Annotated in this window: 53 protein-coding genes and 1 tRNA gene (1 of these 54 only partly in view); 31 read left to right on the top strand and 23 right to left on the bottom strand. The window is 70.3% G+C overall.

The window, feature by feature from the left end:
* A protein-coding gene (locus ACFWW9_RS10400) for an aldo/keto reductase (protein ID WP_390374270.1) crosses the window boundary here: on the top strand, positions 1 to 765 show its 3' portion. 270 nt of this gene lie to the left of the window's left edge; 765 of the gene's 1,035 nt are visible here — the last part of the coding sequence; the start codon falls outside the window, past its left edge; it ends in the stop codon at positions 763 to 765.
* Positions 766 to 771: 6 nt separating this feature from the next.
* Here ACFWW9_RS10400 and ACFWW9_RS10395 read toward each other — a convergent pair whose 3' ends face one another.
* Entirely contained in the window at positions 772 to 1,623 is an 852-nt protein-coding gene (locus tag ACFWW9_RS10395) for an LLM class flavin-dependent oxidoreductase (RefSeq protein ID WP_390374267.1), read from the bottom strand.
* Positions 1,624 to 1,771: 148 nt separating this feature from the next.
* On the opposite strand from ACFWW9_RS10395, the gene ACFWW9_RS10390 reads away from it, so the two are divergent.
* Positions 1,772 to 2,350: a TIGR03086 family metal-binding protein gene (locus tag ACFWW9_RS10390; protein ID WP_390374264.1), complete on the top strand. Its 579-nt coding sequence runs from the start codon at positions 1,772 to 1,774 to the stop codon at positions 2,348 to 2,350.
* Here ACFWW9_RS10390 and ACFWW9_RS10385 read toward each other — a convergent pair.
* From ACFWW9_RS10385 to ACFWW9_RS10375, 3 genes are read right to left on the bottom strand one after another with little or no spacing between them, the layout of a single operon-like run.
* Positions 2,317 to 3,186: an ATP-grasp domain-containing protein gene (locus ACFWW9_RS10385; protein WP_390374261.1), complete on the bottom strand. Its 870-nt coding sequence runs from the start codon at positions 3,184 to 3,186 to the stop codon at positions 2,317 to 2,319. The two genes, ACFWW9_RS10390 and ACFWW9_RS10385, sit on opposite strands and share 34 nt — an antisense overlap.
* Positions 3,187 to 3,236: 50 nt before the next feature.
* Entirely contained in the window at positions 3,237 to 4,205 is a 969-nt protein-coding gene (locus ACFWW9_RS10380) for an aldo/keto reductase (protein WP_390374258.1), read from the bottom strand.
* A 26-nt stretch (positions 4,206 to 4,231) separates the two neighbouring features.
* Positions 4,232 to 5,095 carry a helix-turn-helix transcriptional regulator gene (locus ACFWW9_RS10375; RefSeq protein WP_390374368.1) on the bottom strand — a complete coding sequence of 288 codons (864 nt, stop codon included), beginning with the start codon at positions 5,093 to 5,095 and terminating at the stop codon, positions 4,232 to 4,234.
* Positions 5,096 to 5,219: 124 nt separating this feature from the next.
* Between ACFWW9_RS10375 and ACFWW9_RS10370 the strand changes: the two genes are divergently transcribed.
* The gene (locus ACFWW9_RS10370; RefSeq protein ID WP_390374255.1) at positions 5,220 to 6,062 is read left to right on the top strand and encodes an SDR family NAD(P)-dependent oxidoreductase; all 843 of its coding nucleotides are present in this window, start codon (positions 5,220 to 5,222) and stop codon (positions 6,060 to 6,062) included.
* On the opposite strand, the gene ACFWW9_RS10365 is transcribed toward ACFWW9_RS10370, so the two are convergent.
* The 4 genes from ACFWW9_RS10365 to ACFWW9_RS10350 all read right to left on the bottom strand — a co-directional run bounded on the left by ACFWW9_RS10365 (position 6,047) and on the right by ACFWW9_RS10350 (position 11,469).
* On the bottom strand, positions 6,047 to 6,904 hold the full coding sequence (locus ACFWW9_RS10365; RefSeq protein WP_390374254.1) for a DUF4082 domain-containing protein: 858 nt from the start codon (positions 6,902 to 6,904) through the stop codon (positions 6,047 to 6,049). The genes ACFWW9_RS10370 and ACFWW9_RS10365 overlap by 16 nt on opposite strands.
* Positions 6,905 to 6,988: 84 nt before the next feature.
* Complete coding sequence (locus ACFWW9_RS10360; RefSeq protein ID WP_390374252.1) at positions 6,989 to 9,013, bottom strand: cellulose binding domain-containing protein; 2,025 nt, start codon at positions 9,011 to 9,013, stop codon at positions 6,989 to 6,991.
* A 157-nt stretch (positions 9,014 to 9,170) separates the two neighbouring features.
* Positions 9,171 to 10,016, bottom strand: coding sequence for an alpha/beta hydrolase family protein (locus tag ACFWW9_RS10355; protein WP_390374366.1), 846 nt, complete (start codon positions 10,014 to 10,016; stop codon positions 9,171 to 9,173).
* Positions 10,017 to 10,152: 136 nt separating this feature from the next.
* A complete protein-coding gene (locus ACFWW9_RS10350) occupies positions 10,153 to 11,469 on the bottom strand; it encodes an ABC transporter substrate-binding protein (protein ID WP_390374249.1) in 1,317 nt (438 codons plus the stop codon).
* A 41-nt stretch (positions 11,470 to 11,510) separates the two neighbouring features.
* On the opposite strand from ACFWW9_RS10350, the gene ACFWW9_RS10345 reads away from it, so the two are divergent.
* Positions 11,511 to 12,542 (top strand): RNA-guided endonuclease InsQ/TnpB family protein, encoded by a 1,032-nt coding sequence (locus ACFWW9_RS10345; RefSeq protein WP_390374364.1) that lies wholly within the window; start codon positions 11,511 to 11,513, stop codon positions 12,540 to 12,542.
* Positions 12,543 to 12,641: 99 nt separating this feature from the next.
* On the opposite strand, the gene ACFWW9_RS10340 is transcribed toward ACFWW9_RS10345, so the two are convergent.
* The 4 genes from ACFWW9_RS10340 to ACFWW9_RS10325 are packed head-to-tail and all read right to left on the bottom strand — an operon-like array spanning position 12,642 to position 16,029.
* Positions 12,642 to 13,670, bottom strand: coding sequence for a branched-chain amino acid ABC transporter permease (locus ACFWW9_RS10340; protein WP_390374247.1), 1,029 nt, complete (start codon positions 13,668 to 13,670; stop codon positions 12,642 to 12,644).
* Entirely contained in the window at positions 13,667 to 14,518 is an 852-nt protein-coding gene (locus ACFWW9_RS10335) for a branched-chain amino acid ABC transporter permease (RefSeq protein ID WP_390374245.1), read from the bottom strand. The genes ACFWW9_RS10340 and ACFWW9_RS10335 overlap by 4 nt, the downstream gene beginning before the upstream one ends.
* 16 nt (positions 14,519 to 14,534) lie before the next feature.
* Positions 14,535 to 15,242, bottom strand: a complete 708-nt coding sequence (locus ACFWW9_RS10330) for an ABC transporter ATP-binding protein (protein ID WP_390374242.1) — start codon at positions 15,240 to 15,242, stop codon at positions 14,535 to 14,537.
* Positions 15,235 to 16,029: an ABC transporter ATP-binding protein gene (locus ACFWW9_RS10325; RefSeq protein WP_390374239.1), complete on the bottom strand. Its 795-nt coding sequence runs from the start codon at positions 16,027 to 16,029 to the stop codon at positions 15,235 to 15,237. Before ACFWW9_RS10325 ends, ACFWW9_RS10330 begins: the two co-directional genes overlap by 8 nt.
* A 165-nt stretch (positions 16,030 to 16,194) precedes the next feature.
* Here ACFWW9_RS10325 and ACFWW9_RS10320 point away from each other — a divergent pair, with 165 nt between their 5' ends.
* From ACFWW9_RS10320 to ACFWW9_RS10305, 4 genes are all read left to right on the top strand, one after another.
* Positions 16,195 to 18,861: a LuxR C-terminal-related transcriptional regulator gene (locus ACFWW9_RS10320; protein WP_390374237.1), complete on the top strand. Its 2,667-nt coding sequence runs from the start codon at positions 16,195 to 16,197 to the stop codon at positions 18,859 to 18,861.
* A 151-nt stretch (positions 18,862 to 19,012) separates the two neighbouring features.
* Positions 19,013 to 19,429: a hypothetical protein gene (locus ACFWW9_RS10315; RefSeq protein ID WP_390374234.1), complete on the top strand. Its 417-nt coding sequence runs from the start codon at positions 19,013 to 19,015 to the stop codon at positions 19,427 to 19,429.
* A 92-nt stretch (positions 19,430 to 19,521) separates the two neighbouring features.
* Positions 19,522 to 19,857: a hypothetical protein gene (locus tag ACFWW9_RS10310; RefSeq protein WP_390374231.1), complete on the top strand. Its 336-nt coding sequence runs from the start codon at positions 19,522 to 19,524 to the stop codon at positions 19,855 to 19,857.
* A 217-nt stretch (positions 19,858 to 20,074) separates the two neighbouring features.
* Entirely contained in the window at positions 20,075 to 20,698 is a 624-nt protein-coding gene (locus ACFWW9_RS10305; RefSeq protein ID WP_390374227.1) for a LuxR C-terminal-related transcriptional regulator, read from the top strand.
* Positions 20,699 to 20,847: 149 nt separating this feature from the next.
* Here ACFWW9_RS10305 and ACFWW9_RS10300 read toward each other — a convergent pair whose 3' ends face one another.
* On the bottom strand, positions 20,848 to 22,011 hold the full coding sequence (locus ACFWW9_RS10300; RefSeq protein ID WP_390374224.1) for a hypothetical protein: 1,164 nt from the start codon (positions 22,009 to 22,011) through the stop codon (positions 20,848 to 20,850).
* Positions 22,012 to 22,391: 380 nt separating this feature from the next.
* Here ACFWW9_RS10300 and ACFWW9_RS10295 point away from each other — a divergent pair, with 380 nt between their 5' ends.
* From ACFWW9_RS10295 to ACFWW9_RS10250, 10 genes are all read left to right on the top strand, one after another.
* Positions 22,392 to 23,006 carry a LuxR C-terminal-related transcriptional regulator gene (locus tag ACFWW9_RS10295; protein ID WP_390374222.1) on the top strand — a complete coding sequence of 205 codons (615 nt, stop codon included), beginning with the start codon at positions 22,392 to 22,394 and terminating at the stop codon, positions 23,004 to 23,006.
* Positions 23,007 to 23,168: 162 nt separating this feature from the next.
* The gene (locus ACFWW9_RS10290; RefSeq protein ID WP_390374220.1) at positions 23,169 to 23,519 is read left to right on the top strand and encodes a 6-pyruvoyl tetrahydropterin synthase family protein; all 351 of its coding nucleotides are present in this window, start codon (positions 23,169 to 23,171) and stop codon (positions 23,517 to 23,519) included.
* 28 nt (positions 23,520 to 23,547) lie between these two features.
* Positions 23,548 to 24,138 carry a GTP cyclohydrolase I gene (gene folE, locus ACFWW9_RS10285; protein ID WP_390374217.1) on the top strand — a complete coding sequence of 197 codons (591 nt, stop codon included), beginning with the start codon at positions 23,548 to 23,550 and terminating at the stop codon, positions 24,136 to 24,138.
* 20 nt (positions 24,139 to 24,158) lie between these two features.
* Positions 24,159 to 25,406 carry an ATP-grasp domain-containing protein gene (locus ACFWW9_RS10280; protein ID WP_390374214.1) on the top strand — a complete coding sequence of 416 codons (1,248 nt, stop codon included), beginning with the start codon at positions 24,159 to 24,161 and terminating at the stop codon, positions 25,404 to 25,406.
* 1 nt (position 25,407) lies between these two features.
* The gene (locus tag ACFWW9_RS10275; RefSeq protein WP_390374211.1) at positions 25,408 to 26,604 is read left to right on the top strand and encodes an MFS transporter; all 1,197 of its coding nucleotides are present in this window, start codon (positions 25,408 to 25,410) and stop codon (positions 26,602 to 26,604) included.
* Complete coding sequence (locus ACFWW9_RS10270) at positions 26,601 to 27,365, top strand: class I SAM-dependent methyltransferase (RefSeq protein WP_390374209.1); 765 nt, start codon at positions 26,601 to 26,603, stop codon at positions 27,363 to 27,365. Before ACFWW9_RS10275 ends, ACFWW9_RS10270 begins: the two co-directional genes overlap by 4 nt.
* Positions 27,362 to 28,624, top strand: coding sequence for a diaminobutyrate--2-oxoglutarate transaminase (gene ectB / locus ACFWW9_RS10265; RefSeq protein WP_390374207.1), 1,263 nt, complete (start codon positions 27,362 to 27,364; stop codon positions 28,622 to 28,624). Before ACFWW9_RS10270 ends, ectB begins: the two co-directional genes overlap by 4 nt.
* 20 nt (positions 28,625 to 28,644) lie before the next feature.
* The gene (locus tag ACFWW9_RS10260; protein ID WP_390374204.1) at positions 28,645 to 29,643 is read left to right on the top strand and encodes an isopenicillin N synthase family dioxygenase; all 999 of its coding nucleotides are present in this window, start codon (positions 28,645 to 28,647) and stop codon (positions 29,641 to 29,643) included.
* Entirely contained in the window at positions 29,640 to 30,296 is a 657-nt protein-coding gene (locus ACFWW9_RS10255; protein ID WP_390374201.1) for a 7-cyano-7-deazaguanine synthase, read from the top strand. The genes ACFWW9_RS10260 and ACFWW9_RS10255 overlap by 4 nt, the downstream gene beginning before the upstream one ends.
* A 32-nt stretch (positions 30,297 to 30,328) precedes the next feature.
* Complete coding sequence (locus ACFWW9_RS10250; RefSeq protein WP_390374199.1) at positions 30,329 to 31,042, top strand: 7-carboxy-7-deazaguanine synthase QueE; 714 nt, start codon at positions 30,329 to 30,331, stop codon at positions 31,040 to 31,042.
* Positions 31,043 to 31,060: 18 nt separating this feature from the next.
* Here the strand turns inward: ACFWW9_RS10250 and ACFWW9_RS10245 are convergent, their stop codons facing one another.
* Positions 31,061 to 31,501 carry a MarR family winged helix-turn-helix transcriptional regulator gene (locus ACFWW9_RS10245; RefSeq protein WP_390374196.1) on the bottom strand — a complete coding sequence of 147 codons (441 nt, stop codon included), beginning with the start codon at positions 31,499 to 31,501 and terminating at the stop codon, positions 31,061 to 31,063.
* A 131-nt stretch (positions 31,502 to 31,632) separates the two neighbouring features.
* Here ACFWW9_RS10245 and ACFWW9_RS10240 point away from each other — a divergent pair, with 131 nt between their 5' ends.
* Both ACFWW9_RS10240 and ACFWW9_RS10235 read left to right on the top strand, forming a co-directional pair.
* Positions 31,633 to 32,697 carry an LLM class flavin-dependent oxidoreductase gene (locus ACFWW9_RS10240; protein ID WP_390374193.1) on the top strand — a complete coding sequence of 355 codons (1,065 nt, stop codon included), beginning with the start codon at positions 31,633 to 31,635 and terminating at the stop codon, positions 32,695 to 32,697.
* The gene (locus ACFWW9_RS10235) at positions 32,694 to 33,380 is read left to right on the top strand and encodes an NADPH-dependent F420 reductase (protein ID WP_390374190.1); all 687 of its coding nucleotides are present in this window, start codon (positions 32,694 to 32,696) and stop codon (positions 33,378 to 33,380) included. The genes ACFWW9_RS10240 and ACFWW9_RS10235 overlap by 4 nt, the downstream gene beginning before the upstream one ends.
* Positions 33,381 to 33,414: 34 nt before the next feature.
* Here the strand turns inward: ACFWW9_RS10235 and ACFWW9_RS10230 are convergent, their stop codons facing one another.
* The 5 genes from ACFWW9_RS10230 to ACFWW9_RS10210 form a co-directional block, all read right to left on the bottom strand.
* A complete protein-coding gene (locus tag ACFWW9_RS10230; RefSeq protein ID WP_390374188.1) occupies positions 33,415 to 35,304 on the bottom strand; it encodes a hypothetical protein in 1,890 nt (629 codons plus the stop codon).
* Between the two features lie 121 nt (positions 35,305 to 35,425).
* A complete protein-coding gene (locus tag ACFWW9_RS10225) occupies positions 35,426 to 36,520 on the bottom strand; it encodes a VWA domain-containing protein (RefSeq protein WP_390374362.1) in 1,095 nt (364 codons plus the stop codon).
* A gap of 5 nt (positions 36,521 to 36,525) precedes the next feature.
* Entirely contained in the window at positions 36,526 to 39,024 is a 2,499-nt protein-coding gene (locus tag ACFWW9_RS10220; RefSeq protein ID WP_390374185.1) for a DUF5682 family protein, read from the bottom strand.
* The gene (locus ACFWW9_RS10215; RefSeq protein ID WP_390374182.1) at positions 39,024 to 40,106 is read right to left on the bottom strand and encodes an AAA family ATPase; all 1,083 of its coding nucleotides are present in this window, start codon (positions 40,104 to 40,106) and stop codon (positions 39,024 to 39,026) included. The genes ACFWW9_RS10220 and ACFWW9_RS10215 overlap by 1 nt, the downstream gene beginning before the upstream one ends.
* A gap of 17 nt (positions 40,107 to 40,123) precedes the next feature.
* Positions 40,124 to 43,699, bottom strand: coding sequence for a WGR and DUF4132 domain-containing protein (locus ACFWW9_RS10210; RefSeq protein WP_390374180.1), 3,576 nt, complete (start codon positions 43,697 to 43,699; stop codon positions 40,124 to 40,126).
* Between the two features lie 215 nt (positions 43,700 to 43,914).
* Between ACFWW9_RS10210 and ACFWW9_RS10205 the strand changes: the two genes are divergently transcribed.
* From ACFWW9_RS10205 to ACFWW9_RS10195, 3 genes are all read left to right on the top strand, one after another.
* Positions 43,915 to 44,871, top strand: coding sequence for a hypothetical protein (locus ACFWW9_RS10205; protein ID WP_390374177.1), 957 nt, complete (start codon positions 43,915 to 43,917; stop codon positions 44,869 to 44,871).
* Between the two features lies 1 nt (position 44,872).
* Entirely contained in the window at positions 44,873 to 45,481 is a 609-nt protein-coding gene (locus tag ACFWW9_RS10200) for a pentapeptide repeat-containing protein (protein WP_390374174.1), read from the top strand.
* A gap of 383 nt (positions 45,482 to 45,864) precedes the next feature.
* On the top strand, positions 45,865 to 47,592 hold the full coding sequence (locus tag ACFWW9_RS10195; RefSeq protein ID WP_390374171.1) for an enoyl-CoA hydratase-related protein: 1,728 nt from the start codon (positions 45,865 to 45,867) through the stop codon (positions 47,590 to 47,592).
* A 53-nt stretch (positions 47,593 to 47,645) separates the two neighbouring features.
* Here ACFWW9_RS10195 and ACFWW9_RS10190 read toward each other — a convergent pair whose 3' ends face one another.
* A complete protein-coding gene (locus tag ACFWW9_RS10190; protein ID WP_390374360.1) occupies positions 47,646 to 48,968 on the bottom strand; it encodes a M20/M25/M40 family metallo-hydrolase in 1,323 nt (440 codons plus the stop codon).
* 119 nt (positions 48,969 to 49,087) lie between these two features.
* On the opposite strand from ACFWW9_RS10190, the gene ACFWW9_RS10185 reads away from it, so the two are divergent.
* The 3 genes from ACFWW9_RS10185 (at position 49,088) to ACFWW9_RS10175 (ending at position 50,771) form a co-directional block, all read left to right on the top strand.
* A tRNA-Leu gene (locus ACFWW9_RS10185) sits at positions 49,088 to 49,170 on the top strand.
* A 258-nt stretch (positions 49,171 to 49,428) separates the two neighbouring features.
* The gene (locus ACFWW9_RS10180; RefSeq protein ID WP_390374168.1) at positions 49,429 to 49,755 is read left to right on the top strand and encodes an AbrB/MazE/SpoVT family DNA-binding domain-containing protein; all 327 of its coding nucleotides are present in this window, start codon (positions 49,429 to 49,431) and stop codon (positions 49,753 to 49,755) included.
* Positions 49,752 to 50,771: a tyrosine-type recombinase/integrase gene (locus ACFWW9_RS10175; protein ID WP_390374166.1), complete on the top strand. Its 1,020-nt coding sequence runs from the start codon at positions 49,752 to 49,754 to the stop codon at positions 50,769 to 50,771. Before ACFWW9_RS10180 ends, ACFWW9_RS10175 begins: the two co-directional genes overlap by 4 nt.
* Positions 50,772 to 50,933: 162 nt before the next feature.
* Here ACFWW9_RS10175 and ACFWW9_RS10170 read toward each other — a convergent pair whose 3' ends face one another.
* A complete protein-coding gene (locus ACFWW9_RS10170) occupies positions 50,934 to 52,178 on the bottom strand; it encodes a hypothetical protein (protein WP_390374163.1) in 1,245 nt (414 codons plus the stop codon).
* 35 nt (positions 52,179 to 52,213) lie between these two features.
* Here ACFWW9_RS10170 and ACFWW9_RS10165 point away from each other — a divergent pair, with 35 nt between their 5' ends.
* The 4 genes from ACFWW9_RS10165 to ACFWW9_RS10150 all read left to right on the top strand — a co-directional run bounded on the left by ACFWW9_RS10165 (position 52,214) and on the right by ACFWW9_RS10150 (position 53,684).
* Complete coding sequence (locus tag ACFWW9_RS10165; RefSeq protein ID WP_390374161.1) at positions 52,214 to 52,462, top strand: hypothetical protein; 249 nt, start codon at positions 52,214 to 52,216, stop codon at positions 52,460 to 52,462.
* Between the two features lie 142 nt (positions 52,463 to 52,604).
* On the top strand, positions 52,605 to 53,027 hold the full coding sequence (locus ACFWW9_RS10160; protein ID WP_390374358.1) for a chromate transporter: 423 nt from the start codon (positions 52,605 to 52,607) through the stop codon (positions 53,025 to 53,027).
* 133 nt (positions 53,028 to 53,160) lie between these two features.
* Positions 53,161 to 53,343 carry a chromate transporter gene (locus ACFWW9_RS10155; RefSeq protein WP_390374159.1) on the top strand — a complete coding sequence of 61 codons (183 nt, stop codon included), beginning with the start codon at positions 53,161 to 53,163 and terminating at the stop codon, positions 53,341 to 53,343.
* Between the two features lie 35 nt (positions 53,344 to 53,378).
* Positions 53,379 to 53,684: a chromate transporter gene (locus ACFWW9_RS10150; protein WP_390374157.1), complete on the top strand. Its 306-nt coding sequence runs from the start codon at positions 53,379 to 53,381 to the stop codon at positions 53,682 to 53,684.
* On the opposite strand, the gene ACFWW9_RS10145 is transcribed toward ACFWW9_RS10150, so the two are convergent.
* Both ACFWW9_RS10145 and ACFWW9_RS10140 read right to left on the bottom strand, forming a co-directional pair.
* A complete protein-coding gene (locus tag ACFWW9_RS10145) occupies positions 53,685 to 54,095 on the bottom strand; it encodes an arsenate reductase ArsC (RefSeq protein ID WP_390374154.1) in 411 nt (136 codons plus the stop codon).
* An 87-nt stretch (positions 54,096 to 54,182) separates the two neighbouring features.
* Complete coding sequence (locus tag ACFWW9_RS10140) at positions 54,183 to 54,827, bottom strand: arsenate reductase ArsC (protein WP_390374151.1); 645 nt, start codon at positions 54,825 to 54,827, stop codon at positions 54,183 to 54,185.
* A 188-nt stretch (positions 54,828 to 55,015) separates the two neighbouring features.
* Between ACFWW9_RS10140 and arsB the strand changes: the two genes are divergently transcribed.
* Positions 55,016 to 56,089 (top strand): ACR3 family arsenite efflux transporter, encoded by a 1,074-nt coding sequence (arsB, locus tag ACFWW9_RS10135; RefSeq protein WP_390374148.1) that lies wholly within the window; start codon positions 55,016 to 55,018, stop codon positions 56,087 to 56,089.
* Positions 56,090 to 56,198: the final 109 nt, after the last annotated feature.

Raw genomic sequence — 56,198 nt, 5'->3', positions numbered from 1 at the left:
CACCCCATGCGGTCCGGCCCCAACGGCGCGGGCCTGTCCCGCAAGGCCGTCTTCACCGAGATCGACCACAGCCTGCGCAGGCTGGGCGTCGATCACGTCGACCTCTACCAGATCCACCGCCTGGACAACGCGACCCCGCTGGAGGAGACCCTCGAGGCGCTGCACGACGTGGTGAAGTCCGGCAAGGTCCGCTACCTCGGCGCGTCCTCCATGCACGCCTGGGAGTTCGCCAAGGTCCTGCACCTGCAACGCGCCCACGGCTGGGCCAGGTTCGTGTCCATGCAGGACCACTACAACCTGCTGGCGCGCGAGGAGGAGCGGGAGATGCTGCCGCTGTGCGCGGACGAGGGCGTCGGCACCGTCGTGTGGAGCCCGCTCGCCCGCGGCCGCCTCGCCCGCCGCGCCGACGAGACGACCGGCCGGTCGGGCAGCGACCCGTTCGCCGACATGCTCTACACCCAGCAGGTCAGCGACCGGGCCATCATCGACGCCGTGGCCGCGATCGCCGAGGACCGCGGCGTCAGCCGCGCGCAGATCGCGCTCGCGTGGCTGCGCCGCAACCCCGTCGTCACCGCCCCGCTGGTCGGCGCGAGCAGGCCGGAGCACATCGAGGACGCCGTCGCCTCGCTCGACGTCGAGCTGACCGACGCCGAGGTCCGCGCCCTGGAAGCCCCGTACACGCCGCGCCACGACTTCCAGGGCGTCTCGGACGACGCCGAACTCCGGCGCGTCTCGGCCACGATCGGCATCGCCCCCGCGGCCTGAGACCGGCTAGAGGACGATGTCGGCCAGCCGCGCGACGTCGTCGAGGTCGTCGGTCGTGGGGTTGAGGATGAACTCGTCCGCGCCGATCTCCTCGAACTGCGCGACGAGCGTCCGCACGGCCTCGGGCGTGCCGCCGACGTTGGCCGACACCAGGTCGGCGAACTCGCCGCTCACCTCGTAGTAGTTGTGCACGTTGGCGCGGCCGCGATCGGCGTCGCCCAGCGCGAAGTAGGCGATGGCGACCAGGCGCGGCGAGCCCTCACGACCCGCCTCCTGCCACGCCGCACGGGAGGCCTCGAAGGTGGGCGCGACCATCGCTGCGGGCACGGATCCGGCGATGTACCCCTGGCCCCACTTGGCCATCCGGGCGAACGACGCGGGAGCCATGCCGCCGAACAGCATCGGCACCTCGCGCGTGCCCGCCGGGACGCCGGGGTTCTCGTCGCCGCCGACGTTCTTGCCGGTCCACACCTCGCGGTAGACCTCAAGGTCGTGGTCCATGCGATTGCCACGACCGCGCGGGCCCACGCCGTCGACGACGAAGTCGTCCTCGCGGATGCCGATCCCGACGCCGAGCGTGAGCCTGCCGCCCGAGACGCCGTCGATGCCCGCGACCTCCTTGGCCAGCAGCGTGGGCGGCCATACCGTGGCGAGCATGATGGTGCTGATCAGGCCGATGCTCTTCGTCGCACCCGCGGCGGCGGCCAGTGCGACGGTGTCCATCACGCCGGGGTAGGCGATGCGGCCCACCGTGGCGAGGGTCGAGAACCCGGCCTCCTCGGCCTTCGCCGCGTAGGCCGGGAGGATCTCCGGGCGGACGTCGCGAACCTGGTTGGGCAGCCCGATGCCGATCTTCATGTGCTGGCGTCTCCTTTGGATGATGTATCAACGTGGCCATTCCAAGGTACCAACACCGACCCGTCCACCCGTGATCCACTCCCGGCCGATGACTTCCGCCCGCCGCGGCGGTCTACCCCGTGGGACCCCGACGAAGGAGAGCCACGACATGACCGACCTGATCGACCTCACGCCCGCCGCCCGGCACCTGACGCAGCTGCTGGCGGGCGTCACCGACGACCAGTTCCCCGCCCGCACCCCGTGCGAGGACTTCACCGTCGGCGACCTGATCGACCACATCGACAACTTCGCCCTGGCGTTCACCGCCGCCGCCACGAAGGACTTCGGCGAGGTCACCAGGGGTGCCCCGGAGCCCGGCGCCGCGAACCTCGGCCCGGACTGGCGCACCCGCGTCCCCGCGCGCCTGGAGGCGCTGGCCGAGGCGTGGGCCAAGCCCGACGCGTGGGAGGGCACCACGCAGGCGGGCGGCGTCGACCTCCCCGCCGCCGTCATGGGCCGCTTCGGCCTCGACGAACTGGTCATCCACGCCTGGGACCTGGCCCGCGCCACCGGCCAGCCGTTCACCTGCGACCAGCGCTCGCTCGACGTCGTGCACGCCCTGGTCACCCCGCAGCCCAACGGCGACCCCAGCGGCCCCTTCGGTCCTCCAGTCGCGGTCCCCGAGGACGCCCCGCAGCTCGACCGCGTGATCGGCTACACCGGCCGCGACCCGCACTGGACGCCGTGACCGAGCAGGGCCTCGACCAGCCTCACCGGAGCCGTGGTGCGCGGCAGGTCGCTGACCTGCCCGTCACCCAGCTCCACGACCCGCCACACCCCGTCCGACCGCTCCACCAGGTCCACCGTCACGAACGGCAACCCCAGACCCGCGACCAGCGGCGCCACCGCGCTCAGGTCCGGGTCGCCGACCACGTCGTGCGGGGTGTCGGGGTGGGGGCCGACCAGCTCGCACCGCCCGTCCACCCACCACGTGCGGACCTCGGCGGACGTGAAGCGTTCGAACCGACGCAACATGAACCCGCCGGCGAACTCGTCGTCGCGCAGTTCCAGGAACCGGCTCGCCACCGCCCACGCCGCCTCGGCGTCGGCGAGGTCCGGCACCAGCGCGGCCTCGTGCCAGTGGTGCTTCATCGACTTCGTGTAGTCGCGCAACACCGCCGCCCCCGCACCGAGCGCCAACCGGGCCGTATCGAACTCCGTCCGCTCGGCTCCGACGGTCCACACCGACTCCGGCGTCACACCCGCCAACGCCTCGTACCAACCGGGCAACTCGTGCGCCCGCCGATACCGCTCGGCATCGGTCCGCACCGCGACCCCGCGCCGGGCCAACGCCTCGGCGAACCCCGCGTAGTGCTCGGACCGCAACATCCACCCGCGGTACACCGCGTCATCGTCCGCCGGAACCTTGGCAACGGCCCGGTCCACGTCCCCACCGCGCGCGAGCACGTCGTGGTCGACCACCGCCACAGCCACTCCGGCGTCCCGCGCGGCACGGGCCTCACCCGCGAAGTGCTCGTCGGGACGGGCGGGGCGCAGGGGATCGGCGGGCACGAGCAGCAGCATCGCCCGAAACTAGCCGTTCGACGCCGCCGGCTCGACCGAGTTGTCGTGCATCACCACCAGTAGTTGTCCTGGGGCGCGTAAGGCTCCTCCAGCGCGGCGATCTCGCCCGCGGTGAGCGTGAGGTCCAAGGCCGCGACGGCGTCCGCCAGGTGGTTGGGCTTCGTGGCGCCCACGATCGGGCAGGACACGACCGGCTTGGACAACAGCCAGGCGAGGGCGACCTGGGCCATGGGGACGCCACGGGCATCGGCGACCTCCTGGAGGGCGTTCACGACGTGTTCGTCGACGTCGCGGTCGAAGGTCTTGGCGACGGTGTCCGACGACGACCGTGCGGTCCGCTCGCCCCACGGTCGCGCCGCCCTGCCCTTGGCCAGCGGCGAGTACGGGGTCAGGCCGACGCCCTGGTCGAGGCACATCGGGATCATCTCCCGCTCTTCCTCCCGCTTGAGCACGTTGTACTGGTCCTGCATCGCCGAGAACGCCGTCCACCCGTTCACCACGGCGACGTGCTGCATCTTGGCGAACTGCCAGGCCCACATCGACGACGCGCCGAGGTAGCGGACCTTGCCCGCCCTGACCAGGCCGTCCAGGGTGGCCATGGTTTCCGCGACGGGTGTCTCGGGGTCGAAGCGGTGCACGTAGTAGACGTCGATGTGGTCGGTGCCCAGCCGTCGCAGGGAGGCGTCGACCTGTTCGAGGATCGCCGTGCGGGACAGGCCGCTGCCGCCGGGGCCGTCGTGCACCTTCCCGCTGACCTTGGTGGCGAGCACGACGTCCTCGCGGCGGGAGAACGTGGTGATCGCCCGCCCGACCAGTTCTTCCGAGGTGCCGCCCTGGTAGACGTTGGCGGTGTCCCAGAACGTGACACCGAGTTCGACGGCCTGCCGGAAGAACGGGGCCGCGCCGTCCTCATCGAGGGTCCACCCGTGCATTCCGGCGGCCGGGTCGCCGTAGCTCATGCAGCCCAGCCCGATCCGGCTCACCTTCAGACCGGTGTCGCCCAGCCGTGCGTACTCCACTTCATCGCCTCCTGTTGATGGCGCGGTCAGCTCGACGGACTTGTCCCGACGTCCGCCCACGTCGCCAGCAGGGTCAGCGCGTCGCGCGACGCGCTGCCGGGCTCGGCGCTGTAGGTGGTGAGGCTCAGGCCGGGGTCGCCGGGCAGCGGCAGCACCTCGAACGCGAGGCTCAGGTCGCCGACGGCGGGGTGGTGGAAGTCCTTGACCCCGTGGTGGTGCAGGCGCACCTGGTGCGCCGCCCAGCGGACGCGGAACTCGTCGCTGCGCGTGGACAGCTCGCCGACGAGGTCCGACAGGTCCCGGTCGTAGGGGTCGCGGCCCGCGGCCGTGCGCAGCGTCGCGACGGTCGTGTTCGCGACCTCGCCCCAGTCGACGTAGAAGTCGAGCGCGCGCGAGTCCAGGAACGCGAACCGGGCGAGGTTCCTCGGTGGCTCGGGGTCGTCCGGCCCCCACGAGTACAGCGCACGGGCGAGCCGGTTGGCCGCGACGACGTCCAGGCGCGCGGTGACCACGAACGCGGGCACGTCGGCCATCGCGTCGAGCAGGTGCCGCACCGCGGGCCGCACCCGCTGCCGCGTCCGCCGGACACGAGCGGTGGTGTTCACCGCGCGGGCCAGGTCGTGCAGGTGCTCGCGCTCGGCCTCGTCCAGCCGCAACGCGCGGGCCAGCCCGTCCAGCACGCTCTCCGAGACGCCCGCCAGGTTCCCGCGTTCGAGCCGCGTGTAGTAGTCGACGCTGACCCCGGCCAGCAGCGCCACCTCCTCGCGCCGCAACCCCGTGACGCGCCGGTTGCGGCCGTAGAGCGACAGCCCCGCCTGCTCCGGCGTGATCGCGGCCCGTCGGCTGGCGAGGAATTGGCGCACGTCGGCCCTGTTGTCCACGCCGTCCAGGCTAGGACCGCCCGCCCGGACGAGGGAGGTTCTGCCGGTACCGGTCAGAACGGGTCCTCCCGCGCCCACCGCCGACCCGGTTGCCTGGACCGCACCCACTCGACGACACGAGGACGTGCACGGCATGACTGACAAGAAGGTCTGGTTCATCACCGGAGCCGGACGCGGCTTGGGCGCGGACGTCGCCAGGGCCGCACTCGCCGCGGGCCACGCGGTCGTGGCCACCGGCCGCGACACCGACCGGGTCGCCCGCGCGGTCGGCGACGCCGACGACCTGCTCGTGACCCGGCTCGACATCACCAGCGCGGACGAGGCGCGCGCCGCCGTGCGGGCCGCCGTCGACCGGTTCGGCCGGATCGACGTCCTGGTCAACAACGCCGCCGCCGCGCAACTGGGGTTCTTCGAGGAGACCAGCCCCGAACTCTTCGAACGGCACTTGGCCACGAACCTGCTCGGCCCGATCACCGTCACCCGCGCCGTGCTGCCCGTGCTGCGCGCGCAGCGGTCCGGCCTGGTCATGACGATCAGCTCCACGTCCGGCTTGCAGGGCATGGAGTTCATCTCCGCCTACGCCACCGCCAAGTTCGGCCTGGAGGGCTGGATGGAGTCCCTCGCGCCGGAGATCGCCCCCTACGGGATCGGCGCGACCCTCGTCGAGCCCGGCGCGTTCCGCACCGAGCTGCTCAGCGAGGAGTCGTCGACCTACGGCGACCACCCGGTCGACGACTACGCCGACCGCACCGCCGAGGCGGTGGCGTGGTGGCGGTCGTTCCACGGCGCGCAGGACGGCGACCCGGCCAAGCTCGCCGCCGCCCTGGTGACCGTGGCCGCGCTGGAGAAGCCGCCGCTGCGGTTCATCGCCGGAACGGACGCCGTCGGCGTGGCCGAGCGGAAGGCGGCCGACCTGCGGGCGCAGGTGGACGCCTTCCGCGACCTGTCACTGGCGCTGGATCACCCGCGGAAGTAGGGCGTCACCCAGTAGTTGCTGTCGTGCCACGAGTCGGTGGGGAAGCCCCCGTCGACGCCGTAGTGGTAGACACCCGCGCCGTGCACGCCGTCGTGCGGTGCGATGAACGGCGCGTTCACCACGGTCCCGGTGAAGAAGTCCTCCGACCCCACGTACCCGCCGGCGGGCGTGTAGTACGAGACGACGTAGTCGGTGCCCGCCGTCACCGGGACCGGGGTCGGCAGCGTGACCTTCGTGCTGAACCCGGTGGCCGTGCTCGCCTGCTCGGCCAGCAGGTCGCCTTCGCCCGACCACACCCGCGCGGTGATCGCGCCCTGGTAGTCGCCGCGGATCACGGACACCGCCGTGATCAGGCCCGGCCGGTCGAACCGCACCCGCGTGCCCAGTTCGACCGGCTCGGTGTCCGGGTCGTGGGGGTAGGTGAACGCGGACAGCCAGAAGCCGCAGTCGTTGCAGGAGACCGGGGGAGGGGATCCGGCGACGCCGACGTGCAGCGTCCTCGCCACGGTCGGCGGACCGACCACCGAGTTCGTCGACGACCGCGCCACCACCGTCAGGACCCCCGGCTCGGTCGGGGTGTAGGCGTAGCGCCACGACTCCCTGGTGCCCACCTCGAACCAGGTCCCACCGCCGTCCACGCTCAGCTCGACCGAGATGATCCCACCTGCCTCGCCGTTCCACGCGTTGCCGGTGAACAGGACCGGAACGCCGACCTCCACCGCCGCCCCGGTGGTCGGCGTCTGGATCGCGGCCCGAGGCGCGTCGGCCGACGCGGGCGTCGTGCCGGACAGGACGAGCGTGACCGCCGCGACCACCGCGGCCAGCCTGGGTAACCAGGACATGCGCACTCCCTAGGGGCAGAACGGGAACAGACCCGTTCTGCCCCCACCGGGGAGATCGTCTACCGGCTGCGGGCCGCTACGCGCTCAGCTCACCGGTACCGGTCTGGCGTAGTACTCCTGCACACGGGTGATCCAGTAGTAGCCGTCGGTGGGCGCGTCCACCGGCACGGCCGAGGTGTTGGCGGGCTGGGGGACACCGCGGGTCGCGGTGCCGACACCCGCGCCCATGAGGATCGACACGACCCCTGCGGCCGCCGCCTCCTGGAAGTGCGACCCCCACGTCACCGTCGAACCGCTGACGGTCAGCTTCGGGTCGCGCCACTCGTTGCGGGTGAAGTACTCCAGCCGCGCGCCGGACGCGGTGAAGCTGTCGCCGAAGAAGAACGTCGACGCGGAGTCCTCGCACTGCTGCATGGTGTTCGGCAGCACCGGGAACCGGCCGGAGGAGTTGTACTCCGTCGGACTGGTCCTGGTGGTGCCGTTGATGTGGCCCACCGGCACCTGCCAGAGCACGACCGGCAGCGACAGCGTCTGCTTCAACGTCTTGGCGAACAGCAGGTAGTTGTTCCACAGGTCGTTGTTCCAGAACCACGTGGCCCGCGCCGGGTCGCCCGCCAGGCTCGGCTCCGCGCACATCGCGTCGAGGCCGTACTTGTCGATCGACACGAACTCCGCCGCGTACCCGACACCCGCCTTCAACGCGAACGTGGCGTTCGCGCGGGCGTTGTCCACGATCCGCTGCTTGCCCGCCTCGAACCCGAACGCCTCGGTGGAGTGCACGATCCCGTTGCCCGGCGCGCCGGAGGCCGCCCACAGGTTGAGCTGCCAGCCCAGGAAGGCGTGCGGCGTGTGCTTCTTGAGCGCGTAGTTCATCGCCTTCACGAACCCGGTGAGGGTGTTCGGGAAGTCCGGGTCCACGCCGCGCACGAGCGCGCCGGAGTCGTAGGCGCCGCTGGTCGCGGCGGGCATCCGCTCCGGGTCGTTGCCGTAGGTGCCGGCGTACTGCTGGAGCAGGTAGCCCAGCGTGTCCGGCTCCAGCACGTAGCCGACGTTCCCGGACCCCATGATGTTCGTGGCCGTGGTCGCGATCTCCTTCAGACCACCGAACACCTGGTTCACGTAGCTCGAGCTCTGGAGGTTCGACCACATGACGCTCGGCGAGTCGCTGTTGCCGCCCATGGCGTACACGACGAACACCGGCGTCAGCCCGTTCGCCTTGCTCTTGCCCGCCAACCGCTCCGCGCGGCCCTTCCACTCGGCGATCTGCTGGCCGCCGTTGAGGTACAGGTACCCGTAGTCGACGTTCGAGCCCGCGGGGAACCGCGGCTTCACCTTGGCGAAGAACCGGTCGGTCCCGTCGAACGGCTCGTAGACCGTGCCGACCGACAGGTACGGCGGATGCCACCCGGCGGGCGGCGGACCACCCGCGTCGGTCTTCACCGACACCGCCGCGCTCGCGCCGGACAAGTTCCCGGCGGCGTCCTTGGCCCGCACGGTGAACACGTACGTCGTCTCCGGCGACAACCCGCTCACCGTCGCCGTCAACCCGGTCGCCGTGGTCGCGGGCAGCCCGTCGCGGTACACCTCGTAGGAGGCGACCCCCACGTTGTCCGTCGAGGCGTTCCACGCCAACGACACCGTGTTCGCCGTCTTCGCCGTGGACCGCGCGTTCTGCGGCACCGAGGGCGCGGTGGTGTCGTCCGGCGTGCTGCCGTCGCACGCCTTGCCGTTCAACTTGCAGTTCGACGGCACCGCACTGGCCCCACCGGGCGTCCCGTTGAACCCGAACGACGCCGTCTGACCGGGCGCCAACGTCCCGTTCCACCCCTTGTCGACGAACGTGAAGTGACTGCCGGCCTGCGTCATCGTGGCGTCCCAGGAACTCCCGATGGCCGAGCCGGAAGGAAGATCGAATTCCACCTTCCACCCGCTCACGGTGGAGGTCCCGGTGTTCTTCACGGTGTACTCCCCGGAAAACCCGGACCCCCAGTCCGACACCTTCCGGAACACGGCGGAAGGCCCAGCGGCCCCAGCCGGACCAGCGAAAACCAACAACCCGGCCACGACGACAACCGCCGTCCCCAGAGCCGTCAAGGAGCGTCTGCCCATTCTTCCTCGATCCGGTCGTGGCGGCGGCCAGAATGCTCGGAAGTGTGGTCTAGACCTCTACGGAAAACAAGGGGTTGACGGCACCTGACCTGGGAAACGCCGAAACCGGAGCCCCGCCGCGGGCGTGTGCGGCGGGGCTCCGGTCACGGCCCGGCGCTCAGGAGGAGTGCGGGCACGTGTCGCGGTACTCGGCGATCGTCAGGCTCGGCGACGGGGCCGGGCAGAGGAACTGCTCGTAGCGGGTGTCGTTGTCGATGAAGCGCTTCAGCCACGAGATGCTGTACTTCGCGATCGTCGTGTTCGAGCTGTTCGGCGTGAAGTGCGTCGCGCCCCGCAGCTCGAGGTACGCCTTGTCCAAAGTGGACGGCAGGGTGTTGTAGAACGGCGACGAGTGCGACGCCACCGGCGCGATGGTGTCGCCGTCCGCGCCGACCACCAGCGTCGGCACGCGGACGTCGCCCCACGTCTTGTCGGTGTGCCACCCGGTCAACGGGATCGCCGCCTGGAGCGACGGGCGCTGCGCGGCCGCTCGCAGGGTGCCGCCACCGCCCATCGAGTGACCCATCACGCCGAGCCGGGTGGCGTCGATCCGGGTGCGGACCGTGCTGCGCTGGGTCAGGTAGTCCAACGCCGCCAACAACTGCGTCGCCCGGCTGTCGGGCTGGTCGAGCGTGGTGATCGTGTCGATGGTGAACACCACGAAGCCCTGCGAGGCGATGCGCGGGCCCAGCCACGAGATCGACGACTGGGTCCCGGTGTAGCCGGGGGAGACCGCGATGGCCCCGAACGTGCCCGACGCGGTGCTGGTCGGGTAGTAGATCGTGCCGCCGCCGAAACCGCTGACGGACAACGACGACACCGAGGTCGACGAGGTCGCGAACGAGCCGCGGGACGCCTCGATGCTGGAGTTGGTCGGTGCGGGGCCGCGCTCGTAGGGGTTTTCCGCGGCACTGGCAGGGGAGGCCGTGACGGCGGCGCCCAGGAGGGCCGCCGTCAGGGTCACCGTCGTGAAAACGCTGCGAAGCTGCACGTCGTTGTACACCCCGAATCGTGGAGGAGGGGACCTGTGCCGTGTCGGGACTGTTACCGGCACGTCTCATCCTGGTGTCCCCGCCCGCCGCTCCGCATCGGTGCAACCACTAGCCCACCAGTTTGACCTCCTCCGGAGTGGGCCGCTTCTCGCTGTAGGACTTCACCTCACCGGTCTGCGTGTCCGTGGTCTTGGCCTCCTGCAACGTCTTCACGCTGCCGTCCGCCTCGATCCGGAACACCAGCGCGCCCGTGTAGCCCGCGTGGTCGTCCTTGCCGTACGCGAACGGCGTGAGCCCCGGACCCTTCAGCTCACCCGACGACATCGCGTCGAGGAGCTTCTGCCGCGTCAGGTCCTTGCCCGCGGCCTTGAGCGCCTGCGAGAACGTGTAGGCCTGCACCATCCCGTACACCAGCGTGTCCGTGAACGCCTCCTGCGGGATGTACTTGTCGTGGATCCCCTTGAAGAACGTCGTCCACGCGTCGTCGCCGCCGCGCACGCTCGGCAGGTACCGCGTGCCGATGATGCCCGTCAGCAGCGCCCCGCCGGACACCTGCGCCCCGCCCTGCTTCGCGAACTGCTCCACCAGCCCGGTCAGCGTCGCCGGGTCCGCGCCGATGCTGGACACCACGAGCTGCGGCTTGTAGCCGATCTTCAACGTCGTCAGGATCGTCAACGCCATGAACGCCGGGATGCACTCGCACACCACGACTTCCGCGCCCGCCGCCTGCAACGCCGAGATCTGCGGCGTCACGTCGGTGTTGGCCGGGTCGTAGGTCTTGCGCTCCACGATCTGGTCCTTGATGAACTGGTCGAGCCCCTTCTGCGTGTCCGTGCCGACGTCGTCGCCCTGCACCAGCAGCCCGACCTTCTTGCCCGCGAAGTTGTCCTTGATGTACTGCCCCTGGATCTTGCCCTCACGGGTGTAGTCCAGCTGGTACCCGAAGGTGTTCGGGTGCTTCTCCGGCGAGTTCCACAGCAGCGCGCCCGACGAGACCAGCACGTCCGGCACGCCCTCGCCGGTCAGGTAGTCCAGCACCTTCGAGTGCGTCGGCGTGCCAAGCCCACCGACGATCGCGAACACCTTGTCCTGCAGCACGAGCTTCTTGACGACCTCGACCGTCTTGGTCGGGTTGTACCCGTCGTCCTCGACCTTGTAGGTGATCTTCCGCCCGTTGATCCCACCGCTGTCGTTGACGTAGTCGTAGACCGCCTTCGCACCAACGGAAATCCTGCTGTAGCCCGGCGCGGCGGGCCCGGTCAACGGCTGGTGCGTGCCGATGACCACCTCGGTGTCGGTGACCCCCGGCGCGGGCTCACCCTTCTGGGCCCCGCTGTTCGCGGGCGTCTCACCCGCACCACCACACGCCGCGAGCACCAGTGCGGAGGCCAGCGCGACCGCCAGGACGGAACGACTGCTTCTCATAGAGACTCCCATCGGTGGAGACCCCGGCGTCGCTGCCGGGGATGAACCGGTCCCGCATCGCCCGACCACCCGAGCGGCGACATGTCGGCTACCCCGAAACGTCGGCGATGTTGACCAAGTGGAAAAGACAGGACGACTTGGCGTTCCTGGTCGACGTGTCGTCGGTGCCGCTGCAACAGACTTTGCGACACCTGCAACTGGCGTTCACGGCGTTCCGGAGCAAGCGAGCCCGGCACCCGAGGTTCAAGTCCCGCAAGCGCGGCCGTGGGAGCGCGGAGTTCACCCGTTCGGCGTTCCGCTGGCGGGACGGGCACTTGTGGTTGGCGAAGCTGGACCAGCCGCTGGCGATCGTGTGGTCCCGGCCGCTGCCGGAGGGAGCCGAGCCCTCGACCGTGACGGTGTCGCGGGACGCCGCAGGCCGCTGGTTCTGCTCGATCCTGGTCGAGACCAGCGTCGAACACCTGCCCGCGGTGACCGCGGAAGTCGGTGTCGACGCCGGACTGACGGCGCTGGTCACCTTGTCGACCGGGGAGAAGATCGCCAACCCACGTCACGAGCGAGCTGACCGCCTGCGCTTGGCAAGGGCGCAGAAGGCGCTGTCGCGCAAGCAGAAAGGGTCTGAAAACCGAGCGAAGGCCCGTGTCCGGGTAGCGCGCGTCTACGCGCGGGTGGCGGACCGGCGCCGCGACCACCTGCACAAGTTGTCCACTCGACTCGTTCGTGAGAACCAAACGATCGTGATCGAGGACTTGGCAGTGACCAATATGGTGAAGAACCGGTCGTTGGCCCGAGCGGTCTCGGATGTGGCGTGGTCGGAGTTGCGGTCGATGATCGAGTACAAGGCCGCGTGGTACGGGCGCACGGTGATCGTGCTGGACCGGTGGTACCCGTCCAGCACGACCTGCGGCAAGTGCGGGCATCTGCTCGACACCCTGCCGCTCGGTGTGCGGGACTGGACCTGTCCCGGTTGCGCTGCCGTGCACGATCGGGACGTCAACGCGTCCCGTGTCATTCTGGCCGCCGGGCGGGCGGTCGCAGCCTGTGGAGACGGTGTCAGACCACACCGGCGTTAGTTGGTGGGGCAACTGTCGCGACCTCCCTTCGGGGAGCGGAAGCAGGAACCGTCCGCTGCGAGGCGGACAGGAACCCCGGCCTTCGGGCCGGGGGAAACGTCAAGTTTCTCCTCGTTGAGACGGAGACTGAGACGGGTTCGGGCGTCGTACCCGGACCCACACCTTGCGCAGGCCGCCTTGGATCCCCGCCGGGAAGGCGAGGACGATCACGATGAGCACCACGCCGTACAGGGCGAGCGGGAGGTTGTCGGAGATGTCGGTGCGCAGGTCCAGCAGGTCGGCGAGGTCGTCGGTCCACACCTGGAAGTAGACGAGCGCCAGCGCCCCCCACAGCGCCCCCCACAGGCTGCCCAGGCCGCCCAGCACGAGCGCCGCCAGCAGCGACAGCGACAGCGCCACCGTGAACGACCCCGGCGCGGCCGTGCCCAGCAGGAACGCCTGCAAACCGCCCGCCAGCCCGCCGCACGCCGAACTCACCAGGAACGCCAGGATCTTCGTCCGTCCCACGTGGACACCCGCCAACGACGCCGCGACCTCGTCGTCGCGCACCGCCCGCAGCGTCCGGCCGAGCTTGCCGCGCGCCAGGTTCGCCAGGAACACCAGCGCCAGCAGCACCGCCAGCCACACGATCCACGCCTGCCACCGGGTCGGCGGCACGCCCGCCAACGCCGCGGGCTGGCTGTTCACCGTGAAGCTCAACCCGTTGCTGCCCGCGAACAGGTCGGGGAACCGTTGTGCCACAGCGGGAAGCCCCACGGCCAGCGCCAGCGTCGCACCGGCCAGGTACGGCCCGCGCAACCGCGCGGCCGCCGCGCCCGCCAGCAGCCCGGCGATCCCGCCCGCGACGGTCGCCAGCAGCAGGTCCGCCCAGATCGGGAACGACGGCACCCGCTTCACCAGCAGCGCCACGGTGTACGCGCCGATGAACATGAAAGCGCCGTGCCCCAACGACACCTGCCCGTTGAACCCGGTCAGCAGCGCCAACCCGGCCACCGCGACCAGGTAGTAGCCCACGGTCGCGATCCGCAGGTTCGTGAACGGGTCGGTCGCCACCGTCAGCAGGACCAGCAGCACCAGACAACCCAAGGCTGCCAGCAGGTGCACGACGATCGGGGGAAGGTTCTTCACACTCGCCTCGCGGTTGCTCGACCGAACAGACCCGCCGGACGGACCGCCAGCACGGCGACCAGGATCGCCAACGCCGCCAGCGGCACCAGTTCCGGCCCGAACAGCCCGGACACGTACGACAGCCCGATCCCCAACCCCAACCCGCCGACGATCGTGCCGAGCGGGTTGTCCAACCCGCCCAGCACCGCCGCCGTGAGCGCGAACACGAACACCTCGTCGAGCGCGGTCGGCGAGATGAACGGGGGAATGGCCAGCATCCCGGCCAGCGAGCCCACGCCCGCCGCCAGACCCCAGCCGATCGTCAGCATCACCCCGACCCGCACGCCCACCAGCCGCGCCACCTCGGGGTTGAACGCCGCCGCCCGCATCCGCAGGCCCAGCGGCGTGAACTTGAACAGCAGCAGCACTCCGGCGGCCGTCACCACGACGGCCAGCACCGCGAACAGGTCCGCCGCGGCGAACCGGCCGCGGAAGTCGAACGCGTAGGAGAACGCGTGCGGCTCGTTCGACCAGATCATCCCGGCCACGGCCTGCAACACCAGCAGCAGGCCCAACGTGGCGATGATCGCGCTCAACTCGCCCGCGTCGCGCAGCGGCCGGATCAGCAGCCGCTCCACCACGACCCCCAGCAGCGTGCCGACGACGATCGCCGCCGCGAAGCCGAGCCAGTAGCTTCCCGTGCCCTTCGTGACGGAGTACGCCACGTAGCTGGAGATCAGCGCCAGCGCGGGCTGCGCGAAGTTCACCACGCGGGTGGCGCGGTAGATGATCACCAGTGACAGCCCCAGCGCGGCGTAGACCGCCCCGCTGGACAGGCCGCCCAGGGTCAGGTTCACGAACGTGGTCATCCCGGACCCCTTCCGATCAGAAACCGAGGTAGGCGTGGCGGAGCTGGTCGTCGGCCAGCAGCGTGTCGGCGTCGTCCGACGCCACCACCGCACCGAGGCCCAGCACGAAACCGTGGTCGGAGATGGACAGCGCGCTGCGCGCGTTCTGCTCGACCAGCAGCACGGTCAACCCGGTGGCGGCCCGCAGGTCCCGCAGCACCGCCATGATCTTCGCGGCGACCAGCGGTGCCAACCCGAGCGACGGCTCGTCCAGCAGCAGCATCCGCGGTCGGCCCATCAGCCCGCGGCCGATCGCCAGCATCTGCCGCTCGCCGCCGGACAACGTGCCCGCAGCCTTCGCCCGCCGGGGGACCAGCGGCGGGAACAGCTCCAGCACCTCGGCCAGCGCCGCGCCCCGGTCCGCCTTGTCCTTGCGCCACAACGCGCCCAGCCGCAGGTTCTCCTCCACGGTCAGCTCCGGGATCACCCCGCCGCCCTCGGGCACGTGCGCGATCCCGAACCGCGCGATCCGGTCCGTCGACAACGCCGTCACGTCCTCGCCGAACGCCGTGATCCGCCCCGAACTCGGCCGCACCAGCCCGCTGACCACCCGCAGCAGCGTCGTCTTGCCCGCCCCGTTCGCGCCGAGGATGGCGGTGATGCTGCCCTCCTCGACCTTCAGCGTCACGTCCGACAGCGCGCGCACCAACCCGTAGTGCGCCGTCAGCCCCGCGATCTCAAGCACTCGGCAGCTCCTCGGGCGTGGTGCCGAGGTACGCGTCGGCGACGGCGGGGTCGACGCGCACCTCGTCGGGGGTGCCGGACGCGATGACCTCACCGAAGTCGAGCACCACGACCTCGTCGCACACCCGCATCACCAGGTCCATGTGGTGCTCCACCAGCACGACCGCGGTCGACTCGGTCAACCCCCGGATCCGCTCGGCCAGCTCGTCCATCTCCCCGGAGGACAGCCCGCTGGCCGGTTCGTCGAGCAGCAACAACTCCGGCTCCGACACCAGCGCACGAGCCAACGCCACGCGCTTGCGCACGCCGTAGGGCAGCGCGCCGGGATGCAGGTGCGCCACGTGGGCGACGTCCAGCTCCGTCAACACCGCCATCGACCGCTCCCGCAACTCCCGCTCGTCGCGCGCCGACTTCCCGGTCCCCAGCAACGACGCCAACGCCCCGGTCCGCGCGAGCCTCCCCGCACCGGTCATCACGTTCTCGAGCACGGTCAACCCACCGAACAACCCGAGCCCCTGCAACGTCCGCGCGATCCCGAGCCCGGCCAGCTGGTCGGGCCGGTGCCTGCGCAACAACCGCCCCTTCCACCGCAACTCCCCGGTGTTGGGCCGGATGAACCCGCACACGACGTTGAACAACGTCGTCTTGCCCGCCCCGTTCGGCCCGATGACCCCGACGACGGTGTTGGGTCGAATGGCGAGGGACACTTCACGCAGCGCCACCAGCCCGCCGAACCGGACCGTGACACCGCCTACGTCCAGCAACTTCTCGTGGGAAGTGATCGTCATGGGCCTGCTTCCACGTACCGGCGGTGGTTCGCAGCAGTCTGGGCTGATCATCGAGGCGCGGCATCGGTGGAATCACCAGTCGTGGGGTCTCAAAACTAACGTTGATAGGTAAATTCCGGTCCAAGCCCTTCCCCATTTCGTCACCCGCGCGCAACACTGTCCGGTATGGCTCCCGAGGTCGTTTTGCGCGGTCGGCACCAGGAGCGCGGCGCTGTCCGGGAGTTGCTCGACGCCACGCGGGCCGGTCGGGGGGCGGCGCTGGTCGTCACGGGTGGGCTCGGGGCGGGCAAGTCCGCGTTGCTCCGTCTGGCGCACACGGCGGACTTCCGGGTGTTGACGGCGCACGGTGTGCCCGCCGAGTCGGCGCTCGACGGCGCGGGCCTGCACCGGCTGCTGCACCCGGTGGCGGACCGCGTTCCCGAGGCGTTGCGGGTGGCGGTCGGGTTGGCTCCCGGTGCTCACCGGCGCGCGTTCGCGCTGAACACCGAGGTGCACCGGCTGGTGTGCGAGGTGGCCGCTCAACGCCCGGTGCTGGTGCTCGTCGACGACGCCGGGCTGCTGGACCGGACTTCGTTGGAGGCACTGGCGTTCCTCGCCCGCCGGGTCACCGATCACCGCGTCGCCGTGCTGTTCGCGCTGGAGCCGCACCGCGGCGACAACCCCCTCGTCGGGCTGCCCGTGCTGCCGCTGCGCCCGTTGGACGATCCCGCCGCGCTGGCCGTCCTCGCCGACCACAACCCCCTCGGCGTGTCGGAGGACTTCGCCGAGGAGGTGCTGGACCTCGCGGGCGGCAACCCGCTCGCGCTCACCGAACTCGCGGCCACGGGACGGCTCGCGCCGGACAGCGTGCTGCGGTCCCGGTTGCGGGCCAGGTTCCACGCCCTGTCACCGGATGCGCGACGGCTCGTGCTGCTCGCGGTGGCGGACGAGGACCTCGAACTCGACACCGTCGTGCGCGCGGAACTGGAGCTGGACGCGTTGGAGGAGGCCCGTGACAGCGGTCTGCTCGCGGTGCGCGGTGAGCACGTCGTCGTGTCGTCGGGTCTGACGCGGTCCGTGCTGCGCACGGAGGTGCCGATCCGCGAGCACCGCCGGGCGCACGCGCTGCTGGCCGACGTCCTCGACCCGGACCACCACCGGTCGCGGTGGCTGTGGCACCGGGCCGCGATGAACCGCGAGGCGGCCAACGGCTTGGCCGCCGACCTCGCCGCCGCGGCCGAGAGCGCCCGGCGCGCGGGCGACTACGCGGCTTCTTCCCAGGCGCACCAACGGGCCGCCGCGCTGACCCGGTCGCCGGACGCCAAGGCCGCCCACCTGATCGCCGCCGCGGCCGACCACTGGTCGGTCGGCCGACCACGGCAGTCGCGCGCGAGCCTGCGCGAGGCGCGCGCCTACACGCGCGGGCGGGAGTTACGGGGCCTGACCGACTTCGTGCGCGGCGGCATCGAACTCGGCGACGGCGTGCCGGGGTCGGCGGTGCGCAACCTGCGCAAGGCGTCGGACGACCTGCTGGACTCCCACCGCACGTTGGCCATCACCGCGCTGGTGTTCGCCGCCGAGGCGGGCAGCATCGCGGGCGACCAGGCCGACCACGCCCTGACCGCCGCCCGCGCCGCGCGCCTGCGCCGCCCGGACGAGCCGCCGGTGACGCAGCTGATGTTCGACCACCTGGAGGGCATGGCGGCCACGTTCGCCGGTCGCCACCGCGTCGCGAAGCCCGCGCTGGAACGGGCGGTGCGGCTGGCGACGAACCTGTCGGACCCGCGGTCGAAGATCTGGGGCAGCCAGGCGGCGTACGTGCTCGGCCACGCCACCCCGTCGCTGGAACTGGCCACGCAGGCCGTGGCGGCCGCGCGGGACAGCGGCATGGCGTCGCTGGTGCCGTGGGCGCTGGTGTACCGGTCGTTGGCGGCGTTGCTGCTGGACCAGCACTCGATCGCGTCGGACAGCTCGCTGGAGGGCGTGCGCGAGGCGACCGCGATGGGGCAGCCCAACACCGTGGTCGACCACCTGACGATCCTGGCGCTGATGGCGGCGTTGCAGGGCAACAAGGCCACGGCCGTGCACCGCCTGCACCTGGCCGCCGCGGACGTGGCCCGGCGTGGTCTCGGCAGGCCGAGCACGTTCAGCTCGTGGGCGTTGGCGTGCGTGGACCTGGTGGACGACCGGCCGGTGGACGCGCTGAACCGGTTGCGGCTGCTGGCGGTCGGCACCGGTCGTGTGCACCCCGGTATCAAGGTGATGACCGCGCCGCACTTCGTGGAGGCGGCGGTGGCGTGCGGCCAGCAGGCGAAGGCGGTCAACGTGCTGCGGCAGTTCGAGGGTTGGGCGGCGAGCACGGGCTGCCCGGCGCGGCTGGCGTTGTCGCACCGCTCACGCGCGCTGCTGGCGGGCTCGGAACCCGAGGCGGACGCCCACTTCCTGGAGGCGATCCGCCTGCACCGCGCGGGCGGCACCCCAATGGAGCTGGCGAAGACCGAGCTGTTCTACGGCCACCGCCTGCGCCGAGGCCGCAGGCCGAAGGTCGCGCGCGAACACCTCCGCGACGCGCTGAAGATCTTCCAGCAGTACGACTCGGAACACTTCGTCAACCGCGTCCGCGCCGAACTGCGCGCCTCCGGCGACACCATCACCACCACCAAAACCGCCCCCACGGCCGCCCTCACTCCGCAGCAGTCCCAGATCGCCCGCCTGGTGGCCGAGGGCGCGACGAACCGCGAGATCGCCGCCCAGCTGTTCATCAGCCACCGCACGGTCGAACACCACCTCCGCAACATCTTTGCCCGACTGGAGGTCCGCTCCCGCGTGGAACTGACCCGGCTGCTCGGCTGATCGGCCCAGACCGACCGGTCCGCGACCTCGACAAGCGCGGCGGTGTCGGCCATGCTCGTGATCTCCCTCGCAGCCCGAATCCCATGATCGACATCTCCGTCGGGTCGTGGAAGTCTTCGGGGACCAGTCGAGTGGAACACCGGAGGGTCAGGTGGAGGACTCCGCGCAGTGGCAGGGCGAGGAGGTCGTGCTGCGGCTCATCGCCGTCGCGAGCCGCACCAGCACGGTCTGCTTCCTGGCGGCCGTGTGGTCGATCATCGCGCCGCTCGCGTTCGACCGCACCGTGCTCAGCGAGAAGCTCGCCGGGTTCTGGGTGGTCGTGGCGATCGGTGGCGCGGTGCTGGTGCTGTCGATGGTGCGCGCCATGGCGCCGCTGGACGCGCCGTGGCTCAGCGTCGTCACCGCCGTGCTGGGCATCTGGTCGATCGGCGAGACGTTGCGGAGCTACACGCTCGCCGACGGGGTGCCGATCGCGATCAGCGGGATCGTCGTCGGCTCGGCGATCATCGCCGCGTCCGCCACGAGCGCCGCGGCCACGTACCGCGCCCGCCAGATAACGGCGGGATAACGTTCCATCGTTGTATTGATCCCCTCGGGGGTCGGTTCCGTATGCCCGTGCGTTGGCGTCCATCGGTTCCGTACCCGAGGGGGACGAGCGTCGTGGCCATTCGTGTCGTTCGAGCGGCAGTGCTGACCAGCCTCCTGGCGCTCGTGTTCATGCTCCTGGTCGTGGTGGGCAGCGCGATCGGCGCTGACAGGGACGCCTCGCCGCGCTCGCAGGCCGTGCCCACCGGGATCGTGCTGGTCGCGGACTCGACGCTGGTCGTGGCGCAGTCCGACACCGTCCAGGCGCCACCGCCGGGCGCGGTCGTGCAGAAGGGCGGTCCCGCCGCCGCGGCCACCGCGCGGACGATCGACATCGTCGTCGTCTCGGCCCTGGTCTTCCTGGGCCTGTGGGTCTGGGTGCGGGTCGGCAACGCCCGCAAGGGCCACTGACCCCGTCCCGGATACCGGGAACGGGTGGCCACTCTGCGTCATCATGTTCGCTTGACCGGTTTAGTGGCCGTCGCTAGTGTCGGACTCGATCTCGGTAACGGCACTGTTACGTTCCGCCAGTCGTCGCGGATTCGGATCGGTCCGCCTCGCGCTCGTGTCGAATGGCGGGGAACTGTCGATTTCGGGTCGAGCGGCGGCCTTCCTCCGAAGGATTCCCATGCCAACGCACAAAATCGGGGTGGTCGTGCACGGCGGTGACCCGCTGTCGCGCGCCGGGCTCGTCGGAATCCTGGAGCAGCGCGACGACCTTGTCGTCCTGGAGGACGGGGCCGCGCGGGCGGACGTGGCCGTGGCCATCGAGGACCGGGTGGGCTCGGGCGCGGTGGTGCGGCTGCGGAAGCTGGTGATCAGCATGGACAAGCGGGTCGTGCTGGTGACCGACGAGCTGAGCGAGTCCCAGGTCGGGATGGTGCTCGACGCGGGCGTGCAGAGCGTCGTCTGGCGGCGTCAGGCGACCGGGGAACGCCTGGTCAGGGCGGTGGAGACCGCGGCGAGGGGCGAGGGCGACGTGCCGTCGGACCTGCTGACCCGCCTGCTGGCCCGGCTGCGCGACGTGCACCGGCGGACCGGGGTGGACCTCCCGGCCGCCGCCGAGCCGACCCCGCGCGAGGTGGGCGTGCTCCGGCTCGTCGCGGACGGCCTGGACACCAAGGAGATCGCGGGCAGGCTGTCGTACTCCGAGCGCACGGTGAAGGGCCTGCTCCACGACGTGATGGTGCGCAGGCAGTTGCGGAACCGGGCGCACGCCGTCGCTTTCGCGGTGCGCGAGGGCTACATCTGATCGGCGAAGCGGTATTTGCGGTGGTCGTTTTCCGAAAACGCGACCACCGGCGATAATCGATTGCCTTTCGTCCCCGAACGAGGCATTTCTGCCGCACGAGGCAGCATTTCTGCCGGTTGCCCCGGCGGTCCAACCGCGGTGACCGGCGGTCACCGTTCGACGGTCGACGTCAGCCGCCCCGGCAGGCCCGCGAGGAACCGGTCGAGGTGCACCGCGCGGACCTCGAGGTCGTTCGCGCACTTGTGGGACAGGTCGTACCGGGCGGGCCGGTCGTCGTCGTGGAAGTACACCGCGCGCGGCCGCCCGTCGTCGGCCAGCTCGAACACCGGGTTCGCCACCAGGAAGTCCCGCACCGCCGGGGTGTCGCGGGTGGCCGCCCACCACACCCGCAGCCTGCCCGTGTGGTTCGGCGCCACGGTGGCGGTCGGCCCGAAGCGGCGCTTCCACTGGAAGATGCCCTGGCTGATCCACGCCTCCACCGCGCCGAAGTCCACCCGCGCGCACTCGTTGTCGTCCGCCCACTCCAGCAGCAGGTGGTAGAGCGCCTTGAGCGCGCCGTCGTCGTGGTGCACTCGGCTCCCGTCGAGCACACCGAGCAGCCGCACGGTCAGCACCGAGCCGTCCGGGCTCCGGTGGCACAGCACGCCCGCGGTGCGCTGCCCGTCGACCACGGCGAACGCCAGCAGTCCACGCCGGAACAGGCACTCGTGCGCCCGTTCCCTGGTCTCGTTGCGCGTCCGGTCGCCGTGCCTCAGTTCCATCGTCGGCACGTGCATCCGGTCGTAGAAGAAGTCGAACGACTCCTCGTCGGTGGCGACCTCGATCGTCACGGTCCGGCTGTTGCGCAGCGCGGTGAACCACTGCCGCTCCCGCTTGGACACCCCGCGCCGCCACGACCCGTCGCCCGCGAGGTCGACCGCCAGGTGCAGCCGGTACGGCAGCACGAGCGCGTGGTCCCGCGGCAACGCCCGGACCTGCGCCGCCGTGCCGCTCACGGCCACCAGGTCCGCGTCCGGTGGACCGCCCGGCGTGAACAGCCGCCCCCGGTCCACCGGGTGTTCGACCCGGCTCACCGTCGCCGCGCCGCCGATCTCCCGGCGCTGCTCCAGGAGTTGTCGGACCACCACGCCGTGCCGCACCCCGGCGTAGCCGATGCTCGGCCCGTCGGGGCCCGCCGTCGACACGGTCGAGGTGAACCGGCGCAGCCGGGTGTCCACCTCGCTGCGCAGCGCGGCCAGTCTCGGGTCCTCGCTCTGGTCCCAGGAGTAGCCGGCGCGCAGGCGCCACCGGTGCGCCTCGGTGCGAACGTTCACGGGACGGCTCCACGGGTAGGTGATCGGGAACCGATCCTGCTCACGGCGGGGCCGAGGGGGAACGTCCGCGCGGACGGACCTTTCGTGCAGGGGGTCGCGTTGTGGCGAGGTATTCTCGCCGAAGTGGAACTCGCGTGGAAGCGCGATCCATGATCTTGTCCGATCATCTGTCCACCATTCGGGCTCCCCCTGGAATTCGACAGAGGGGGAATGGGGTGCGGTTCTCCGGCATTGTCGGGGTATTGGCAGGTGAAAGCCGTCGACTGTCCTTTATGAACACGAATTCCCCTGGCTGAGGCCTTTTTCTGTCATCTCGATTGGCGCGCCCGGAGATCACCGCCGCTACGCTGGAAGTCCGCCCAGTGTTAAGGAAATCCGGAATGTCCATGCGCAAAATCGCCGTGGTGGTCCACGACGGCGACCCGTTGTCCCGTGCCGGTGTCATCGAGTTCCTGGAAAATCGGTCCGACCTGGTCGTGCTGGACGGGCTCGAATACCGCGAGGGGAGCGTGGCGGTGGTGCTGGTCGACGTGCTGGACGCGTCGACCGTGTCGAGGCTGCGCGGGCTCGTCGCGGACCTGGACCAGAGGGTCGTGCTGGTGGTGGGGGAACTCGACGAGGCGCAGGTGGGAATGGTGCTCGACGTCGGCGCGCGCACCGTCGTCCTGCGCCACCAGCTCACCGCGGAACGCCTGGTCAAAGCGGTGGAAGCCGCCGCACGGGGTGAGGGTGACCCGCCGCCGCGCTTACTCGCCCACCTCACCGCGCAGGTGCGCGGAACGCGGCGGAAAGGACGTCCGCCGTCGGAGCCCACGGAACGGGAACTCGGCGTTCTCCGTCTCGTGGCCGACGGCCTGGACACCAGGGAGATAGCCGAGCGGCTGTCGTACTCCGAGCGCACCGTGAAGGGCGTGCTCTACGACGTGATGGCGCGCAAGCATTGGCGGAATCGGGCGCACGCCGTCGCCTTCGCCGTGCGGGAAGGCTACATTTGACCGAATTCGGGTTCGCTGATATGTGAATCCGACTTCTCGGGGGTGGCTGCACGAAAAGTCCGTCCGGACGGACGTTCCCCGTCTCGAACGCCGTGGGCATGATCGGGTCGACCCGAATCGCCCACCGAGAGGCTCACGGCCGAACTCATGACCCTTCGCATCATGAAGAAGTTCGAATTCTCCGCAAGTCACCGGCTCGACGGACTGCACGACGGTCACCAATGCGCACGGCTGCACGGCCACAACTACGTCGTCGAACTCGAGCTTTCCGCCGCGACCACGCACGACCTCACGCCCACCGGTTTCGTGCGCGATTACGGCGACCTGTCGACGTTCAAGACCTGGCTCGACAAGACCCTCGACCACCAGCACCTCAACGACATCGTCCCCGGCAACCCGACCGCCGAGAACATGGCCGTCTGGATGCACGCCCAGTGGGCCGTCGAGTACCCGGAGCTGACCGCCGTCCGCGTCTCCGAGACCCCGAAGACCTGGGCCGAGTACCGACCCTGACGTCCTGCACCCCGCAGAGAGGCGACCCATGACCACCCACGCCGGACACGACCTCCTCCACGACCTCACCCCGCCCGCCGACGAGGACCCCCTGGTCGACGTGGCCCGGCAGCTGCTGAAGGAGATCGGCGAGGACCCCGACCGCGAGGGGCTGCGCGACACGCCCCAGCGGTTCGCCCGCTGGTGGCGCGAGTTCAGCGACTACCACCCCGGCACCACCGACACCCTGTTCGAGGCGACGACCACCAGCCAGCTCGTCATCGTCTCCGACATCGCGGTCTGGTCGCTGTGCGAGCACCACCTGCTGCCGTTCAGCGCCACCATCACCATCGCCTACCGCCCCACCGGTCACCTCCTCGGCCTGTCCAAGTTCGCCCGCGTGGCCCACAACCACGCCCACCGGCTCCAGGTGCAGGAACGGCTCGTCGCCGACATCGCCACGGACATCACGACCATCACTGGCACCCCCGACGTGGCCGTCATCGCCCGCGGCGAGCACCTCTGCATGACCATGCGCGGCATCAAGACCAGCGCCCTCATGACCTCCACCGCGTACCACGGCGCGTTCTCCACCGATCCCGCCCTGCGCGCGGAACTGCTCAGCCTCACCCGTTCCTGACCCCGGAGGAAGAACTCCCGATGACACAGGAGAAACCCGCGGTCCTGCTGGTCGACCCGATCCGGACCGGGGCGCGGTACAAGGCCGCCGCCCGCGACCTCGGGTTCACCGTCGCCTCGGTGTACACCGTCGAGTACAGCGCGGGCAGCCCCGGCCACGCCGAGGGCGACGACGTCTCGCTGTACGCCTCGGACGTGGACGAGGTGCAACGGCAGGTCGTGGCGCACGGGCTCGACGTGCGGGCGGTGCTGCCCACGGTCGACACCGGCGTGGAGCTGGCGGACCTGGTCGCGCACCGGCTCGGCCTGCCGGGCAACGACCACGCGCTGGCCTGGGCCCGGCGCAACAAGGCGGCCATGCGGCAACGGGCGCTGGACGCGGGTCTGCGCGTGCCGGAGTTCCGGCTCGTCGCCCCGGAGGGGATCCGCGCGGCGATCGAGGAGATCGGGTTCCCCGCCATCGTCAAGCCCACCATGGGCTCCTGCTCGCAGGGGGTCGTGGTGATCTCCGACGAGGGCTCGCTGGGCGAGCTGGACGGGCTGGTCACCCACGACGCCTTCGCCGTGCCGATCACGGAGTGGTTGGTGGAGCGGTACGTCCGCGGCCGCGAGTTCGCCGTCAACCACTACAGCGCAGACGGCGAGCACCGCCTGGTGGACATCTGGGAGTACCGCCAGCCCGGCGACGGCGACTACGACTTCCCCGTCTGGGAGACCGTGCAGCTCGACGAGACCGACCCGGACTTCGCGCGGTTGGGCGAGTACGTCGGCGACGTGCTCGACGGGTTCGGCATCGGCCGGGGCCCGAGCCACACCGAGGTCAAGGCCAACGCCGACGGCGTGTTCCTCATCGAGGTCGGCGCGCGGCAGCCCGGCGGGCCCGCGATGGAGATGTGGGACCGCCACAGCGACCTCATGCGGCCCTACCACGACTCCATCGAGTGCTACCTCGGCCGACGACCGTCCATCATGGACAAGTCGCCGGACTTCAAGGCCGTGTTCGGGTCCCTGGTCATCCGCAACGACGACGCGCCCGGCACGCTGAAGGCCGTGCACGGCGTCGAGAAGCTCGACGGCCTGCCCGGCATCGACCGCGTCATGGTCGAGTGCGCGCCCGGCGACCACGTCCCGGTGACCCGCGACAGCCTCGCGATCCCGGTCAGCGTGTTCGTCACCGGACCGGACCAGGCCACGGTGCTCGCCACCCTCGCGACCGTCCGCTCCCTGGTGTCGCTGGAGATCGAGCCCGACCCGAGCGCGACCGGCTGACATGACCGGAACGCGCGGCACGAGGCCGTTCGGCTTCGTGGACACCTACCGGGACGTGCTGGCCACCCCGGTCGACCGACGGCTGGCGCTCGTGAGCGTGCTGTCGAAGCTCTCTTACGGCATGTTCCCCGTCAGCGCCGTGCTGCTGCTGTCGCAGCGGTACTCCTACGGGGCCGCGGGCGGCGCGGCGGGCGTGATGCTGCTGGCGACCGCGGTGAGCAGCCCGGCGCGCGGCAGGCTCGTCACCGGACGGTCCGGCCGGGCGGTGCTGCTGCTGTGCCTGGCCGGTTACCTCGCGGGCGTGACGGGGCTGGTGGCCGGGGCGTCCGAACGGCTGCCGTTTGTGGTGGTGCTGTTGTCGTCGTTCGTGGCCGGGTTGTGCGCGCCGCCGGTCGGCATCGTGCTGCGCGCCCACTGGACGGCGGCCGACCGCCGCCGCGGCAGACCCTCGGGCAACGCCCTGGAGTCCGCGCTGATGGACATCACGCTCATCACCGGCCCGGTGCTGGCCACGTGGCTGAGCGTGTCCCTGCGACCCGCGCTGCCGTTCGTGGCCGTCGGCGTGCTCATGGCCGCGGCCGTGCTGCTGCTGTCGGCCCCGGTCGGCGTGACCTCGGCCGTCACACCACACCGTGACGGCCCGTGGGTGTCACGGCCGCTGCTCGCGGTGTTCGGCGCGCTGTTCCTGTTCGCCGCGGCGCTGTCCGCGGTGGAGATCGTGCTGCCCATCCACGCGCAGCAGCAGCACGTGACGGGCTACAGCGGCTGGTTCCTGGCGAGCATGTCGCTCGGGAGCATCGCCGGGGCGCTCGTGCTCGGCGCGCTCCCTACGAGGGTAGGGCTGCCGCCGTTGCTCGGCGGGTTCGCCGCCGGGGCGTGCCTGCTGGGACTGGCGATGCCCGTGTCACCGATCGCCGTGCTGGCCGCGTGCCCGCTCGCGGGACTCGCCATCGGCTCGACGTTCGCCCGGTTCTACGGCGTCCTGGGCGAGATGACCCCGGCGGGCGCGGACGGCTCCGTGCAGGGCTGGGCCACCGGCGTGACCATGACCGGCTTCGCCGTCGGCAACGCGGCGGGCGCGGCGCTCGCGGGCGCGCACGGCGCACCGGCGTTCCTGTTCCTGTCACCGGTCGCAGGGGCGGCCGCGGTCGTCCTGCTGTCGCTCGCCAAGACCACCCACCACGAGGAGCAGGCATGAACCCGGAGTTCTACTCGAAGGTCGCCGCCCGCTTCGGCGGCTACTCCAGCGGAGCCCAGCGGACCGAGGTCTTCCCCGACGGCGACCCGGAGGACGTGTTCGACGGCATCGTGCTCGGCCAGGCGGGCGGGGCGCTGCTGGACGTGGGCTGCGCCGACGGCCGCAACCTCCTGCGGATCGCCCCGGCGTTCGCCTCGGTCCACGCCGTCGACCTCGCGCCGGAGATGCTCGACTCGGCCAGGCGCCACCAGGCCGACTCCGGCCTCGACCACGTCGTGTTCGACCTCCGGGACGCCTCGGCGACGGAGTACCCGGACGAGTCGTTCGACGTCGTGACCTCGCGCCGCGGCCCGCTGTTCGCGAAGGAGTTCCTGCGGGTCCTCAAACCCGGCGGGTCCCTGGTGCACCTGGGGATCGGCGAGCAGGACGTCCGCGAGCTGAAGGAGGTCTTCGGCCGCGGCCAGCTCCACGGCCGCTGGAACGGCGTCCCGGTGGCCACCGAGGCCCGCGCCGGCCTGGAGGCCGCGGGCTTCACCACCGCGCGGGAGCAGAACCTCACCTACGAGGAGTACTTCCACACGCCCGCCGACCTCGACACCTTCCTGCACCAGGTCCCCATCTTCGAGGACTACGACACCGCCGCCGACGAGGAGCCCTTCACCCGCTACACCGCGCGGGCGTCCTCCGACCGCGGCGTCCGCCTGGGCAGGCACTGGTTCCTGCTGCACGCCAGGAAGAGCGCAGAACGGAGCGCGACATGACCATCTTCACCGAGCTCGAGTCCGAGGTGCGCAGCTACAGCCGGGCGTGGCCCGTGGTGTTCGACCGCGCCGAGGGCAGCAGGCTGTACTCCGAGGACGGCAGGCCCTACCTGGACTTCTTCGCCGGTGCGGGAGCGCTCAACTACGGGCACAACAACCCCGTGCTCAAGGAGGTCCTGCTCGACTACCTGCGCCGCGACGGCGTCTCGCACGCGCTGGACATGTTCACCGTCGCCAAGCGCGACTTCCTCCAGACGTTCGACGATCTGGTCCTGCGTCCCCGTTCCCTGGACTACAAGGTCGTCTTCCCCGGTCCCGGCGGCGCCAACGCGGTCGAGGCGGCGTTGAAGCTCGCCCGCGAGGTGACCGGCAGGCACCAGGTCGTCAGCTTCACCAACTCCTTCCACGGCATGACGTTGGGCGCGCTCGCGGTCAGCGGCAACGCCGTCAAGCGCGCCGCGGCGGGGGTGCCGCTGGCGCACACGACTCCCATGCCGTTCGACGGGTACCTCGATGGCGGGCCACCGGATTCCCGTTACCTGGAGCGGATGCTGTCCGACGCGGGCAGCGGACTGGACCGCCCGGCGGCCGTCGTCGTCGAGACCGTGCAGGGCGAGGGTGGTCTGCACGCCGCCCGTGCGGAGTGGTTGCGGGACTTGGCGGAGCTGTGCCGAGCGCACGGCGTGCTGCTGATCGTCGACGACGTGCAGATGGGCTGCGGCCGCACCGGCGCGTTCTTCAGCTTCGAGGACGCCGGGATCGTGCCGGACATGGTGTGCCTGTCGAAGTCCATCGGCGGGTACGGCCTGCCGATGGCGCTCACCCTGGTCCGCCGCGAGCTGGACGTGTGGCAGCCCGGCGTGCACAACGGCACGTTCCGCGGCGTCAGCCCGGCGTTCGTGACCGGCGCGCAGGCGTTGCGCACCTACTGGAGCGACGAGGGCTTGGAGAAGTCCACCAAGGCCAAGGGGGAGCGGGTCGCGGCGGCGTTGGAGGACATCGCCGCCGAGCACCGCGGCGCGGGCCTGCGGGTGCGCGGCAGGGGACTGGCCTTGGGGCTGAGGTTCGGCGTCGAGGGCGCCGCGACCGAGGTGTGCGCGGCGGCGTTCGAGCGGGGCCTGCTCGTGGAGACCTCCGGCGCGGGCGACGACGTGGTCAAGCTGCTGCCCCCGCTGACCACGACCGACGACGAGCTCGACGAGGGGCTCCGCGTCATCCGGACGTGCGTGGGCGCCGTGCTCACGCGGTCCCGTCACTAGAGACATCGAGGAGAGTGGCTGTGAGCACCGTGATCCCGTCCGTCGACCTGGGGCAGTGGCGGTCCGCGTCCGCCGACAAGCGCGAGCGCGTCGCCGCCGACCTGGACACCGCGCTGCGCGACACCGGCATGTTCCTGCTCGACGGGCACGGCGTGCCGCGCGAGGTGATCGACGGCTTCCGTGCGCGTGCCAGGGAGTTCTTCGCCCTGCCCCACGACGTCAAGGCCCGGTACGCCGTCGAGTCCTTCCACGACAGCGGGTGGCTGGAGATGCACCCCGCGGGCGGCGTCGGCGTGCTGCGGGAGGAGGGGGAGGAGGCCCCGAGCGCGCCGGACCTGCACGAGTCGTTCTACGCGAGCCCGACGCACCGCACCGGGAACCCGGACCTGGACCGGTTCTACTACCCGGCCAACCGCTGGCCGAGCGAGATGCCCGAGCTGAAGCTCGCCGCAGACGCCTACACCGGCCACATGGTCCGGGTGGCCGAGACGATCAACGAGCTGCTGGCGTCCGTGCTGGGCCTGCCGGAGGACTACTTCACCTCGCGCGCCACCAAGTCGACGTGGACGCAGAACGCGAGCTGGTACCCGTCGCTCAACGCCGTGGGCGGCGTGGCCAGCGGCCAACTGCGCAACGGCCCGCACACCGACCTCGGCACGTTCACCATCCTGAGCCGCCAACTCGGCGTCGGCGGTTTGCAGGGCTGGAACGAGGCGGACGGCTGGTTCGCGCCCCCGTACGGCCCGGACTCGCTGGTCGTCAACCTCGGCGACCTCATGGAGCACTGGACCGACGGCCGTTGGCGCGCTCTGAAGCACCGCGTCCTCGCACCCAGCCCGACCGCGCCGGACGAGGAGCTGCTGTCGCTGGTGTTCTTCTACGAGTCCGACCCCGACACGGTCGTCGAGCCGCTGGTCGCGCCGGTCGGCGGCGGTCGAGGACTGCCGCCCGTGGTGGCGCGCCACGAGGTCCTGCGCAAGCTCGGCGTCACCGTCCCCACGGGAGGACCCACCCCGTGAGCAAGATCATCGCAGTGGTGTCCGGCGGCATCGACTCCGTCACCATGGCCCACCACCTCGCGTCACAAGGCCACGACCTGCACGTGCTGTCCATCGACTACGGGCAGCGCCACCACAAGGAACTCGCGTTCGCCCGCGCCGTCGCCGACCGGCTGGGCTTCCCCTACGAGCAGGCCGACCTGAGCGCGGTGAAGAGCGTCTTCCGCGGCTCCTCGTTGACCGACCCGTCGGTCGACGTTCCGAGCTTCGGCGTCACGACCCCGCGCAACCCCAACATCGTCCCCAACCGCAACGCGCTGCTGCTGTCCGTCGCGTTCGCGCTGGTCGTGGTGGAGGACGCGGACGCCGTCGCGTTCGGCGTGATGGCCGACGACGTGGGCCCCTCCGACACCTCGCCGGAGTTCCTGCGGCGGTTCCTGGAGATGGAGCGCGTGGCCATCGCCCGCCCCGGCGTGGACCTGCTGGCTCCGCTGATCGAGCTGCACAAGACCGGCGTGGTGGCGCTGGGGGAGGAGCTCGGCGTCCCGTGGGCCGAGACGTGGACCTGCTTCCGCGGTGAGGACGTCCACTGCGGGGAGTGCGCGGCCTGCGCCGAACGCCGAGGGGCGTTCGCCGAGGTCGGCGTCAAGGACCCGACCACCTACCGCACGTAGAACCGTCACGACGCAAGAGGAGGTGGTGCCCCGTGGAACCGGAACTCGTCGTCAACGAGATCTTCGGACCCACTGTCCAGGGTGAAGGCCGGTCGATGGGACGCAGGTGCGCGTTCCTCCGGCTCGGCGGGTGCAACCTGTCGTGCCACTGGTGCGACACCCCCTACACCTGGGACTGGAAGGGGGAGAGCGCGAGCGGCGTCAAGTACGACCCCAAGGTGGAGCTGCACCGCCGGACGGTCTCCTCGGTCGCGGAGGAACTGCTCGCCTTCGGCGTCGACATGGTCGTCATCTCCGGCGGCGAGCCGCTGGGCCAGCAGAAACGCCTGGTTCCGCTGGTTGACGTCCTCACCAGCCACGGCGTCGAGATCGAGGTCGAGACCAACGGGACCCACGCGGCGATGCCCGAACTGGTCGACGCGGGAGTGCGGTTCAACGTGTCGCCGAAGCTGGCCCACTCGGGGGACTCCGAGGCGCGCCGGATCGTCCCGTCGGCGCTGGCGAGCCTGGCGCGGACGCCGGAGACGATGTTCAAGTTCGTCTGCCGCGACACCGACGACCTCGACGAGGTCGCCGACCTGGTGACCCGCTTCGACCTCGGGTCCGTCTGGATCATGCCCGAGGGGCAGAGCGGCGACGAGATCGGCAAGCACATGGAGAACCTGGCCGACGCCGTGGTCGACCGGGGCTGGAACCTCACGACCCGGCTGCACACGTTGGTGTGGGGCAAGAAGCGGGCGGTCTGACCCGCGCGGGGCCGGGGATCAGGGCTGCTCCCCGGCCACCAGCGCCCGGCTCAGCTCACGCAGCTGCTCCAGCTGCTCGGTGGTCAACGCCCGTGTCATCGCCTCGGCCACGTGCCGGGCGTGCCTGCGCCCGACGCTCGCCTGCACCGCCCGACCCTCCGCCGTGAGGACGATCCGGGACGCGCGGCCGTCGTCGGGGTCCGCCCGGCGCTCGACGAGCCCCCGGCGTTCCAGGCGGGCGACGAGCCGGGAGATGCCCGCCTGGGTGAGCAGCGCGTCGTCCATCAGCTCGGTGATCCGCAGCCCGTCCTCCTGCCCGGTGAGGGCGTAGAGCACGCCGTACTCGCGCGGCGGGAGGCCGCCCCAGACGCCGGACGCCTCGAACTCGCGGGCGAGGGTCGCCTGGGCGCGGAACAACGCCTCCCAGGTCTCGTTGGCCAGCCGGAACGTGCCGGTCATCGGGACTCGGCCGGGTGCGTGGTGGTGGTCATGGGCTCCCTGTCCGGAAACGCGGAATACATGCGCAGTCATGTTGTTCTACCCCGTGTCAGGACCGCGTGCCACCACCGAGCCAGGAAACGAGTCGTTCGATGACCACACCGAGTGGGCCCCTCTTCGGGCTCGACACGTTCGGCGACGTCCCCGAGGGCGCCGACGGCGCACTGCTCTCGCACGGCGACGCCATCCGCCAGGTCGTCGAGGAGGCCGTGCTCGCCGACCGGCTCGGGGTCGACGCCATCGCGCTGGGCGAGCACCACCGCCCCGAGTACGCCATCACCAGCCCGGAAACGGTCCTCGCGGGCATCGCCACCCGCACCGAGCGGATCACCCTGGCCTCCGGCGTCACGGTCCTGTCCTCCGACGACCCCGTGCGGGTGTTCCAGCGCTTCGCCACGGTCGACGCCCTCTCGAACGGCCGCGCCCAGGTGATCCTCGGCCGCGGCTCCTTCACCGAGTCGTTCCCGCTGTTCGGCTACGACCTCAAGGACTACGACGTCCTGTTCGAGGAGAAGCTGGAGCTGTTCGCCCAGCTGCTGGACGAGAAGCCCGTCACGTGGCAGGGCACCACTCGGCCCGCGCTGGACAACGCCGACGTCTTCCCGAAGACCGACTCCGGACGGCTCGACACGTGGGTCGGCGTCGGAGGCTCCCCGCAGTCGGTGGTCCGCACCGCCCGCCACGGCCTGCCGCTGATGATCGCCATCATCGGCGGTGACCCGCAGCGGTTCGCGCCCTACCTCGACCTCTACCGCCGCGCCGCCGACCAGTTCGGCACCACGGCCCACCCGGTCGGGATCCACTCGCCGGGGTTCGTCGCCGACACCGACGAGGAGGCCGTGGAGACCTTCTGGCCGCGCTACCGGACCATGCACGACCGGATCGGCGCTCTCCGCGGTTGGGGCCCGATCAAGCGCGACCAGTACGAGGCCGAGATCGAGGGCGGATCCCTCTACATCGGCTCGCCCGAGACCGTGGCGCGCAAGATCGCCCGGACCGTGGGCTCCCTCGACGTCGGCCGGTTCGACCTCATCTACACCGTCGGCAGCATCCCCGCGGCCGCGCGCCTGCACGCCGTCGAGCTGTACGGCACCGAGGTCATCCCGCGTGTGCGCGCCCTGCTCGCCGAGTCCGCGAAGACGACGGTGTCCGCATGACCACGCGCATCGGCATCCTCGGCGCGGGCAAGGTCGGCACGGTCCTCGCGCGCCTGGCCGTGGCGGCCGGGTACGAGGTGCTGATCGCGGGCTCGGGCGACCCCGCCAGGATCGCCCTCACCGTCGAGGTGCTCGTCCCCGGAGCCGTCGCCACCACAGCCGCGGACGCGGCCGAGCGGTCGGACATCGTGATCCTGGCCCTCCCGCTGGGGAAGTACCGCGCCCTCCCGGTGGAGGCCCTCGCGGGCAAGCTCGTCATCGACGCGATGAACTACTGGTGGGAAACCGACGGCCTGCGCGACGACCTGGACGACCCCCGCACCTCCACCAGCGAGACCGTGCAGGCGTACCTGCCCACGTCCCGTGTCGTGAAGGCCTTCAACCACATGGGCTACCACGACCTCGAAGCCAAGGCGACACCCACGACCGGCCGCAAGGCCATCGCCATCGCAGGCGACGACCCGACCGACCTCGCAGTCGTCGGAGCCTTCGTCGACGCCCTCGGCTTCGACCCGGTCGTCGCCGGACCGCTGGCCGACGGCGTCCGCCTGGAACCGGGCACCGAACCGTTCGGCGCGAACGTCGAGGCCGACGACCTGCGGGCCATGATCACCCGCTTCCCCGACTCCGAGCGGGGCCACCGAGTGGCCGAAGCCCGCACACCCGAACCCGACCGCACCTGACCCCGGCGGCCGGTCTCCCGACCGGCCGCATCCGTCACCGGCTCTCCACTGTCACCAGCAGCCGTACCTGCGCTTCCACCCACGTCCGCACGCTCACCTCCTCCCCGAACGCCGCCACCGCGTCCGCGGCCCCGCGCAACCCCACCCGCCGCAACTCCCCGGCCACCTCGCCGATCCGCGTCCGCAGGCTCGGCGTCAGGTGCCGCAACCCCCGGTGCGCCGCCTCCGCGAACACCGTCACCGCCGCACCCAACGCCGACCCGATCGGGTCGGACTCCGCCACCGCGTACCCCGTGGGCTCGGCGTCGTCGCGCGCGGGAGCCAGGTCCGGCACCACCAGCCCGGTGTCCGTCAGCACCGCGATCGGGTCGAGCACCAACCCGCCCCCGACCCGACTCAGGGCCCCGCTCACGAACACCGGCCCGGACCCCAGCGCACCCGCCAACGCGTCGAGCGCCCCCGGACACACCCCGCGATAGGTCGACGAGATCGTCACCGTCGTCCCCCGCGCGTCCGCGACCACCGCGTCGAGCCGCTGCTCACCGGGGGAGTAGCCGATCGACAGCACCTCGGCCACCGCCACGACCCGCACCGCCTCGGCCTCCACCCGAGCCCGCACCAGCCGCGGCGGCAACCGCTCCAACGCGGCCGCCGCCACCGCGAGATCACGCACGAGCAGCGTGTCCGGCAACGCCTCCCACGCCCGCCCGACAGGCGTGATCGACGTCTTGGACACCCGCCCCGCCGACAGCCGCAACACCTGGCTGGCGCTGCGCGACGCCGACTCCGACACCACGTTCGCCGCTGCCAGCACCCCGAGCGTCGTGCCCGCCACCCGTCGCCCCGCCAAGTCGTGCCCGGTAGGCGACTCCCGCTCATCGACCGCCCACCGGTGCCGCAACACCAACGCGGTCGGACCACCCGCGAAGAACACCTCCGCCGTGCGATCCTCGACCGTGCCCCGCACCCGAGCCCCCAACGCGGTCACCCGCACCCGGTTCAACGGCGTCTCCGCGGGCACGTCCGCACCCAACACTTGCGACCGCGCCCCGGTCGCCCGATGCCGCGCGTGCACCTCCGCCACCAGTTCCGCGAACCGCTCAGCCCGATACCGCGTCGACCTCTCCCGATACGCCCCCAACTGCTCCACCAGGTCGTCCACCGCAGCCGCGGGCCACCGCAACCCACGATCACCCAGCTCCGCACCCACCCGCCTCAACCCGGCGTCCAACACCGGATCCGCGTGCGCCGCACCGTCGAGCAGCACTTGGTCCGCCAGCTCCACCACCGCGTCGAGCCCACCACCAGCCGACCCGGCCTGCCCTCCAACATCGAACTGCACAACGTCATCGACCAGTCCGCGCTCGTCGGCCTCCCGAAACGCCCACACCGCGTGCGCCACGAACTCGTCCCGCCGAGCAGCCGTCGCATCGGCGTGCACATACCCCAGCTCACCCGGCACCAGGAACCGCACCGTGCACGACGGCAACTCCGCACTGGCCGCGGGCTCCACCGCCGTGGGCCGCCGCAACCGCACAGGATACCCCGCCGCGTACGACCGGCGCGCCGCCGCAAGCCGCCGTTCCCCCAACAACGCCACCAGCGCCGCGTCCTCGATCGCCCCAGGCGACCACACGGCGAACTCCGCCACCTCCGGGCGCTCACGCTGGTAGGCCAACACCACCGCGATCCGATGCCTGCACACCCCCGCGGCCCCACACGAGCACGGTGCGGCCACCAACGACACCCCACCAGGCAGCTCAACCTCCACCCCGTCAGCGAACCGCCCGCGCACCACATCGCCGTCAACCTCCACGACGGGCCCACCACCCGCGTCGAGATCCTTCGTCGCCCGCTTCACCAAACCGCGATTGGCCAACGCCGCCAACGCGTCTGCCGTCAACGCGAGCAGATCGTCACGCATCACTCCAGCCTTCCGGCGCTGCCCTCGGCCCAGTGCTCCGCGGTTGTCGCGCTGAGGTCGTTTCCCATCAGCCCAGCCCTTCGGCGGCGAACTCGCCCCGGCGTCCTGGCGTTATCGCACATCACCCCAGCCTCTCCGCGACGAACTCCGCCAACTGCCCCGGCGTCATCGCGCCCACGTGCGCCCCCACGTCTGCCAACCGCTGAGCGAGAACCCGGTCGTAGTGCGGGTTCGCGTCCTCGTCGAGCGCCGCCAGCCCGAGCACCTGACTGCCCTGCTCCACGAGCGTGCGCACGGTCCGCACCAACCGGCTCTCGTCGCCACCCTCGAAGAAGTCGGTGATCACCACGACGATCGCCCGCCGCGGGTTCTCCACCAGCCCCGCCGCGTACCCCATCGCCTTCGCGATATCGGTACCCCCACCGAGCTGCACCTTCATCAGCAGCTCCACCGGATCCGTCACGTCCGCCGTCAGGTCCACCACGGCCGTGTCGAACGCGACCAGGTGCGTCTTGAGCCCCGGCAGCCCCCACAGGCACGCCGCCGTCACCGCCGAGTGGATCACCGATCCCGCCATCGACCCGGACTGGTCCACCACCAGGATCAGCTGCCACTGGTCGAGGTGCCGCCGCGTCCGCGACGAGAACACCGGTTTCTCGATGAGCACCCGCCGCTTGTCCGGCTGGTAGTGCGCCAGGTTCGACCGGATCGTCCGCCGGAAGTCGAAGTTCCGCGCCTGCTTGAAGGTACTGGGCCGCCGCGACCGCGTGCCGGTGAACGACTGCCGCACCTCCCTGGCCAGCTTCCGCATCAGCTCCCGCACCACGGATTCCACGATCCGCCGCGCCAGCTCCAGCACCTTCGGGTTCATCAGGTGCTTGGTGCGCAACACCGCCCGCAGCAGTGCCGCGTTGGGCTCGATGCGCGCCAGCACCTCGGGGTCGGTGACGATCTCGGTGATGTCGTACCGCTCGACCGCGTCCCGCTCCAGCCGCTCGACCGTCTCCTTCGGGAACAGCCGGTGGATCTCGTCCAGCCACTTCACGGTGCTCAGCACCGACTCGCCCTGCCCACCCCGCCGCACCTCGCGGGTCTTCAGCTCCGGATCCCTGCCGTACAGCCATTCCAGCGCCGCGTCCAGCGCCACCGCGTCCGCGCCCGGCGCGCCGCAGTGCGGGGCCGCGGGCTCCCCGAGGATCAACCGCCACCGCTCCATCCCCGTCACGCCAACCCCTCCCGCGCGAGCACCGCGTCGACCTTGGCGTCCAACGCCATCCCCGCCGCGACCACCAGCGGATCCACGTCGATCCGCACCACCGCCCGCGCCGATCCCGCGACTCCCCGCCGCACCATGACCCGCTTCGCGATCGTCTCCCGCTCGGCGGGCGGGAAGTACGCGAAAGCCTGCCGCAGTGCCGGAAGCGCCACCAGGAAGTCCTCTTCGGACAGCGCGTGCACCAGGTCGTCCAGCAAGCCGACCACGGCCTCCGCAGACAGCACCTCCTCCCGCGCCACCGCGAACAGCCCGGCCAGCCAGTCGCCGATCGTCCGCGGCCCGGACATCCCCCGCACCGACCGTCCCACGTCGCCCGACTCCCCGAGCGACCACCCGAACCCGAACGCCGCCCCGCGCAGGTCCGGCGGTGCCTGCCCGTCCGCCTCGACCCGCCGGAACACCGCCACGGCCGCCTCCCGCCCGTGCTCCAGCACGGACCCGGCGTGCAGCACCGCGTCCCGCGTCGCCACCACCGCCCCCAACCGCCCGCGATCCGCCGGTTCCGCCCCGCCGTGCAGCCCCTCCACCAGCCACAACACCCGGTTCACCGCGGCGTCGATCACCGCCCCCAGCACCGCGCTCCCGGCCGTGCCGAACAACCGGTCGTGCCGCCACAGCCCCACCACGGCGGTCAGCACCCGCCCCAACGCCCCCAGCATCCCGGCCCCGCCGATCCGCGCGGTCAACGCCGCCACCGCACCGTCGGACACCTCGGAGATCCCGCACAGCGCGGCGTCGAACAGCACTACCGCGACCTCGTCGATCTCCGCGTCCGGCACCCGCGCGTGCAACACCGCGGCCGCCGCCTCACCCAACGTCGCCCCGTGGATGGAAGCCTCGATCAACGCGGGCACCCGATCCTCGGACGGCGCCAACTCCCACCGCTCGACGAACACCGGATCACCACCCCCGGAAGGCCCGGCCAACCGCCGAAACCCACCGATCCCCAACACCCGCAGCCGGTGCAACACCCGACTCCGCCGCAACCCCAGCTCATCGGCCAGGTCGACCCGCACCTCACCCCGCCCGTCGAGCCCGAGCGCGGCCAACTCCGCCCGCACCGCCTCCACCAGCGGGGGAGCAGGCGTAGCCGAGTGCAACCGCCCCACCCGATCCCCGCTGAGCGCGGCCACCATCTCCACCAACGCCGGATGCGCCCCCGCCCGCAACGGCCCCCGCACCGTCCACGGCGGCGGCTGCGTCAGGTCTTCCGACACCAACGCCCCGACCAACCCGTCGAGCACATCAGTCCGCGACGGCTGCCCATGCCCCCGCAACCGCGCCAACCCCTCAGCCAACGTCCGAGCCGCGATCAAATCCGCCGTCGACACCACCTGCCGACGCCGCCGCAACCGCCCCACCACCGACTCCACCAACGCGACAGCCGCACCAGCCACCCCATCGGTCCACAACCGCTGGTAGTACTCAGGCGACGGCATCCCGGACTGGTACCCGGTGAACGAGTCCAACCGCCGAAACGAGTACGGCACCAGATAACTGGCCCCCTCGGCGTCCACCGGCGGCCGAGGCACCTCCGGCCACCCCACCCCAGCCGCCCTAGGCTTCTCCGCGTTCTCCGCGTTCTCCGCGTTCTCCGCGTTTTCCAGCGGCCCCGCCGCCCGCCGCCACTCCGACTCCTCCGCTGCCCCAGCCAGTTCCGGCGGTACCGCAGTTGCGGCTCTCTCCGTTCCTTCCGGCGGTTTCGCCGCCTCCGGCCATCCCGCGTCCTCCGGCCGCCCGGCCGGTCCCGGCGAAGCCACCGTTCCAGGCCTCTTCGCTTCCCCCAGCGATCCCGCCGCCCCGGCCCGCCCCGCCAACACCCGCAGCGCGGGCGTGTGGAATCCACCCGTCACCACGACCACCGGCCGATCCCCGGCATCCTCCTGAGCCGCCCGGATCCACCGCGCCATGTACTCCTCGCGCGCCACGTCGTCGTCCCCGGCCGCCACCTCACCCCGCAGCAGGTCGAAGTACGCCGTCAGCCGCTCCGCGACCCCCTCGTCGGGCTCCACCTCCACCAGGTGGTCCCACAACGCGTCGACGTTGTCGACCGCGAACTCCCGGCACAGCCTCGCCGTCACCTCGGTGTACCGCGCCTCCGCGTCGGCGTACCGGTTGCCCAGCCCGGCGAACGCCGGATGCCATGCGGGAAGGTCGATGAAGCTCACCCGAGCCCCGCACGCCCGCCCCGCCGTGATCGCGACCCACTCCGGCGAGTACTCGCAGAACGGCGTCCACGACGCGTGCGACCGCTCCTCGTCCCGGTAGTAGGTGTAGACCGCCACCGGCAGCTCGTGCCCGAGCAGCAGCTCGTCGAGCCGGTCGTTCATGTCGACCGGCCCCTCCACCAGCACGTGCGCGGGCCGCAGCACCTCGATGGTCGACGCCACCAGCCGCGCGCACGCCGGGCTGTGGTGCCGGACCCCGACGAACGTGGTCGCCATCAGCCGGGCAGCAGGTGACGGGCCTGGTGCAGCGCCTGCCACTGCTCACCCCGGCGACGTGACGCCTGCTGCTCCAGGTACCGCCGCAACCGCGCCAGGTCGTCCGCGTTGTCCTTGGCCGCCGTCCCTGCCAGGCACTCCACCAGGTCCGCGGGCGTGCCCGCCTCCCCGCGCAGGAACCACCCGCGCAACCCCACCGCGTGCGCGACCGACACCGCTTCCGCCGTGCTCATCACCGTCGTCAGCCGGTCCATCGGCTGCCCCGACGCCGTCACCCCGTCCCGCAGCTCCCGGAACGTCGTCACCAGCACCTCCAGCACGTCCCGCCGGGGCTGCACGCCGACGCCCGACCGCTCCAGCAGCGCCCGCGCCTCCTGCTCCACCAGGTCCAGCTCGGTGGCGAAGTCCGCGATCGGGAACACGGTCTCGAAGTTGAACCGCCGCTTGAGCGCCGCGCTCATCTCGTTGACGCCCCGGTCCCGCGTGTTGGCGGTCGCGATCACGCTGAACCCGTCGTTGGCGAACACCATCGCGTCCGGCCCGGTCAGCTCCGGGATCGCCACCACCCGCTCGGACAGCAGCGACAACAGGCTGTCCTGCACCTCCAGCGGACACCGGGTGATCTCCTCGAACCGCACCACCTTGCCCTCGGCCATGCCCCGCAACATCGGCGCGGGCACCAGCGACCGCGGCGACGGCCCCTCCGAGACCAGCAGCGCGTAGTTCCACGAGTACTTGATCTGGTCCTCGGTCGTCGCCGCCCCGCCCTGGATCGTCAACGTCGACTCGCCGCACACCGCCGCCGCGATCAACTCCGACAGCAGCGACTTCGCCGTCCCCGGCTCGCCCACCAGCATCAGCCCGCGACTCGTCGCGAGCGTCACGAGCGCCCGGTCGATCAACGACGGATCACCCACGAACTTGCGCGTCACGCCCTCCCGCGGATCACCCACGATGAACCGCCGCGCCCCCTGCAAGCTCAACGCCCACCCCGGCGGCCGGTGCGCCGTGTCGGTCGCGCGCAGGTGCGCCAGCTCGTCGGCGAACCGCACCTCGGCCGGTGGCCGCTGGACCTTCTTCATGTCGGACAACGGATTCCTCAGCTCGTCAGGGACGACAGGTCGGCCAGCAGTTCGGACGCGGTGATCGGGTCCAGCTCGGCGAACTTCCGGGAACCCCGCCGAGCCCAGTCGCCGCCGCGGTCGTTGAGCCACACCGAGGTCAGCTTCTGCTCCTCGAACATCGTGACGATCCCGACCGGGATGCCGGGATCGAGGTTGACCACCAGCGACCCGCCCGGCACCGGTTTGGTGATCCAGCACTCCACGCCCGCGTCCTGCGGCTCCCCGCGGTGCCACCCGCGGTTGACCAGGCCCAGCACCTTGCCGACCGGCACCGCCACCCCCTCGAACCGCGCCAGCGCGTTGCCCGCCCGCTCCTCGGCGGTGAACGCGTGCACTGGCCTGCCGAGCTGCGCGAACGGTTGCAGGATCTCGTAGTCCGCGAACACCTCCGCCCACCCGTCCAGCGTGCCCGCCAGGTCCAGCGGGTGCGCGATCCCCACGACCGCGTCCGACGGCAGGTCGACCACGTCGTCGTGCACGTCGGCGAACGTCCGGTCCTCGGCCAACCGGAACCCCAGCCCGTCCTCGGTCACCCACACCAGCCGCCGCACCACGTGCCACAGCAGCGGGTGCGCCACGAACAGCGTCCGGAACTCCTCGGCGGGCCACCGCCGCCGCGCCACCATCGCCGCCTCGAACCGGCGGATCTGGTCGGCCGCGACCGTCCGCACGTCCTTCTTCAACAGCCCGAACCGCTTGTGCTCCGCGACCGCCAACTCCGGGTCGTCCTTCGCGCCCGGCTTCGGCAGGTCCTTGCGCCGCTTGCCGTCGCCGTCCTCCACGTACGGCTTGAGCTGCTCGTCGAACCCCACCAGGAACTTCCGCGGCCCGTAGTCGACGACCAGCGTCGCCGCGTCGTCCAGCCCGAAGTCCGGCACCAACCGGTCGGCCAACTGCTCCCCGGTCAGCCCCAGCTCGGCCGCGACCTGGTCGATCATCTCCCGCGCCCGCGACTTCAACCCGCCGAACTGGGCCTTCTGCGCGATCCCGTTGAGGTGCAGCAGCGCCACGTCCGAGCCGATCGCCGCCAACACCCCCAGCCCGGCCACCGCCTTCGAGTGCCCGCCCTCACCGGGCCACGCCCGGATGACGGGCGCGAGCGCCCGCACGACCTCGTCGTCGCCCAGCACCCCCAGCACGGGCAGCACCCACCCGTCCTTCGGCGGTGTCCCCGCGGCCCGCCACGCCTCGAACACCGCCCACGCGAACCGCGCCAGCGACTCCGGGTCGCACAGCTCCCGCACCACGTCCACGCCCGCGAACACGTCGTCCGGCTTCGACATCGCCAACATCGTCAGCACGTGCCCCACCGCCGGGTCCGGCAGCGAATGCCCCTTGTCCCGCAACAAGATCCGCGGCAGCAACGACGGCTCGGCCCACTCACCCACCAGGGGGACCTTCGCCGGGACGACGTCCAGCGGATCCGCGCTGATCAACGCCTCGACCGCCGCCTCCACCCGTTCCCCGTGCTCTTTCGCCGCCTGTCGCACCACGTCGACGTCCGCCCGTGCCGCGATCAGCCGCAACGCCGTCTCGGCGGCCCGCCGCGGCTTACCGGCCTTGCCCACCGCAGCTGGCACCAGCATCCGCGCCGCGGCCTCGGCGTGCCGCAGCAACCACGCGGTGGCCACGGCGTTCGCCGACTTGAGGCGCACCAGCCAGTCCGCCATCACCTCCGCGATCCGCTGGTCCACGAACGGCAGCAGCAGCTCACCCGCCGTGGACGGAGCGCCCTCCGCGATCCGCTGCACCACCGGGAGCCCGTCGAGCCCGAACCGGGCCACGAACGGCTTTCCCCAGTTCATCGCGCCCCACGTCTCCGGCCGCCACTCGGCGAGGATTGGCCGCACCAGCTTCTCCGGCGCTTTCATGACGAGCGCGGGCTGAAGGTGGTGAGGGATCTTGCCCTTCAGCATCTGGGGGAGGGCCACCACCCAGTCCGGGAACTTCGTGTTCGGCCAGTAGTACGAGCCGAACGCCTCGGCCCACACCTCGCGCTCACCCGGCTCCCACCGCATCGCCGACGGCACCGCCGCCACCAGCCCGTCGACCACCACGGGCTTCACCGCGGCGCGCTTGACCGTCCACGGGGGAGTGACCAGCAGCGCGGGCAACAACTCCGGGGGAGCGGCGGGCGCGGGCCCCTCCTCGGCGACGGCCCCCTCGACCACCACCCGCAGGTCCTCGTCCAGCTCCGGCAGCACGGCCGCGACCAGCGCCGGGTTCCCCTTCACGTGCCCGACCAGCAACGACCTCGCCGCCGCCCCGTTCGCGGCCGCCAGCAACCGCACCGCCCGCCGGGGATAGCGCTTGACCGCCCCGACCACCGCGGGCAGCACGAACCTGTCCTCCAACCGACCCAGCAGCAGACCGAACGCCTCATCGGTCGGCGTCCACGCCAACGCCTCCAGCAACAGCTTGCGCGTGTCGTCACCGGGCTTGTCGTCGAGCAGCCGGTCCACGACCGGCGCGATCCCCGCCCCGATGGCGCACACCAGCGTGGGCAGCACGTCCCGCTGGCTGATCCACTCCCCGTAGCCGTTCCGCTCGGCCGCCGCGGCCACCTGCTCCACCGTCCGCAGCGACGCCAGGAACAACCGGTGCTCCTCCACCAGCCTGGCCGCGCCCATCACCTCGGCGAACAGTTCGTCCACCCAGTCGTGCCGGGTCGACGCCAGGTAGGCCGCGATCGTCCGCGCCAGCACCGAGTCCCGCTCGGGCTCCAACGCCTCCACCGCGGCGAGGTAGTCGGCCTCGGGAGCCCCGGCCAGCAAAACCCGCAACCGCTCCACGACCTGCCGGTTCGCGTAGGGCCAGCGGGCGTGCTCGTCCACCCGCCACCCCAGCTTCGCCGTCTCCTTGCGACGCGCGCCCGACCACCCGATCTCGATCCGCCCCAGATCACGGGCCGCCGCCGCGGCGAACGCGTACCCGTGCCGCACCACCCACGCGTCCGCCAGCGCGGCCACGTCCTCCCGCCCGTAGTACCGCGACGCCTCACTCGTCAGCGTCGCCGCCACCGCCGCGGCCCCCACCGGCGTGGCCTGACCGTCCAGGTAGGACCGGGCCGCCGCCACGAGGTCCGGCTCCGAATCGGGGTTGACCAGAGCGTCCGCCAACTGCCGGGGCAACGGCTCCACCTTCGCGGCCAGGTAGGCGTCGACCTCCCGCGCGGACTTCACCGACCGCGACCGCGCCTGCCCCCGAACCGGCCGTGCCGCACCACGCCACGACGGCGGCACCACGAAGGTCACCTCGTCCGGCCACTCAGGACCGACCTCCGTGGCACCGACTTCCGCAGGGCTTGCCGCCACAGGGGTCACCGCGGGCTTCACCGCGGCAGGGGCACCCGCCTCCGCGTACCCCTTCTTCACCTTCTCCGCCACGAGCTTGTCCACGTGGGCGACGGCCAAGGCGTCCGACGCGAAGTCCTTCACCTTGGTCTGCCCCACGGACCCCAGCCGCCCGTAGCGCACCGTCACGCTCGCGCCGTCCCGCTCGATCTCCCAGAACTTCGCGGAGCCATCGGCTACGAGTTCCCACCTGCGCACGTCGTCTTCCCCCAGTTCGGTCCGGTTGGGACGCACGGTAGAGGCAGGGTCCGACAATTCCGTGCGCACCCTCGTTGACCTGGGGTAACTGCGTGAACACGCCCCGCGCTCGGTGGTAGGGGCAGCCCTACGCCCAGGACTCCTGCCGACCGCAGTGACCCCGGACCGCCCCGCTGCCACCGTTGACGTCGCCGCCACGCGAAACGGAGCCCGCCATGATCATCACGTCCCCACCGAGACCCCGGACCGAGATCCGGTGGCACCGCCCCCTGATGGCCTTGTCCGCCGCCATGGTCGCCTTGGTCGTCGTCTCGGCGATCGGCCTCCTCGTGGACGACCGGCTGATCAACGGCAGCCCCGCGTGGTTCAAGCCGTTCAAGTTCGGCGTCTCGTTCGCCCTCTTCGGCGCCACCCTCGCCTGGATGCTCACCCTGACCCGCCGCGCACCCCGCACCGGCTGGTGGGCGGGCACCGTGGTCGCCGTCGTGTCGTTCGCCGAAATGGCCGCGATCGTCACCCAGGTCGTCCGCGGCAAGGCCAGCCACTTCAACAACGAGACCGACTTCGACCAGACCCTCTTCAGCGTCATGGGCACGATGATCGTGGTCCTCTGGACCGCCACCCTCGTCGTCTCGGTCGTCGTCTCCCTGCGCTCCGACCTGGAACCGGCCACCACGTGGGCCATCAGGCTCGGCACAGGTCTGTCCCTGGTCGGCATGCTCCTCGCGTTCCTCATGACCCAGCCGACGGCCGCCCAGGAGGCGGAACTGGACGCCGACCACCACGTCCCGGCCATCGGCGCGCACAGCGTCGGCGTCCCCGACGGCGGCCCGTCCATGCCCGTCACCGGCTGGTCCACCACCGGCGGCGACCTGCGCATCCCGCACTTCATCGGCATCCACGCCCTGCAAGCCCTACCGCTGCTCAGCCTCCTCCTCATCGCCTTGGCAGCCCGAATCCCCGCCCTCGCGAACAGCACCACCCGCCTGCGCCTGGTCCTCATCGCCGCCGCCGGCTACGCCGCCCTGATCGCCCTGCTCACGTGGCAGGCCCTGCGCGGCCAACCCCTCCTCCACCTCGACGCCCAAACCCTCACCGCCGCGGCCGCACTGGTCGTCGTCCTCGCCATCTCCACGACCGTGACCCTGAAAGCCCGTAGCTATAGTCCGTGACGTGGCCGAACGCAGACGAAACGCACCGAGGACGACGACCACGGTGCTGGACCGCGACTGGACCACCACGGAGCTGGCGGGGGAGCACTACGAGCACACGGCGTTCCGCGACGTCGACATGACGGAGCTGGCCAACCGCGGCGCGACCTTCACCGACTGCGTCTTCAGCGGCGTCGAGTTCAACGTCTCCACCCACACCGAGTCGGCGTTCCTCAACTGCGCTTTCACCAGGTGCACGTTCTTCAACGCCACCTTCACCGACTGCAAGCTGGTGGGCGGCGTCTTCACCGACTGCACCTTCGACCTGCTGGCGGTCACCGGCGGCGACTGGTCGTTCACCGCCCTGCCGGGAGCCGACCTCCGCCGAGCCACCTTCACCCGCGTCCGCCTGCACGACACCGACCTCACCGCCGCCAAGTGCCAAGGCACCAGCTTCCTCGGCTGCGACCTCACCGACACCACCTGGCACGGCGCGGACCTGACCAAGGCCGACCTCCGAGGCAGCGACCTCCAAGGCCTCAACCCCACCGAGGTCCGCCTCGCAGGCGCCATGATCGACCCCGAACAGGCCCTCACCATCGCCGCCGCACTGGGCCTGCGCATCTGCTGACCGAGGGACCGATCGGTAACAGGGGAGGCCGGGTGCGCGATGTAGTGCGCATCGGCTGCGAGACAAGGCGAGGGGACCATGGCGAGTTCGTGCGACCGTGCGTTCCGCCTGGAAGTGCGGAACGCCACCGGTCCTCCACGCTTCGTGATCGGACGCCGGATCGCTTGCCGGGCATGGCATTCCGTAACAGGATTATCGCTTCCCACGTCCTTTTCGGACCTGTTGTGCACCTGAGGATCCGCACGTAAGCTCCGGTCGTTCTGTCGCAGTGGAACAGTGCGGGGCAAAGAGTCCTTTTCGGACAGTCGCAGAACCGAACCCCGATGGCGCCACGACCGGTTTGGCGCGAGGTCTCGTCTTGGTCAAGCGTCACGGAGGCACCGTTGCGAATCCTGCTTCTCTGCTCGGCTTTCAACGGCCTGTGCCAGCGCGTCTGGCTCGAACTCCGGGCAGCCGGGCACGACGTGAGCGTCGAGTTCGCGATCAGCGAGGAGCTGATGCGCACCGCGGTCGAGCTGGTTTCCCCGGATCTGATCCTCTGCCCGTTCCTGCGCGAACGGATCCCCGCCGACATCTGGAGCAGGCACCGCGCGGTGATCCTGCATCCCGGCCCGGTGGGCGATCGGGGCCCGTCGTCGTTGGACTGGGCCATCGCGGAGGCGGAACCGGTCTGGGGGGTGACCGCGCTCCAGGCGGTGGAGGACATGGACGCCGGACCGGTCTGGGGCACCCGCGCGTTCGAGATCCCGGCGGATCCGCCCCGCAAGAGCACCTTGTACAACGGCCCGGTCGCGGACGCCGCGGTGGAGCTGGCACTCGAGGTGGTGCGCAACGCGGCGGATCCGACGTTCAGCCCGACTCCGCTCGAACACCGGACCGACGCTTGGGGCACGCTGCGGCCCACCATGCGACAGGCGGACCGCGAGTTCTCCTGGACGGCGTCCACGGAGGAGATCCTGCGCCGTGTGCGGGCCGCGGACGGCGCACCCGGTGTGCGCACCACGCTCGACGGCGTCACCGTGTCCGTCTTCGACGCCCGGCCGGGCACCGCGTCCACCGGTGAACCCGGCACGATCGTGGAGCGGCGGCGCGACGAGCTGCTCGTCCGCACCGGTGACGGCGCGTTGTGGATCGGACACGCGCGGGTCAAGGGAAGCGTGAAGCTGCCCGCCGCGGTGGCGTTGGCGCACCACGTGGTGAACGTCCCTTCGTCGCCGGAGCCGGGCTGGTCCGAAACCTCGCCGGACGACGACATCCACTACCGGCGCGTCGGTGACGTGGGTGTCGTGAGCTTCGACTTCTACAACGGAGCGATGTCGACCACGCAGTGCGAGCGGCTCGCCGCCGCACTGCGGCACGCGAGCGATCAGGACACCAAGGTCCTGCTGCTCCGCGGTGGGGAGGCCTTCTCGAACGGCCTGAACCTCAACGTCATCGACACCGCGGAAGACCCGGCGGGCGAGGCGTGGCGGAACATCAACGCCATCGACGACGTGTGCAGGACCATCATCACCTGCACCCACCAGCTGGTGGTGGCATCGGTGGCGGGCAACGCGGGAGCGGGAGGCGTGATGCTGGCACTCGGCGCCGACCGGGTCGTCGTGCGCGCCGGAGTCGTGCTGAACCCGCACTACCTCACGATGGGCCTGACCGGTTCGGAGTACTGGACGTACGTCCTGCCGCGGCGGGTGGGTGAGCTCCAGGCGTGGTCGATCACCGAGAGCTGCCTGCCGATGAGCGCGGCGGACGCCGTTCGGACCGGACTCGCCGACGAGGTGATCGGAGGCGAACCGGCGGAGTTCGAGGCAGCCGTCCTCCGCTACGCCGAGCGGCTCGCCGCGGACAGCGGACGCGAAGAGCTCTTGACCGGCAAGCAAACCCGGCGCGCGGAAGACGAACGCCACCGGCCGCTCGAGACGTACCGGACCATGGAACTCGCCGAGATGTGCCGGGACATCTTCGACGACCGTCGCGGCTTCGCCGCCAAGCGCCACGCGTTCGTCACCAAGCAGAAGCCGATCGCGACGCCACCGCATCTCGCACCGCAACGAGGCGTGCGGTTCGCAACCCCCAGCGCGGTCGCGGTGGACACCGGCAGGCTCGTGGTCTGACCCCGGCGGCACCACTGGCCGGGGCGCGACATCCGCACCCCGGCCGCCGGCCGTCAGGAGTTCCGCAGGAACCGCTCCAACACCCGCACGCCGAACTTCAACGCGTCCACCGGCACCCGCTCGTCCACCCCGTGGAACAACGCCGAGAAGTCCAGGTCCGCGGGCAGCTTCAACGGCGCGAACCCGAAGTTCCGAATCCCCAACTGCTGGAACGACTTCGCGTCCGTCCCACCCGACAACATGTACGGCAGCACCCGCGCACCGGGGTCCTCAGCCGTGATCGACGCCGCCATCGCGTCCACCAACGCCCCGTCGAACGTCGTCTCCACCGGCGGCAGCCCAACCCACTCCCGCTCCACATCAGGCCCCAGCAGCTCCGCCAGCTCCCGATCGAACGCCTCTTCCCGCCCAGGCAGGATCCGGCAGTCCACTGTGGCCTGCGCCACAGACGGAATCACGTTCGCCTTGTACCCCGCCGACAACATCGTCGGATTCGCGGTATCCCGCAACGTCGCCCCGATCATCCGCGACAACGCCCCGAGCTTCCCAACAGCGCCCTCAAGATCCTCTTCCGGAAAATCCCATCCCGTGATCTCCGTGACCCCGTCCAGGAACTCCCGCACCGACGGCCGCACCACCAGCGGAAACCGGTGGTTCCCCAACTTCGTCACGGCCTCGGCCAACTTCGCCACGGCGTTGTCCCGATGGATCATCGACCCGTGCCCGGCGGTCCCACGCACGCGCAGGGTCAACCACCGAATCCCCTTCTCGGCGGTCTCCACCAGATAGGCCCGAGCATCATCCTTCAGGGTGATCGAAAACCCACCCACCTCACTGATCGCATCAGTGACCCCTTCGAACAGCTCAGGCCGGTTCTCCACCAGCCACTTCGCCCCGAAGAACCCCCCGGCTTCCTCATCCGCCAGAAACGCGAACACGATGTCCCGAGGCGGCACGATCCCATCCCGCTTGAACCGCCGAGCGACAGCCAACGACATGGCGACCATGTCCTTCATGTCGACGGCCCCACGCCCCCACACGTACCCGTCCTGCACAGCCCCCGAAAAGGGGTGAACAGACCACTCGGACGGGTCAGCAGGCACCACGTCCAGGTGCCCGTGCACCAACAACGCCCCACGAGACCGATCCGCCCCGGCCAACCGGGCGATCACGTTCCCCCGCCCCTTGGCCCCGGACTCGACATAGGTCGTCTCGTACCCCACCTCGGACAGCTTCTCAGCCACCCACTCAGCAGCCGCCCGCTCCCCAACCACGGTCGAGGGGTCCCCCGTGTTCGTACTGTCGATCCGAATCAGCTCACTGGCCAACCCCACGACCTCGTCCTGCGCCAGCAGCAGCCCCGCACCCTCACCCAAGTTGCTCACGCAGCCTTCCTACCACTGCTTCCACACCCTGGGAGCCCCAAGACACCCCCCGATTTTGGTACTTGGGAACGATCATGTAATCTATGCACACACCACGGCGAGAGCCGAAAGACCGGGTGGCGGAATGGCAGACGCGCTAGCTTGAGGTGCTAGTGCCCGAAAGGGCGTGGGGGTTCAAGTCCCCCCTCGGTCACTCTAACGTGGCATACCTGCCACAGAATCCGTGTCAGTGCTCGAACGCACTCCGACACGCAGCGATGGCTCGATGCGGATCCTCCTGTTCTCATGGACAGGAGGATTTCTCATGTCCGGGCCTCTGATCGCACCGATCGTTTTCCCGTCCTCCGTCACGGACGGACCATCGAACAATCGACCGGGCACCACCGCGGAACGTCTGCCGATTCCGCTGGCCTCCTTTCCGCCGGTACGGACCGGCGCGACCATTTACGGAATGGCCGCGGTCGACAGCGGCGGCCGTGTCGCCGACAACGTCGTCCTCCGAACACTGGCCTGGGGCCCCGGCACCGCCCTGGACCTCGAGATCCGCCACGGCCTGGTCGTGATCCACGCCACCGCACGCGGCACCAGTGCCGTGACCCCACAAGGATTCCTGCGCCTGTCGGTGTCCCTGCGCCGCCGCCTGGACCTGCACGCCGGAGACCGCGTCCTGCTCGCCGCCTACCCGGACCACCAGCTGCTGATCGTGCACCCGCCCATCGCCCTCGACGACCTGCTCGCTCCCGCGCACGCCCCGCTGCTGGGCGGTGATCCGGCATGAGCACGACCGCCGCAAGCACCGCCGACCTGGACGCCGCCCGCCTGCTGCTGGCACGCATGGGCGTCTCGGTCGAGGCTTTGCTGTCATCGGGTGGAGAGCGGAGCGAGGTTCCGACCTTCGCCGACTACGTCCCGACCGTCTCGGGCGCGGTCTCCGCCGGAACCAGACGCGCCTACGGCTCCTACTGGGACCGCATCGTCGCCCACTGGGGCGACCGACCCATCACCGACCCCACCCCCTCGGAGATCAAGCAGCTCGCCGAGCACGTCAAGGCCAACGTGGTGGTCCGCCGCAACGCCCGCGGCGGACGCGGCGCCGCCGAACACCTCATCGCCGCCCTGCGATGCCTCTACCGCCACGCCGAAGACGACGACCTCATCACCACCGGCGACAACCCCGCCATCAAAGTCCCCAAACCCACCCGACGCGCCTCCACCCGACGCGCCATCGCCAACGACCGCCTTGACGAGATCAACCACATCGCCGCCACCACCGGCAACGACCCCGAACTCGACACCCTCCTCCTACGCCTGCACACCGAAACCGCCTGCCGACGCGGCGGCGCCTTGGCACTGCGCCCCGAAGACCTCGACCCCGTCCAATGCCTGATCTTCCTGCGCGAAAAGGCGGAAACCGTGCGCTGGCAACCCATCTCACCCACCCTGATGAACCACCTCATCCGCCACGGCACCAACCGCGGCGCAGAACGCGGCACCCGGTTGTTGCGGCGCGCCAACGGCAAACCGTTCTCCACCCGCCGCTACGACCACCTCTGGACCCGCATCGGCGAACACCTGCCGTGGGCGGCAACCCAGGGACTCTCGATCCACTGGCTCCGCCACACCACCCTCACCTGGGTCGAACGCAACTTCGGCTACGCCGTCGCCCGCGCCTTCGCAGGCCACGCCGAAAACACCAACGACCCCGGAGCCACGGCCACCTACGTCCGCGCCACCGTCCAGGAAGTCGCGCAGGCCGTGGCCGCCCTCACCGGAGAACCCCACCCACTCGCCTAACCACGAAATCACGAGTTTGTGGCTGGCATCGATTTCTTCGGTGCCAGCCACAAACTTGGCTGGTAGAAATTTTGCGGCTTGTTACTGCAACTGGACACCGGAGGGGCACTTGATGCAGTCATAGTCGAATGGTTGCGGGGCCAAGTCTATATTTTGTGGCGCTCAGGTGTTTTCGAGATTTCTGCCAAGCATATCGAATTGTATTGCAGTGCCGGAGGTTTCACCCTTTTGGGGCGAGTAGGCGAGGTTGAGTACGCGCATTCTTGCGTCTAGGGCGTCTCGGATAAAATTTGTTAGCTGGGAATAGTGTTTGATGTGTGAGTACTCTTCATGCCAGGAATCCATTTTCTGTTTCCAGGTCCCGGTGCGTCCCGCAACGAAGGCAGTCAGGCGAAGGTGACTTATTGACAGGCCGCGGACACGTATCTTGCCATAGGTCTCGGGCAGTTCCAGCTCTTTGCGGGCGCTGACATAGGCATTGGCGACCTCTTGCGCTGTTGCTGCGGGGTGCACAACGAGCTTGATTCGCTGCCCCCAGGCGCGCCACTCGTTGTTGATTACTGGAGGTGATTGCTCTGTTACTCTGATCAGGCCAATAAGCGGTGACCACCCGGTCAAAACCCACGTGGCAGCCTGAGATTTCTCCCATCCATGTACTCTGGCAAGGCGCTCGGCTAGGCCATTGAGCTTGAATAACACGCCTCCCGGTGCAGCGACGGCCCGGTTTAGTTCCCAGGGGACAATTTCGTCGGCTATTCCTTGTCCACTTTCCTTGCCTTCTGATTCAGTGATATCATTGAATTTTTTAGGTGGAACCAGGAAATTAAACATTGTAACTCTTGTTGAGACGGCGATGTCATCTGAGATTGGCGGAATGGCGTGGCTTCGTTCCCAGTCTAGAGGCACTGGGACAACCGCGAGTTTGACGTTCTTGGACTGTTGGGCAGCTTGCTGTGTTACCCAATTTTGGATCTGCCCCGGCAGAAGAGGTAGGCCATCGGGTAGATGCTTTTGTCGGAACGCTGCAACGTCTGAGTCTGCCTCGGCATCGTCAGCCACCCAAGCTGTCAAGGCCATTTGAAAGGCCGCTGACCGAGCCTGAAGTGTAGCGATAAGCGTCCTCGGGCCAGTCGAAGGGTTCGGTCCGATCACACCTCGCCGTCGAGGCGAGGTCTCTTCCTCCGCCATGTCCCGTCGGATCTGCCTGACGTATTTGGCTGCGTCTCGCACCGCGACTTCGCCCATGACTTCGATGTCTCGTAGATAGCCCTCGCGTTGCAGTCGAGCGATCAGTCCTGCAGTGATCTCCTTGTCCGGCTTCAAGTGCTTGTTAAGGACGTCGACGCAAGCTGCGAGGTTCTCAGGTTCGCCTTGATCATCGAGACCACCGTCTTCGACTATCAGCATAGCCTATTGTAAACCGATGTCTCATCGTTGTGCTCATGCAGGAGCGCGACAACGCAGGTGTCGGAAGCAAGCAAGACAAGCTGCGTGAGAACAAGCACGGTCACGATGTCGAGAAGATCGACGACACGGCCGATCGCCCTCAAGTTGTTTGGGGTCAACGAATGGTGGTCCACCTGGAGGAGGCGCGGCAGGTCGTCGATGCGTTGCGGCGGCTGGTGGTCCGAGTAGCTTGGCTGGTCGCCGCAGTGGTCTTCTTGACCACTGTTGCAGCTCAGTTGTTCTGACGTGCGAGTTGCCGCATCGGCAAGGCGAGTGGCTTCGGGGAGCCACTCGCGGCTTGGGGTGTCAGTGTCGGGTGTGCTTGTGACCACGAGGGACCGCGTGGCAAAGGTCAAGTTGAGGACGATTGTGTACGAGTAGGGGCGGATCGGCTGTGTCGGGTTCGGTGGGCCTCCCGCGCACATCGCGTTGTTGCGGGATCTGTGCGTGCGGCAGCGGAAGTGGTTGGACGACAACGAATTCGAGCACGGCATCGCGGTGACGAACCTGCTTCCCGGTCCGGTCTCGACGCAGTTGGCGATCTTGTGCGCATGGTCGCTGCGCGGTGCATTGGGGGCGTTGGTTGGTGGAGTGTGCTTCATCGCGCCCGGCTCGGTGCTGATCCTCGCGTTGGCCGCGTTGTTCCTCGCGACGCACCCGCCGCTGTGGGTGGTCGGCGCCGCGGCGGGCGCCGGAGCGGTTGTTCCTGTTGTCGCTGCGCACGCGGCGGCGCAGTTGATTCCACGCAGCTGGCAGCGGCAGACGCGGGTATCGGCGCGCGGGTTCGGTGGGTGGGATATGTGCTGGTGAGTGCGGTCGCGGCTGCTGTGGCCGGCCCTTGGTTGGTAGTACTGCTGATCGTGGCCGGGCTGGTGGAGCGCGCGGTGCGGGTTTCACCAGGCCAGCGAGCAGTTTGCTTCCGGTACTCGCACTGCCGGCTGCGGTGAACGGGTTGCCCGCCGTGGGGTGGGTGGCGGCGAAGGTCGGGGCGCTGTCCTACGGTGGCGGGTTCGTGATCATCCCGTTGATGCGGCAGGACGCGGTCCGCACCTGCGACTGGATGACCGATGCGCAGTTCCTGAACGCGGTCGCGTTGGGCCAGGTGACGCCTGGTCCGGTGGTGTAGACCGTGGCGGTGGTCGGGTTTGCTGCCGCAGGGTTGTGGGGTGGTTGTTGGCCGCTGTGGTGGGGTTCGCGCCGTCGTTCGTGTTCGTCATCGTGGGCGGGCCACGGTTGGAGCAGTTGCGGGACAACCGGAAGGTCAATGCGTTCCTGATCGGAGCGGGAGCCGCGGCAATCGGCGCCATCGCCGGGTCGGCGTTGCCGCTCGCCCGGTCGCTGCATGAGCCATGGCAGTTCGTGCTGCTGGCGGTGGCGGTCCTGTGGTTGTTGGTCCTGCGGCGCGGTGTTGTCACCGCCCTGCTCGTGGCGGGTGTGGTCGGAGCGGTGATCGCCTCATTCGGCTGATCAGAGTTGCGGGTCGAGGAGTTCAGCGAGCAGGCTGCGCACGCGGCGGTCGATGTTGTCGCGGATGGGGCGGACGGCGTCGATGCCCTGGCCTGCGGGGTCGTCGAGGGGCCAGTCGAGGTAGCGCTTGCCGGGGAAGACGGGGCAGGTATCGCCGCAGCCCATGGTGATGACCACGTCGGAGGCTTCTACGTCGGCGTAGGAGAGCTTCGTGGGGACCTCGGTGGTGATGTCGAGGCCGAGTTCGGCTAGTGCTTCGGCTGCTGCCGGGTTGACCTGGTCCGCGGGTTCCGAGCCTGCCGAGCGGACCGCGACCCTGCCTAGCGCGTAGTGCTGGAGCAGCGCCGCGGCCATTTGGGACCTGCCCGCGTTGTGGACGCAGACGAACAGCACTTCCGGGGTCTTGCTCACCGTCGTTCTCCTCGTGGTGGCACTGCTGGTGAATCAGGGGTGTCCTTCTGGGATGAACGGACTTCGGCGTGTGGCTGTTCCTGGTGGTCAGTCGCCGACCAGTTCGGACACGAGGCCGCGGACCAGGCGGTCGATGTCGTCGCGGATTCGGCGCACGTCGGGCAGGGGCGACGCCGCGGGGTCGTCGACGTTCCAGTCGAGGTAGCGCTTGCCGGGGTACACGGGGCAGGTGTCGCCGCAGCCCATGGTGACCACTACGTCGGCCGCGCGGACGACCTCGTCGGTCAGGGGCTTGGGAAAGGCCTCGGTGAGGGGGATGCCGATCTCGGCGAGGGCTTCGGTGACCGCGGGAGGGATGTCGCCCTGCGGCTTGCTGCCCGCCGAGCGGACGGCGACCTTGCCGAAGGCGTGGTGTTCGAGCAGGGCGGCGGCCATCTGGGAGCGGGCGACGTTGTGCACGCAGATGAACAGGACCTGGGGCACGGTCACCGTGGTGAGGCCCTGGGCTCGGCCCTGGTCGGTGAGCCGTTGCTTCGCGAACCGGGCGGTCAGGGTCGTGAGGTAGGTGCGGACGGTCGCTGTGGTGTCGAGCAGGTCGTAGGTCTCGGCCACCACGGTGCTGACGGTCTCGCGGCTGAACACGCCCTGGAACTTCTCGGCCAGCTCGTCGACGATGCGGTGCAGCTGGTCGCCGATCTCGTGCTGGGGCGCTTCATGCTCGGCGCGGGTCATCGGAAGCTCCTGGCGTTCGTTGGATCGAAGTTCATCAATACAGAGCAGACCAGGTTGGATCGACGTATGTCAATCCAAGGGCGAGTCGTGTCCGCATGCTGGTTGCCTTGCCCGTCAGGTCTGACAAATCGACGAGTATCAATGTAGGCTCTGGATCGGTAACAGTCGATCCAGGCCTGGAGGCCCCCTTGAGCCAGGACACCCAGCCCGTCGCGGCGGAGTCCGATGTCCTGCGTCGGCTGTCATTCCTGGACAGGTTCCTGCCGGTGTGGATCGGCGTGGCCATGGTGGTCGGGCTGGCCTTCGGCCGGTTCGTGCCGGGGCTGCAAGGCGTGCTCGACGCGGTGAAGGTCGACGGGGTGTCGTTGCCGATCGCGCTGGGGCTGCTGTTGATGATGTACCCGGTGCTGGCGAAGGTCCGCTACGACAAGCTCGACACCGTCACGCGCGACAAGCGCGCGATGGTCCTGTCGCTGGTGCTGAACTGGGTCCTGGGGCCCGTGCTGATGTTCGCGCTGGCGTGGATCTTCCTCGCGGACCTGCCGGAGTACCGCACGGGGCTGATCATCGTCGGGCTGGCGCGGTGCATCGCGATGGTCATCATCTGGAACGACCTCGCCTGCGGTGACCGCGAGGCCGCCGCGGTGCTCGTGGCGCTGAACTCGGTGTTCCAGGTGGTGATGTTCGGGGTGCTCGGCTGGTTCTACCTCGACCTGCTGCCCGGATGGCTGGGACTGGGCACGACGTCGGTGGACTTCTCGCCGTGGGAGATCGCCAAGAGCGTGCTGGTCTTCCTCGGTATTCCGCTCGCTGCCGGCTATCTCAGTCGCAAGCTCGGCGAACGACGTCGCGGGCGGAGCTGGTACGAGTCGACGTTCCTGCCGAGGATCGGCCCCGTCGCGCTGTACGGCCTGCTGTTCACGATCGTCATCCTGTTCGCGCTACAGGGGGAGACGATCACCTCCCAGCCTTGGGACGTGGCGCGGATCGCGCTTCCGCTGCTCGTCTACTTCGCGATCATGTGGGCCGGGTCGTACGCGCTCGGGAAGGCGGCGGGGCTGTCGTACGAGCGCACGACCACGCTCGCCTTCACGGCGGCGGGCAACAACTTCGAGCTGGCCATCGCCGTGGCCATCGGGGTCTTCGGTGTGACGTCCGGCCAGGCACTGGCGGGGGTGGTGGGGCCGTTGATCGAGGTGCCGGTGCTCGTGGGGTTGGTCTACGTCAGCCTGTGGCTGCGCCGCCGGTGGATGGCGGGCTGACGGTCGCGGGGGCGGGTTGGGGGGGGGGCGGGGACACCCGAGAGCCCGGGCCGGCGGTGGTTGCCCGCCCGCCCCCCCCAGCGCCGGTGGAGGGGAGCGCGGCGCGGGG

It is taken from the genome of Umezawaea sp. NPDC059074 (genome assembly GCF_042738955.1).
GTDB lineage: Bacteria > Actinomycetota > Actinomycetes > Mycobacteriales > Pseudonocardiaceae > Umezawaea.
Note: the sequence above shows the minus strand (reverse complement) of the source record. Positions and strands in the feature narration are given on the sequence as shown.

Coding starts and splice junctions, on each gene's coding strand:
- ACFWW9_RS10395 (WP_390374267.1), bottom strand. CDS start 1,623: ATGAAGATCGGCATCGGGCTGCCCAACCAGGTTCGCGACGTCCGCCCG.
- ACFWW9_RS10390 (WP_390374264.1), top strand. CDS start 1,772: ATGACCGACCTGATCGACCTCACGCCCGCCGCCCGGCACCTGACGCAG.
- ACFWW9_RS10385 (WP_390374261.1), bottom strand. CDS start 3,186: ATGCTGCTGCTCGTGCCCGCCGATCCCCTGCGCCCCGCCCGTCCCGAC.
- ACFWW9_RS10370 (WP_390374255.1), top strand. CDS start 5,220: ATGACTGACAAGAAGGTCTGGTTCATCACCGGAGCCGGACGCGGCTTG.
- ACFWW9_RS10365 (WP_390374254.1), bottom strand. CDS start 6,904: ATGTCCTGGTTACCCAGGCTGGCCGCGGTGGTCGCGGCGGTCACGCTC.
- ACFWW9_RS10360 (WP_390374252.1), bottom strand. CDS start 9,013: ATGGGCAGACGCTCCTTGACGGCTCTGGGGACGGCGGTTGTCGTCGTG.
- ACFWW9_RS10350 (WP_390374249.1), bottom strand. CDS start 11,469: ATGAGAAGCAGTCGTTCCGTCCTGGCGGTCGCGCTGGCCTCCGCACTG.
- ACFWW9_RS10345 (WP_390374364.1), top strand. CDS start 11,511: ATGAACCGGTCCCGCATCGCCCGACCACCCGAGCGGCGACATGTCGGC.
- ACFWW9_RS10335 (WP_390374245.1), bottom strand. CDS start 14,518: ATGACCACGTTCGTGAACCTGACCCTGGGCGGCCTGTCCAGCGGGGCG.
- ACFWW9_RS10325 (WP_390374239.1), bottom strand. CDS start 16,029: ATGACGATCACTTCCCACGAGAAGTTGCTGGACGTAGGCGGTGTCACG.
- ACFWW9_RS10320 (WP_390374237.1), top strand. CDS start 16,195: ATGGCTCCCGAGGTCGTTTTGCGCGGTCGGCACCAGGAGCGCGGCGCT.
- ACFWW9_RS10305 (WP_390374227.1), top strand. CDS start 20,075: ATGCCAACGCACAAAATCGGGGTGGTCGTGCACGGCGGTGACCCGCTG.
- ACFWW9_RS10295 (WP_390374222.1), top strand. CDS start 22,392: ATGTCCATGCGCAAAATCGCCGTGGTGGTCCACGACGGCGACCCGTTG.
- ACFWW9_RS10290 (WP_390374220.1), top strand. CDS start 23,169: ATGAAGAAGTTCGAATTCTCCGCAAGTCACCGGCTCGACGGACTGCAC.
- folE (WP_390374217.1), top strand. CDS start 23,548: ATGACCACCCACGCCGGACACGACCTCCTCCACGACCTCACCCCGCCC.
- ACFWW9_RS10280 (WP_390374214.1), top strand. CDS start 24,159: ATGACACAGGAGAAACCCGCGGTCCTGCTGGTCGACCCGATCCGGACC.
- ACFWW9_RS10275 (WP_390374211.1), top strand. CDS start 25,408: ATGACCGGAACGCGCGGCACGAGGCCGTTCGGCTTCGTGGACACCTAC.
- ACFWW9_RS10270 (WP_390374209.1), top strand. CDS start 26,601: ATGAACCCGGAGTTCTACTCGAAGGTCGCCGCCCGCTTCGGCGGCTAC.
- ectB (WP_390374207.1), top strand. CDS start 27,362: ATGACCATCTTCACCGAGCTCGAGTCCGAGGTGCGCAGCTACAGCCGG.
- ACFWW9_RS10245 (WP_390374196.1), bottom strand. CDS start 31,501: ATGACCGGCACGTTCCGGCTGGCCAACGAGACCTGGGAGGCGTTGTTC.
- ACFWW9_RS10240 (WP_390374193.1), top strand. CDS start 31,633: ATGACCACACCGAGTGGGCCCCTCTTCGGGCTCGACACGTTCGGCGAC.
- ACFWW9_RS10235 (WP_390374190.1), top strand. CDS start 32,694: ATGACCACGCGCATCGGCATCCTCGGCGCGGGCAAGGTCGGCACGGTC.
- ACFWW9_RS10230 (WP_390374188.1), bottom strand. CDS start 35,304: ATGCGTGACGATCTGCTCGCGTTGACGGCAGACGCGTTGGCGGCGTTG.
- ACFWW9_RS10225 (WP_390374362.1), bottom strand. CDS start 36,520: ATGGAGCGGTGGCGGTTGATCCTCGGGGAGCCCGCGGCCCCGCACTGC.
- ACFWW9_RS10220 (WP_390374185.1), bottom strand. CDS start 39,024: ATGGCGACCACGTTCGTCGGGGTCCGGCACCACAGCCCGGCGTGCGCG.
- ACFWW9_RS10215 (WP_390374182.1), bottom strand. CDS start 40,106: ATGAAGAAGGTCCAGCGGCCACCGGCCGAGGTGCGGTTCGCCGACGAG.
- ACFWW9_RS10205 (WP_390374177.1), top strand. CDS start 43,915: ATGATCATCACGTCCCCACCGAGACCCCGGACCGAGATCCGGTGGCAC.
- ACFWW9_RS10180 (WP_390374168.1), top strand. CDS start 49,429: ATGGCCGCGGTCGACAGCGGCGGCCGTGTCGCCGACAACGTCGTCCTC.
- ACFWW9_RS10175 (WP_390374166.1), top strand. CDS start 49,752: ATGAGCACGACCGCCGCAAGCACCGCCGACCTGGACGCCGCCCGCCTG.
- ACFWW9_RS10170 (WP_390374163.1), bottom strand. CDS start 52,178: ATGCTGATAGTCGAAGACGGTGGTCTCGATGATCAAGGCGAACCTGAG.
- ACFWW9_RS10165 (WP_390374161.1), top strand. CDS start 52,214: ATGCAGGAGCGCGACAACGCAGGTGTCGGAAGCAAGCAAGACAAGCTG.
- ACFWW9_RS10140 (WP_390374151.1), bottom strand. CDS start 54,827: ATGACCCGCGCCGAGCATGAAGCGCCCCAGCACGAGATCGGCGACCAG.